This window comes from Marinobacter sp. (genome assembly GCF_040882185.1).
GTDB lineage: Bacteria > Pseudomonadota > Gammaproteobacteria > Pseudomonadales > Oleiphilaceae > Marinobacter.
On sequence record NZ_JBBEBW010000023.1, the window covers coordinates 1 to 55,859 of the forward strand.

Here is a 55,859-nt window from a genome sequence, read left to right on the forward strand (position 1 = left end):
GATGACTTGATCAAGGCGTTCGAAATAGAACGGAGCAACCTCATTGAAATCGTTTCGAGCCAAGATTTCCTCATGGAACGCGTAACCAACATTGACACTGGTACGAGTAGCCGAGATAGGTGTCTTCTGAATCCACCACATTACTTCCGGCGCGGTCACAACGAAGAAGCCCGGCAGAATAACGCAGAAGTGAGTTCCATCTGCGGCTTCGCCGATAACGTCAGGAGGTGGTGAAAAAGCAAGGTTGCGCTTCTCGGGAAATAGCGCCGGAGAATGAGAATTCTTATGATAGACACCAAACCAGTTGCGATCATGTTGTACTGGTTTAACTGGTTGGCTGCCAATCGAGCGACTGTGAATGAAGTTGGTATGGAGAGTCTCCATATCAACCTCAATGTAAAGCTTCCAATTTGTCGCTAACGTGTAAGCCTTTTCGTGGACACAGTGCATTCTCTGGATCTGGTGTGGAACGGCTACGCTATTGATGTAATTACTCAGGTATTTCTCAAGGGGTGTTTCGTTATCATCGCTCAGGTTTATGAACACCAAACCGGCAGCAACTTCGCACTTAACTGGCACGAGATTTAGGTTTAACCCGGGAAGATCATGTTTCGTCACGTACCCACCTAAGCCAGGAGCATGCGTCAGTTTTCCCGATGTATCGTAGGTCCATTCGTGAAAAGGACATTTGAAATGGTGGCTCTGCCCGCACGTCTGGCTAGTTAAAGGCGCCGCTCTATGCCTACAGCTGTTTAAAAATGCCCGAATAGCGCCATCCTCACTACGCACCACAATGACACTGCGCCCCAAGAACCGACGAGTAACGAAACTGCCAGTATCAGGAATTGATGAAGACAGGCAGGCAAAATGCCAAGCTGGAAAATGAATGGCTTGTAGTTCGCGCTCGAACCATTTTTCATGGGTATAGCACTCAGGGCGAAGCATTTTTGAGAGGCCCACTTGAGCAACTCCGCCTATGGTTCCGGTGTCAAAGGAATTCGTCATTACAGTCATAGTCGCGTCCATGTGTGTGTTTCCAGAACAAGAGCGTACAGAGCGACATGAGCCAGTTGGAAACGAAAAAATTTGCCATGGGGTATCAACTAATTCGATACTCGTTTAGAGCCACTGTTCATTCATCTGATTGCCACTTCGATCACCCAACATGGCCACATCAAGCGAATAAGACGAACCAACTGCAGAAGGCGTCAAAATGAAATGGAGCTTGGATCAATTGCGCACATTTACATGTGTTGCGGATGTGGGCAGTTTCTCGCGGGCGGGGGAACGGCTGTTTCTGGCTCAGTCTACCGTCAGTTGGCAAGTGCAGCAGCTTGAGCGTCAAATTGGTGCCCCATTGCTTCACCGCAATCACACCGGCGTGTCCCTCACTGAGAAAGGCGCGGCCTTCTATCTGAAAGCACAAAAGATTGTTAGTGCAAACGATGAAGCTGAGCTGTGGTTGACTCAGAACACAACTGATCGCGAGATCATTCGATTTGCCACTACAGACTGCTTCGCAAGTTGTCTGTTGCCAGGCCTACTTGAGCGTTGGAAATGCCAGTTTCCTGATGTTCAGGTGTCGGTGGATTGCAGCTTCAGCACCGATATCTGGAAGCGATTTAGAAAAATGGATTTCGATATTGTTCTGGCTCAGCATTGCCCTTCAGACATCAACGCCGTGCCCATCAGAGTCGAACCGTTGGAATGGGTTTGCTCCAGAGCTTCGTTAGCATGGAAACAAAGGACGGTGCCCGTCGCATTATTCGAGCAAGGCTGTCCGGATCGAGAAATTATGCTCAATGCGCTAAAAGGAGCGGGACGTGAGTATCAGATTGAGTTCGAAACATACAGCTATGGAGGGCTAGTCGCAGCGGTAGAAAGCGGCGCTGTAGTTTCTGCATTACCCAAGACGACAATACCCTCCACGCTCAAGCGTCTTGATAGGCAGCACGGGCTCCCTCGGCTACCATCTTTAAACGTCAATTTGGCAAGCTCAAACAAAAACGAAAACTCTATATGCAATCAGTTGTATAACGCCGTTATGCTTCACTTAATCGAGAATAATCAAAGCTCTCCGAACATAGGCGAAGAAACTGTTTCGAGCGTCTCGTCCGTGTAATTCTTACTAGGGCTATCGTCAAACGCTGCAAGTTTGCCCTTCGCAGTGCGTAACTCGATGCGCTACAGGTCGAACAGCTCTGAGTTACCAACCCTATTCCAATACTACACAAGCCCGAAAACAGCCTAAAACACTTGACCACTACACCAGGAGCATCTGCCTGTTTCTAGAGCCCTAGAGCCCTAGAGCCCTAGAGCCCTAGAGCAGTTGCTTCTGGTCTCCCTTCGAAAACTGGGCTAGCTTCGGCAGTGGTAAGCTCAGGAAAGCCGTCTAAGGTTTTGTCGGTATACTTAATCCGCGGACTGCCGAGTTGAATTGTACTCCGACATTGCCAATCTTTTTTCTTGCCATTAATGCAAATAATAATTATTATCATTTGTGACATGATGCAAGGAGAACGATATGGACTTTCTGTGCCCTAATCATCGTAAGCAATTTGCGGACCTTCCATTGCGGGAGCGAAAGGATCTCTGGCTGTTCTGGATGGAAAATGCCTGTGCCTGCGGCGAGCGAGGGCGAGAAGCAATCTCCCTGGCTGGCAGTGCATTTGATCTGGCGTGCCTGGACGGAACCCGTGACGATTCCTGTATGCACATCGAACTGACACTTTCGGCCATCCTGGTTTCCCAAGAGCTGCGGGGCTGCGGAGATCGCGCCGGATCGGAGCACGTGGTCTTTCACGCATTGGAGTGTTTGGCAGATGAGCGCTATACGGCAGCCAATGACTTCTGTGAGCTGAACGAGTGCGTTTCAGTACTGTTGGATCGCTCGCGCCAGGCGGATTTTTTCACAGACTACCTGAACTGGCCATCGCTATCGTTTGGCCTGGCTGACAGGCGTTTTTCTAAATTGCTTCACTGAATCAGGGGGGTATCATGGGCATGCCATTCAGACACCCGGTTCAGGGATATAGGCAAGGTACTGTTGAAAAAGGCATTGACTGGCTTGGCAGTTCCAACTCAGAAACAGTGTCCATTACACTCAATGCCCATCGTTTACGCGACCTTCTTCGCAACCATCAGTTGTATGTTCAGGAATTTTCCTGTGTTGATGAATCCTCCAAGGTCTGCGTACACCGACTGTTGCTGGCGATGTTAAGCCGCACAGGTTGAGTTCATTAGCGCATGCTGCAAAAGCTTATTATGATGAGCACTGTCAGTCCGTGCATATTGTACCGAATGGCCAAAGCCTCTGAGCATGAGAATTTGCAGCTGGCGTTGCCAACATCACGAGGGTTATCCGTTCAGGTTACAAGGTAGTGAACTTTCGCTGTAATCGGTCTGGTTGGGGGCGGTTGGACGTCGAATCGATCAACCAGGTGGCAGAGTGACAAAGTCCGTCAACCATTAAATTCCTGTACATTGAAAGAGTTACTAACTTTATTATGCTTCTTGTATATTGAGGCTGCTTGGTTTGATAACGTCAAAACAGGTTACCGGGGAGGCCGTTCGCCGCAGGGACGTAATAACCGGCTATAACGGAGACCTTCATTAATCTGAACTCTGGGAATGCATGTGAGTATAGTTGATTGTTGCTATGCTGAAATTGGTTTCAGAAAGGGAGTTTCAGCGACGGCCAGGGGCTTAGTTTCAGACTCCACCAGTTACTCAAAATAAAAAGGAAGAACATAATGAATAAACTTGCCCACAGTGCTGTCGTACTTGGCCTCACGCTTGGCTTGGCCTCTTCAGTCTTTGCCAATGAATTTTCGGATATGGACCCTGTTACTTTACGCCTGGCTCATGTTGTTAACGAGCAAGATGGCTTTCACATTGCTGCTGTTAAATTTCAGGAACTGGTCAGTGAGCGCACAGAAGGTGCGGTGACAATCGAAATTTACCCTAATGCTTCTCTCGGCGACGAGCGCACCCTGCTTGAGGGGATGCAAATTGGCACAGTGGATATGGGCGTCATAACCAATGGTCCGGTCGCCAATTTCGTAGAAGAAATGGCAGTATTTGAGCTGCCCTTCCTGTTTTCTTCCCCAGAAGACGCCTATGCAGTACTTGACGGCCCCATTGGCCAGGATTTGCTGGACAAATTGAGCGAGGTCAACCTCAAAGGCCTCGCATACGCCGAGCGTGGCTTCCGTAACCTCACTAACAGCGAGCGGCCCGTAAGGCACCCGGATGACATTGACGGTTTGCGCGTGCGGGTCATGGAGAATCCTGTTTACGTCGATACATTCCGTGAATTGGGGGCAAATGCCGTTCCCATGGCCTGGACCGAGGCGTTGACAGCAATGCAACAAGGCACTATTGATGGTCAGGAGAATCCTGTCAACGTCGTACATTCCTTTAAGCTCAATGAGACTCAGGGCTATATGACGATGTCTCGGCACACTTATGCGCCAGCGATATTTGTTATGGGAATGCCAGTATGGAACCGCCTGCCAGAGGCCGCTCAAGGCGTAATCAAACAGGCCGCCCAGGAAGCCGCAGAACATGAGCGCAGTGTAAATGCTGAAATGGAGTCCGAGCAGTTGGCAGAGCTTCGAGCATCGGGAATGGAAATCGTAGAAAATCCAGACATTGAGGCCTTCCAGAATGCTATTGCACCAGTCTATAAAAAGTACGGTGCTCAGTTTGGTGACTACCTGGAACGGATTCGTGAATCTCAGCAGCAATAGTTAAAGGACCCGGCGAAGTTATGTTGGGAATGCTGAAGAGAACTGAGCGTGCAATTGATGCCATCATGCAACCCATCGTTTTTGCGGCGATGGTGGCATTGATTGTCGTGATCACACTGCAAATTATCTCCAGGGTTTTCTTTACGGCTGTGGGCTGGACCGAGGAAGTGGCGAGATTCCTACTGGTCTGGATCACTTTTATGGCCGCCACCCTCGCATTCCAGCGGGGCCGACACATCGCTGTTAGCTTTGTCGTAAATGCACTGCCAGTCAGGATACGACAAGTGGCACGTATTCTGGCTGTGGCCATTGCTTTGGGTTTCATGATTGCACTGGTGCTTATTGGCTATCGCTACACTCAGGTGCAAAGTTTCCAGACATCAGCTTCTCTGGGCTGGTCAATGACATATGTCTACTCGATTATCCCAGTCTGTGGAGCGCTGATGAGTTGGTACGCATTTGTTGATTTGGTTGAACTGGTCGCCGAAGGACCTGACTTCGCAGAAACTGGCTCTGATATAAGTGACCCACCACCGTGACAGCCCTGCTCTTCGTTCTTTTTTTTCTGTTCATGCTCTTAGGCGTACCCATTGCTGTATCAATCGGTGCCAGCACCATGGCGGCGCTGTATTTTCAGGGTGTGCCACTGATGGTGGTTACCCAACAGATGTTTCAGGGAATTAATTCCTTCGCCCTGGTTGCGGTGCCTATGTTCATACTTGCTGGTGACCTTATGGCCCAGGGGAAGGTGAGCGAGAAGCTGGTCAATTTTGCGGACTCGCTGTTTGGCTTCCTGAAAGGTGGGCTTTCTATCGTTGCCGTACTGGCGGGCATGTTCTTCGCTGCCATATCCGGCTCGGGGGCCGCTACCACTGCAGCCGTTGGTTCCAGTCTGGTGCCGGAGCTTCGTAAAAAAGGGTATGACCCGGCAGCAGCAGCCAGTTTAATTGCCGCCGCTGGCACTATCGGAGTGGTTATCCCGCCGTCAGTGCCGATGATTATCTATGCGGTTATTGCTCAGCAATCGGTTTCCAAGCTATTTTTGAATGGTTTTATTCCCGGCCTCATCATGGGCTTGGGGCTCATGACTATTGCCATTACTCAAGCTTACCGTCGCAATTACCCGCGCGGCACAGCATTATCCCTCGCTACCATTTGGCGCACGCTCAAGAGTGCAAGCTGGGGACTAATGACCCCCGTCATCATTTTAGGCGGTATATTTTCTGGCATATTCACACCCAGTGAAGCTGCAGTGGTGGCGGTCAATTACGCACTTCTAGTCTCATTGTTTATCTACCGCGACCTTAAGCTTCCGGATATCTACCGGATATTAATCCGCTCAGCCATTACAACCGCCGTCATCATGTTCGTCATTGCCACATCTGCCGTTCTGAGCTGGACACTATCAAGTTGGCAGATACCCGGCGCGATTGCTGAATCCGTCCTGTCGCTATCAACGGACCCTTACATCATTATGTTACTCGTTGTCGGTATCATCCTGCTAACAGGCGTGTTCATCGAAACCGCCAGTGCGCTGATAATTTTGACTCCAGTCCTGTTACCGTTAGTTCTCCAGCTTGGCATCGATCCCATCCACTTCGGCCTGATAATTGTGGTGGGCCTGGCCATTGGTATGATTACGCCTCCGGTGGCAATCAACCTTTATGTTGCGTCCTCTGTCACCGGTTTGCCGCTGGAACGCATCACTCGCGCCATAGTTCCTTACCTGCTTGGTTTAATTACCGTGTTACTCTTGGTGGTTTACATCCCGATCTTTTTAGGTATTTCAGGTTGAGCAGACAGTGCTGCGTCTAAGTAACCTTGGCAGAGTTGACGGAGCACATTAAAGCCCGATCAAAACAGTTCTCCTGTTATTGGTGACCGCGCGGGCCTTCTGAACACCGCGGTGGCAAGCAGGCAACAGCCAAGCACCGAGACCACCACAGCTGGCCCGGCAGGTATGTCATGGGTGGCTGACAGCCAGAGTCCGAGGCCATGCCCGGCAAAGCAGAAGCCTGATGCCATCCACAAGCCGTAGCCCCTGAGACAGCACAGCATCAGCGGTGCTGCGATCAGCGTTGCAAACACCACATAGACACCCGCCATATCCACTGTCATGGTAACTGCCACTGCGAACAGCGGCAGAAACAGCCTCGAACGAATCCGCTCGGAGCCTTTGTTCCGCCACATCAGTACCGCCAGGGTCACGGCGGCAAGCGGCACAAGCGAGATACTGGTTATCCACAGCAGGTCGCCGTTGAGGATTTTTGCCAGCTGTTGTGCGCCATGAGGGTCGTGGCTTACCACCAAGGTCGCCAGGCTTGCACCCAGTACATACAGGGTTCCGATCATCGCTTCGCGATAGTCGGGTACCCACTTCAGGATCAGGTGCACCATGGCCACCGCCAGAAATGCAAATATCAGGCCGCTTACCGAAGTACCCGCAATGGTATGGTGTGGCATCAGGAACAATCCGGCCAGGGAGCCAAGCGCCGCCCACTGGGCAATCGCAAGATCCGCAAACACCACGCCCCGCGCCAGAACCCGATAGCCCAGCGGTACCAGGCACGCGGCCATCAACAGGCTGGCTGCCAACGGGGTTAGCAGCCACCAGCCGTTAGCCATGACTGCCGACCTCCGGGGGTGACTCTTCCTGGTATTGCTGAAGCCGCTCAATGATATGGCTGATCAGGTTAGCAAGGCTGTCAGTGCCGGCTTCGTCGGTCACGGTGCCTGGTAAAACCTCGACAGGTAGCCCGGTCTGCTCCGATAGCCAGCGGGCCGGACGCTCGTCCTGGTAGGTGGCAATCAATACCAGCTTTGCCGTCTGCAGGGATGGGTCGGAGAGTACCTTGCGCAGGTGCGCGGCACTGGGTGGCAGGCCAGGCTTTGGCTCCAGGTCGATGGCGGCATCGACGCCCAGCCAGCGCAGAAGATAGCCGAACGTGGCATGCTGAACCGCTATTGGCATACCCTTCAGATTGGCTGCCGCCTCTTGCCATTGCGCAGTGCTGAGCTTCCAGCGAACTTGCCATTGTAGCTGGCGCAGTCGGATCATGTTGCTGTGGTCGGGGGCCAGTTCGATCAGGCGATCCGCCAGGGCATCGACTATCTCTGGTACCCGCTGCGGGTCGAGGTGGACGTGAGGATCACCTTCCGGGTGCACATCGCCCATGCTGCGATCCACATGGTCGTGAGGCTGATGCAGCGTGACTTGCTCCGTAGCGAAGAACAGCCCCGGCTTGCCGGGCTGAATATCGCGATTGGAGGCACGGCTGATCAGAGCTGGCAGCCAGCCTGCTTCCAGCGAGGCGCCGGTGCACACGGCAAGGTCCGCGCGTCGCATGGCCGCAATCAGGCTGGGTCTGGCCTCAATGTAGTGGGGATCCTGCCTGGCCGCGGTTGCCGTGTGAATGTCCGCATTCGGAACGAGCGCACGGACGAGATCCGCCCATTCAGGTTCGCAAGCAAAGACATTCAGGGCCGCCTGAGCCGGCATCATGGCCAACCCAAGTATCACGCCGGTAATGTGTTGTTTAAAATCCATGAGCACCGTGTGCTCCAAAACTCATAACGTATTGCAACATGACGGTGTTGTCAGCCTCATCAAACCCGTGCGCTTCCTGGTGGGTATACTGCAGGCGCACGGTGGAAAAGTGCGAGTGGGACCAGGCCAGCATGACGTCCGTTTCTTTCAGCTCCTGACCGTGGAAGTGGTCACCGTGAGCTTCTTTAAGCTCGACTTCACCGTAACGTGCCCCGGCGGACCACTGGGGTGCAAATTGATAAACCGCTGAGGCATACCAGCCTTCGTGTACGTCATCAGATGTCGCATGCTCGTTCAGGTCATCGACGTAAAGATATTCGCCACTGAGTGTCAGCTGCTGCTGCCGGTTGTTACCCCCCGGTGCCCACTTCCACACCACGTCCGCAATGTAGAGATTTTCGCCGGTGTATTCGGCACCGTGGCCATGCTCCTCATGCTCTTCCTCATGTTCGCCGCCGTGTTCTTCACCATGCTCGCCATGGATCTGACGATTATTCAGATACGACAGCCCCGCTTGCCAACTCTGAGAACGGGAAATGTCACCCCCGAAACGGGTATTGACGGTATACGCGCCAATGTCCTCGTCGCCTTCGGACAGCTTGTTGCCGTCAAAGGCCTCTGCGCCAATCTGCCAGTAAAACGGCGTGGGCAATAGCAGATTAAGGCGTAAGCCATCGTCAAAATAGTGGGTGCCAAGGAGCGCCCGGTAGGCGGCGGGCCGCTCGACGAAGTCGTCTTCGTGCAGGTGACGGCTGTTCAGATAGCCCACCTGGGAAAGAAACCGACCACCCCGAACGCTGAGGTTGTATGGCATACTGGTGGTCTGTAGGAAGGCTTCCTCCAGTTCCAACTCGGTTTCGCCTTCGTGGTCTTCCAGCACCGCCGTCAACTGGCCTTTAAACAGATCGTCTATCGGCGACGATAGAGACAACTCAGTATGGCCGAGCCCGAAACCCTCCTCTCGCGGCGACAAGGCGGTGTGGTTCTGCTTGTAATAGCCATCCAGAACCACACTGACATCCGGGTTCAGTTCGTTGGCCTGAATTACGGTTAGCGGAAGGATAGCCAGCGCAAGCGTGCCGGTGCGGGTGTGCAATGATTTCATGTGTTAATTTCCTGTTTTAGAATGTTATAACGTTACTTTATTGAAATATAATCAAAGCCAGTCCAGTGCCATCACCAACCGTGGCTGATCGCCCGGCGCCGGTGACCTGTGTACCAGGCCGCGCCCTTCATTGCCTTCCCAGGCTTCCCCTTTGAGCAACCCAACGGCACCGGTTGCCAGGGGTTCTACAGCGAAGGCATCAACCGATTGATCCGGCAACGGGCCCTGGCCCTGAGGGCGGTTTACTTGCTCCTCTTTCAACCATTCCGTACCAATACTCTGGTAAGTGCAAAGCAGCCTCACAGGCACACGGTCGACGTGAAAACGCGGGCACATGGCTCCCTGCAGGACATGCAGCCGAAGACCGACGGCTTCTGGCTCGAACAGACATCGGTACATGTCAATAACTTCATTGGCGTCGGCCACCCAGGCATCTGCTCCTGTCAGTTCCAGTGTCCACTTTGGCAACACCATTGCGGCACTGTCGCCCTCCGAGAGACTGATAAACCGTTCCAGTTGCCCTGCGCTCGCACTGAGCGCCTCAGCAAACCGGATAACCGCTGGCTGCAATGATCGGTTCCAGACCGCAAGATTGACTTCATCCCGGAAGATTTCAGTCAGGCATTCGGCCTTGTCGCCTGAAACGGCGATGGGCTTTTGAAGTGAAGCAGTTCTGGAGGCCATGTTTTGCCCTTACTCATCGATTCTTATGTTAATGTTATGTTATAACATAATAAATGTGAAGTCCTACGCATCGCATTTGGCCAACGACGATAAGAGAGGGAATGGAAAAATGATTGAAAACAGTAAGCTACCCGTTACAGTTCTTTCTGGTTTTCTTGGTGCAATCCCTTCAGGAAACCGGGGAAAGCCTGGGGGGAAGAGGACGAAAGAAGCGTTTCAGACCTGCTGGTTGACCAGGTAGAGCTCAGCGATGTGATACTAATCAGCAAGACAGACCTTGCCAGCCCGGAGGAACTGGATCGGTTGCAGGGTGTGCTGCGCAGCCTGAACACAGAGGCACAGATCATTCCGATCCGTAACGGCAAGGTGCCCCTGGAAAGCGGTGCCTAGAAATAACTGGCTAGACAATCCCGAATATCGCCAGGCCATTAGGGCCAGTTGGGAAGAACCCTTCGGCGATATGCGTCAGGAGTTGGTGTTTATTGGCCAGAACCTTGACGAACAAGCGATTACCCGGCAGTTGGACGATTGCCTGTTGGACGAAGAGCAATTGCTGGCGGGCAAAGCGTTCTGGCAAACCCTGAATGAGACCCGTTTCCGACTTGGAGTTAACGTGAGGTTTTGACATGTATAAATCGAAACAATCATAATGAACGAATCGAACGATATTTAGGGTAATCAGTATGGATAACCTTTCCGCCAATGAAGCCAAAACGCAATTCGGTAATCTGTTGCTGAGGGTGCAGCGGGGTCCTGTTGGAATCAGCAAAAACGGCAAGCCTACTGCTGTGATGGTCTCCTCTGAGGAATACCATAGTATCGAGCTGCTCAGGCAACAGTTTTTGCAGGCCAGAGCCAGGCAAGCCAGGGACGCTATTGCGTCGGGCAACCTAGTTGACGGCGAGGCGTTTTTCGATGACCTGGAAGCTGGCCACCTCGATTGATGGCCAGTTACAGGTTAACGCCCGACGCTCAGACGGACCTGGTCGGCATCAGACGATTCACGTTAGCGCGATGGGGTGCAGACCAATCACGAAAATATTTGTCAGGCCTGCGACAGACCCTGCAACTCCTGACGGAAAACCCTTCCTTGGGCAAAGCCAGACCGGAGATTGGCCCGGGTGTGCTGAGTTTCCCCCATGGTAGTCACATCATTTACTACTTGGTTCATACACAACAACCTGTTGTATTTGGCGTGCTGCATAAGCGAATGGTGCCTGCCGACCACCTGAGCGAACGGGAAATCGGTTAGCGGATTGTTAGCCCCGGACACGCCGCCAGGCCCAAGCGACGATCAAGTTTTCGTGAGGTCGGCTCACGTACTGTGGCGGTACTTCCGCACAAACCCCCGCGACACCGCCATGGAAACCAGAAACAGAGTAGCGATGAAACAGACGATGGTCGGGCCGCTGGGGGTGTCGAGATGATAGGACAAACGCAGCCCCGCCAGGCTACCGCCACAACCGATGAACGCGGCGATGGCGGCCATGGCTTCTGGTGTGCGGCTGAACGGGCGTGCGGTTGCGGCCGGGATTATCAGCATGGCGGCAATCAGCAGTACCCCCACTACCTTGATTGCTACTGCCACCACGATGGCCAGGGAGATGGTGAGCACCAGCTGTTCCCGGCCGGGGGAAATGCCGCTGGCGTGGGCCAGGTCCGGGTTGAGTGTGGCGAGCAACAGCGACTGCCAGCGGCAGGCGACCAGGGCTATTACCAGGGCGCAACCGCCCCAGATAACGCCCAGATCGGAGGGGGTCACGGCCAGGATGTCGCCAAACAGGTAGGCCATCAGGTCCAGCCGAATGCCGGACTGGAACGACACCGCCACCAGGCCAAAGGCCAGGGCCGAGTGGGCCATCACACCGAGTAGGGTATCCATGGCGTAGCCCCGGCCACTGAGAGTGGATACCAGGATGGCCATCAGCAGCGATACCACCAGTACGCCCCAGAAGATGGGCGTGGACAGTGTCAGCGACAGGGCCACGCCGAGCATGGCGGCGTGAGCGGTGGCATCCCCGAAGTAGGCCATACGCCGCCAGACAATGAAGCACCCCAAAGGAGCCGCTGCCAGGGCGACGCCGACACCGGCGAGGGCCGCCCGCGTAAGAAAGTCGTCCAGCATCAGTTCACACCCTTCATTAGTTGATTCTCTCCAGTGTTGGTCTGGTATTGGGTTGGTGTGGGTAGGTAGGTAGCGAAGGTGTCGGTGTCGTCCAGGCCGAACAGGGATTGGTATTCCGGCGTGCTGGCCACGGTTTCCGGTGTGCCATGGCAGCACACATGACCGTTCAGGCAGATGACCCGGTCGGTGGCGCGCATCACCACACGCAGCTCATGACTGACCAGCAGAATTCCGCAACCCAGGGTCTGGCGTACTTGTTCGATCTGCTGGTAGAAAGCGGCCGAGCCGCGCTGATCCAGGCCCTGGGTGGCCTCGTCCAGCAGCAGCAGGCCAGGGCTGCCCAGCAGGGCGCGGGCCAGCAGCACCCGCTGAAACTGTCCGCCGGAGAGGTCCATCATCTGGCGCTTGTCGAGGCCGCCGACACCGGCCTGTTCCAGGGTCGCCGCCACTTTGTTCCGGAGTTGCCGGTCAGGCAGGGATAGGAATCGGGCGACCGTCATGGGCAAGGTGTCATCGATGAACAACCGTTGCGGCACATAGCCGATGGTAAGGCCCTCTGCCCGTTGAACGGAGCCGGATGCGGGCTTCACCGCACCGATCAGTGCGCGCAGCAGCGTCGACTTGCCGGACCCGTTCGGGCCGATAATGGTAACGATTTCGCTGGGAGCGACGGACATATCGATATTATGCAGTACCCTGTGGCCACCCAACTGAACCGATAACCCCTGCGTTGATACCAGCATTGAAGCGGCTCCTGTGTTCGTGGGACTGGTGGTTAATTAACGCGTAGCAGTTCGCGCTTTGTGGTTTAAACATGAATGTTATAACATAACATTTTTGGTGTCACCCCGTTGGGTGCCATGAGCGCTATATGAAACCGGAGAAACCTATGCTGCGTGCTGTTTTATCACTATGTCTGCTGCCTGCCCTTGCATTGGCAGCCCCCCCGAAAGTGGCCACGGACATCACACCCGTGCATTCTCTGGTCGCCAGTGTGATGCAGGGGGTGGGGTCGCCTGCCTTGCTGATTCAGTCCGGGGCATCGCCTCATGGCTACACACTACGCCCCTCCGAAGCCCAGGCACTGCAGGATGCAGACGTGGTGTTCTGGATGAGCGAAGACCTGACGCCTTGGCTGGAGGGTTCCATCGCCAGCCTTGCGAAGGATGCGATCAACGTTGAACTGCTTGAAACCGAGGGCACCCTGCTTCACGACATTCGCGAAGGCGCCACTTTTGAGGCGCATGACCATCACGACGACGACCACGGTCATGACGAGCACCACGACCCCCATGCCTGGCTGGACCCGGAGAACGCCAAGGTGTGGCTGAACCATATTGCCGAAGAGCTCGCGAGGCTTGATTCGGCGAATGCCGAAACCTATCGCCGTAACGCGGCCACTACCAGGCAACAACTGACCGACCTGCAGGCGGAACTTGAACAACGGGTTGAAGGCCTGGCGGGGGTCAGGTTCATTGTTTTCCACGACGCCTATCAGTACTTTGAGCGTCGGTTCGGCCTGGTTGCCCAGGGCGCCATCTCGATCGGGGACGCCTCAGACCCCAGCCCCGCGCGCATTAAAAAATTACGGGACGTCACCGAGTCTCTGGACATTCGCTGCGTATTTACCGAGCCCCAGTACAACCCCGGCCTGGTGAAAAGCGTGTTCGCTCCCACACAGATACGGGCAACGCCGGTGATGGACCCGCTGGGTGCCCGTCTGCAGCCGGGAACCAGTCTTTATTCTGAGGTCTTGCGGGGCTTGGTTCGAAGTGTCGAAGAGTGTGCCGATGCAACGTAAGGCCCGGTAACTGGCACTCGCCACCTCACTGGAAATTTTCCGAAATATAGGCGGCGAGATTGGCAATGTCATCGTCGGACAAATCGGCGGCGTTGGGAATCATCAGGGCGGAATTCGATCCTACTTTTTCTCCGGCGCGGTAGGTCTCAAGGCGGGATGTAATGTAGTCCGCATCCCGGCCAGCCAGGGATGGAAAGCTGGCCATCCCCTTGCCGGTTGGCCCGTGGCATTGAGCACATGAGTCTGCATACTTTGTTTTACCGGCAGAGGTGTCCGCAGCCTGGACAATGGCTGAACCCATTGTCAAAGCCGTCGCAATGACAATAAACAGTGGCGTTTTCATCGTGGTTTATCCTGGTGATTTTTCGATTTAAAGAAAGTTTGAGGTGGGCCTGCAGCCGCCCTGTCATACGACAGCGCGGCTGCAATCAGATTATTCCGGCGTGATTCGGTAAATATCACCCTCATCTACCAGCGTGTAGAGATCACCGTCCGGACCCTGGACGATTGACCGGAAGCGAGCAGAACCCATAGGTAAGGGCAGTTCGGAAACGTCATTGACGGAAAGACCATCTTGCGCGATGTCTATCAAATTAATGCGTTGTCCCACTGGGGTACCTCCGAAACCGATGCCCAGAAAGCCGATAACCAGACGCCCATCCCAGCCGCCCCACTGCTCGCCAGTCAGAAATTCTGCTGTGGCGATGCCCTGAGAGAGACTGTTGTTTTGCCAGGCCGGTTTCATGGCGTCCGGGTAGGTCTCGGTGTCCGTCACTGGCATGTAAGCTTCCCGCTCATCCGGGTCCATGCCCTCACCCTGGTTGGGTTGATAGCCGCAGTAATTGTCCGGGCAATCATCACGACCGGCCATGTTCGGGCGCGGGTCCCAGCCACTGTTGCCGCCGTTGACAAGCGCATTGATCTCATCGTGGTGCCAGGGGCCGTGTTCAGTCACGATCGGCTGACCTGTTTCCGGGTGAAAGGTGATGCCCTGTACGTTGCGGTGGCCATAGGTAAATATCCGGGGATCAAAGCCTTCCGGCGGGTTGTTACCTTCCGCTGCTTTGCCGTCCCGGTCGATGCGCAGCACCTTGCCACCGAGCATGGTGGGAGACTGGGGTACTTCGCCGTTATGGGTGTCGCCGGTGGTGACATAGAGGAAACCGTCTTCCGGACTGAAACGGATACGTCCGCCATTGTGCGCGCCAGCATCGCCGAATGGATGGTCGGTGGGGGCGGGTTTGTAAGAAATGTCGTCGACAATGTCGGTGCGGTCCGAAACATTGCTGATGTCGTCATTGACCTTCAGCCGCAGAACGCGGTTTGTGCGTTCGTCAGACATGCTGGATGCCGAATAAACATAGACCGTTCGATTCTCCTCGAAATCGGGATCGACCGTTACACCGTTCATGCCGGCCTGACCCTGGCAGACCAGATCGTCTGCCGTGGTGGCATAATCTTCGGTGTCCTCCATCCCTAGCAGTTTGTTGACGTCACCGTTGGGGAGCCGCACCGATAGCCCGCGACATTTCTCGGTAAAAAACATCGTGCCGTCCGGCAGAAAGGCCATATCCCATGGATTTTCCAGGCCGGACACTACGGTGGTATGGCTTAGTTCAGGGGTATCTTTGTTTGCAGTTGCGGTAGTCGCCAAGCCAGCAATCATGGCTGTTGCCATGACCCCGGAAAGCGACCGCATGGTCGGTTTCTGAGACATTGAAGTTTCTTCCCTTGTTGGTTGTAGTTTTTTCGATTCTTGTTTTTATTTACTTCTGGTGTGCATGCTGAATAAGTGTAGATCGGCATAGTGCGCAGTCAACGTTTTACCCACTAAACGACGGATATGATAATAACTCTCATTATTATTGAGGCAGTTCCTGGCACCTGATATTCTGCACTCCGCTAATCAGGTCTGATAACGGAGACTAATAGCTTGCTTGAAACCCACCAGACTGCTGACCATCGGCCTTTCTCCGTAGACGATTTCCTGACGTTTGGACGGCATTACGGGATTGACTATCAGTTTCCGGGCCTGGCTGGGGACGATCAGCGCCAACCTGTTCACCAGGCAGTGGCCCGGGGCAGCATCCAGGAATGGGACTTGCCTTCCGGCTTCAGGTATACCTCCTCGGAACTGGACGTGCTGCAGCAATATGAATCCGTATCTCTCGGCCAATCACCACTGCTGATTGTCGTCGTGCTACAGGGCAGCATCAGCCTCAATGTCGGCGCTTATCGCTGCGAGCTGCAACCGGGCAGGGCCATTAGCTTGCAACTGAAGTCCGATCACGCCCTACATGCAGTTCAGGCGTCCGGTCAGCATCTCAAAACTGTGACCCTGGCTTTCGACCCGACACACCCTGATCAGGAAGGAGCCCATAGTGGCCTGCTGAACCACATCCTGCAGGTTTCCCCACAGCCGGTGTATGCGTGGCAAGTGCCACCCAGCCTTTTAAGTTTGCTGAAAAACAACCTCGACATAACATCACCGGATCTGGCAAGGCAACTCATTCTCGAAGGCATTGCCTTGCAGCTTATGGGTTACGGTCTGCCTGGGGAGTGTGCGGCCGAAGCCGCCAGAAGCGGGTTAAATCCGGCCGAGTACCAGCGCCTTGAGTCCGTACGCCAACTCATTGAAATTGCGCCCGCCGACACCTATTCGTTAAAACAGCTTGCCGGGCGGGCCGCGATGAGTACTAGCAGCTTGCGAATGAAGTTTTGTCAGACTTACGGAGTGTCAGTTTTTGAATATTTGCGGTGCTGCCGACTTGAGTTGGCAAAAACGTCTCTGGTCCAGGGATCTACGGTACAGCAGGCCGCGCACCAAGCCGGGTATCGGCATGCTACTAATTTTGCCACTGCGTTTCGCAAGCAATTCGGGGTGTCGCCCAGCGATATTGCCTGACATTGATCCAGATATGTCATTTCTCATACAAACCTTGTCAGATGCCATACCTCAATTGGGATCTAAAAAGTAATAATTCTCATTACCGTGTCGTGAATTGTCCAATCGAGGTTTCCCCCCATGCTCCAACCGACCAAGTTGTCTCTGGCTCTAACCATCATCATAGCGGGTCTGACCGGACATTCGGGTGCGTCTGCTGCTGAAAACCAGGCGGATGCCACCCGGCTTGAAGCGCTCTCAGTCACCGCTACTCGAGGCGCAACCAAAACCGAAACGCCTTTTGTTGAAACTCCCCAGGCGATCTCCGTGATTGAAAGTGAACAATGGGAGGAAAAGGGTGCCAGAACGGTCCAGCGGGCCGCCAACTACACGCCGGGCGTCGCAACCAACCAGGTGGGGGCGTCTAACCGTTACGATTATCTGATTCTCCGGGGCTTTTCGGACGGCAGCATTAATAACACCTACCTTGAGGGTCTCCGGGTGATGAATGACGGCGGCTCCTACAGCTCCTTTGCCATTGATCCCTGGTTTCTCGAGCGCATTGAGATCGTGAAAGGACCCACCTCGGTACTCTACGGACAGGGTTCGCCCGGTGGCATCGTTGCGCTTACCAGTAAGAAGCCGGAATTCGAAAATAGCGGTGAGTTTCGGGTCACCCTCGGCAATAACGCCCAGCGCAGTGTGGCGTTTGACGTCACCGGCCCGTTGGATGCTGATCGTCGGGTCGCCTATCGGCTGAGCGGTATCGCCTCTGCAGCCGATGGCCAACAGAATTTTGTAGAAGAGGAACGCCGGGCCATCGCCCCGTCCCTGACCTGGGACATGACCGATGATACCAGTCTGAGGTTGCTGGCCTACCTCCAGCGAGACCCCGAGGGTGGCTACCACAGCGGTCTTCCCTACGACGGCACGGTGGAGTCCAGAAATGGCAGGAAGATTGATAACACCTTCTTTGAAGGAGAGCCCGATTACGATCTGTTCCGGCGTGATATGACCATGGTGGGGTATGACCTGGATCACCGGTTCAATAACACCTGGTCTGCCCGCCAGAAGGTTCGATACCTTGAATCCGATGTGAAACTGCAGCAGGTCTATGCCTTTGGCTGGGCGACAGATACGGAACTGAACCGTTATTACTCCGGTGGTGACGAGGATCTTGAAGCCATCACCGTCGACAATCAGCTGCAGGCTGATCTTATCACTGGTGCGGTTGACCATACCGTGCTGGTGGGCCTGGATTATCAACAGCGGGAAAACGATGTGGTGTGGCCTTCCGGCGCGTTCCCTACGATTGATGCTTTCGACCCTCAATACGGGGCAGAGCCCAGCGCATTGTTCCCGGCGGTTCGCAATCTGCGTGAGCAGAAACAGACGGGTATATACCTGCAGGACCAGCTCGCGATGGGCGGCTGGCGTTTAACTCTGGGTGGTCGCCATGACTGGGTTGAGATACGCAATACCGACCGGGACACCAACGTTGAAACTGAGCTGGACGATACCCAGTTCAGTGGCCGGGCAGGGCTGCTTTACCTCTTTGAGAACGGTATAGCCCCGTATATGTCCTACTCAACGTCGTTCTCGCCCAATGCCTTCACAGACGCGAATGGAGATTTGCTGGCGCCTAACGAAGGCAAGCAGATCGAAACCGGCCTCAAATATCAGCCTGTGGGCACTTCCGACCAGTACACCGTGTCGCTGTTCCGCATTAACCAGGAGAATCTGGCCGCCAAACTGCCGCAGGAGAGTTTCTATCGCCGTATTGGTGAAATACAGTCTCAGGGCGTCGAACTTGAGGCCAAAGCCCAGATCACTAGCAACCTGAATGTTCAGGCTGGCTACGCCTATACCGACGTAACCTTCGAAAGATCCGAGCCCTACCGCCAGGGTAATTCGGCCAGCCAGGTGCCTGAACATCAGCTGACCCTGTGGACGGGATATCGTTTCACCAACGGGCTGCTTGATGGCGCCAACGCAGGGTTCGGGGTTCGGCACGTGGCCGATATCTACGCCGACGACGCCAACACAGAGGAAGTCCCGGACTATACGCTGATAGATCTGGCCCTTGGGTATGACCTGGGCAAAGTTGGCCTGAGCGGGGTGAGTGCCAGGCTTAACGTCAACAATGTGCTGGATAAGGAGTACGTGGCGTCCTGTTATAACAGTCTGGATTTTTGCTATTTTGGCGCTGAGCGCAACATCACTGCGTCGGTTTCCTATAAGTATTGAAGGATGATTTAACCGCGCGCCCGCAAGCCCGACCGGGTGCCATTATTGGTTGAAAGTCGGGCTAGGAAGATTTCCCTGCCTAGTGTCCCGTCTGGCTAATTCGCAGTAGGTCAACGAATTAGCCAGACGGGACACTGATTAAGATAATTAATACGCTTACTATTAATATGGGTTTCTGGTATGCTTCGCGCCCTTAAAATCACGGTCGCACAGAAGATACTTTAAACCATGCCCTTTTCGGACAGCCTTTTTCAGATCACTCCGCCCTAGCGTTCGGCTATTCAGGCATCGGTGAGCGGCCATTTCAGATTGCTTGCCAGCGAGATGCCACCCTCGATAGCCACAGCTCAGTGCTGAAGCAGTCGCTTCGCCACATTTCGAGCCACACCTGATCACGCAGAATATTTCGTAATGCCTGGAACGGTAATGTTCGGCCTTACCCTGTCACCAATAACTGGACTCCTGAATGTTTAATTCATTGAAGAAAAACTGGCTATCCAACATCCGTGGGGATCTCCTTGCCGGTATTGTTGTGGCCCTGGCTCTGATTCCCGAGGCGATCGCGTTTTCGATCATCGCCGGGGTAGACCCGAAGGTCGGCTTGTACGCCTCATTCTGTATTTCTGTGGTCATCGCCATTGTTGGCGGTCGCCCGGGTATGATTTCTGCCGCCACCGGTGCCATGGCGCTGCTGATGGTCACGCTTGTCAGGGAGCACGGGCTCGAATATCTGCTAGCAGCAACACTGCTAACCGGTCTGCTGCAGATCATTGCGGGGTATCTCAAGCTCGGCAGCCTGATGCGGTTTGTTTCCCGGTCGGTGGTCACCGGCTTCGTGAATGCCCTGGCCATCCTGATCTTCATGGCACAGTTGCCGGAACTGACCGGCGTGACCTGGCATGTGTACGCCATGACCGCTGCTGGCCTTGGCATTATCTACCTGTTCCCCCTGCTACCGGTGATCGGACGGCTGCTGCCTTCGCCGCTGATTTGTATCGTAGCGCTGACGGTGGTCGCCATGTTTACTGATATGGGCATTCGCACGGTGGGTGATATGGGACAGTTACCGGATACTCTGCCTATTTTCCTGTGGCCGGACGTGCCGTTGAATCTCGAAACCCTGATGATCATTCTGCCCTATGCAGTGGCATTAACGGTTGTCGGCCTGCTCGAATCCATGATGACTGCCACCATCGTTGATGACCTCACCGACACCACCAGTGACCGCAACAAGGAATGCCGTGGCCAGGGTATTGCGAATATTGGGTCTGGTCTGCTTGGCGGTATGGCGGGTTGTGCGATGATTGGCCAGTCCATTATCAACATCAAATCCGGCGGCCGTACCCGATTGTCGACCATGGCTGGCGGCGTTTATTTGTTGTTAATGGTATTAGTGCTTGACCAGTGGCTGGTACAGATTCCCATGGCCGCACTGGTGGCGGTGATGATCATGGTATCCATCGGTACCTTCAGCTGGAGCTCGATCACCAACCTCAAAAAGCACCCCATGTCCACCAACATCGTCATGGTGGTCACTGTGGTGGTTGTGGTGGCGACTCACAACCTTGCATTCGGCGTGTTTGCAGGGGTATTACTTGCGGCACTGTTCTTTGCCAACAAAATCGGGCACTTTATGCTGGTGCGGTCTGAGCTGGACGAAGCTGGCGATACCCGAACCTATACCGTGATCGGGCAAGTGTTCTTCAGTTCCTGTGAAAAATTCACAGCGTCTTTTGATTTTAAAGAAGCCGTGGACAAGGTGGTTATTGATCTCAGCCGGGCACACTTCTGGGACATTTCCGCCGTTGGCGCTCTGGATAAGGTTGTGATCAAGTTCCGGCGTGAAGGTTCGGATGTTGAGGTCATCGGTCTCAACGAAGCCAGCGCCACCATAGTTGACCGCTTTGCCGTGCACGATAAGCCCGGTGCTGTAGATGATCTGATGGGAGGCCACTGACCATGACAGTGAATAAGCCCGAAGACAGTCATCCACATCAATCAGGCAGCGTAGACAATAAACATAACAACACAGCGCAAGAGGTGAGAATGTCACACGTTGTAGCATGTATTGATGGGTCGCTTTCGGCGCCTGCCGTATGCGATTACGCCACCTGGGCAAGTCAGCGGATGGAAGCGCCGCTGATGCTCTTCCACGTTCTGGACGACAGCCGGTACCCAACTGAGCAGGATCTGACCGGCAATATCGGGCTCGGCAGTCGCGAGCACCTGATGGAAGAGTTGGCAGAGCTGGACGAGAGGCGCAGCAAATTGGCTTTAGAGCACGGCCACCATATGCTCCAGAACGCCGAGCAGCGGGTGCGTGAACGGGGTGCAAACGATGTGCGCCAGCGCCAGCGCCATGGGGATCTGGCAGAGTCACTGATGGCCATTGAATCGGAAATCCAGCTATTGGTGATGGGGCTCCACGGGGAAAGTAGTTCTGATCGGGACGTCCATATCGGCAGTCAACTGGAAACGGTGATTCGCAGCATACGCCGTGCGACCATGCTGGTGCCGTCCAACTATACTGAGCCCCGCAGCGCAATGCTGGCTTTTGACGGCAGCCCAACAGCCTTCAAAGGTGTGCAACTGCTCGCCAACAGCCCGGTATTCCGGAACTTTCCACTACACCTGGTGATGATCGGTCCGGACACGGGAGATAAGTGGGACCAATTAAAGCAGGCGGAGAAGACCCTGGCGGCAATCGGTTGCGAAGTTCATCTGGCGATCCGTGCCGGCGACGTTGAACAGACGCTGCACGCCTATCAAGAAGAGCACGACATCGATTTGTTGGTCATGGGCGCTTACGGGCACTCCCGCATTCGTCAATTCCTGGTGGGCAGCACCACCACCAACATGCTGAAAACCGCGCTCAAGCCGCTGGTTATTCTACGCTAGCAGGTTTCAGCGGTTTGCCCGGCAGGCCGCTCAGCTTCTGCGCCCCGGCAGCAATATAGGCCACGCTGCGGTAACTCAGGCGTGATATGCCATGATGAATCACTCGTACCGGCTCACTGATCGGGCGGGTGACCGGTATTCTGGCCAGAATGTTGAAACTCTCGTCGGCAATGGCATGATGCACTCGCTCCAGCCGCAAGGCGCCTTCAGCCACCCCAGTTGCCGATACGTCAAGCACTCCCAGCCACCATTGTATTGATTGCTGCCGAGTCCGGTTCATGCCAGCCACTCCTTCAGTTGCTGATATACCTTGTCATGGTGGGTCAGGCGAATGTGGTCAAGGCCAGGAAAACACGCCGTAGCCGTAAGCTGCCAGCCTGGCTGGTGCGTGCCCCGGGCGCTGGTATCCAGTACCAGGGCATCTCCGAATAGTTTATTCACCGGGTGGTTTGGATGGTTGGCTAACAGGCCGGAAATGGCGAAATGTCGGGCGCCCGGGAGCAGTGGCGGCATGTCTTGCTGGTCTGACAGCACCTCACCCCGGCTCAGGTTGCGGATACCTTCGCTACGAAGGTCCAGCACATCCCCGACCGCTTTAAGATAATCCCGGGACTGCCGATTCATCAGACCTGCCGCTGAGTGAGCAGCTTTGGCTAACCACGACCCTTCATGGGGCGAACCCAGATAAACGCAGCTATCGACCAACGCTGTCCAGCCACGTTCGGCCCGGGTCCCTGCATGACAGGCACTGCGAATCAGCAGCCCGCCCATGCTGTGGCCCACCAGGATCAGCTTTTCGACAGGCACCGGCCAGTGAGTGACCAGCGTATCCAGAGCCTCGGATAATGCCTCGCCATTGCGATAGATGGCGCGGCCCGAGTTGTAGCGCAAACACAGCGGTGTGGCGTCCAGCATGTCGGCGAGCTGGGTACCGTAATTTATTCCGGGCTTACCGGGATAATCCCAGATCGACTCCAGCTCCGTCAGCCCATGGACCATAACGATTAACGTTCGTTCTGGTCCGTCGACTTGCGGGTGAGCGAGGCATAAGGGCAGGCTCTGATGGCGAATTTGCAGGTCGACCGCCAGCGGATTGGCCCGGTGCTCAAGCCAGTCTCCCAGAAACCCGCTCAGAATAGCGGAGGTGTGGTCTTGCCAGGTAGCGGACGAAATATGAGGAGTAATCATGGTTTGCGTCCCGGTTTTGGGGCATATAACGTGAAAATCAACAACAATAGCCCCCCAACAGTGCATTCCCGGCGGCGCCTGTTATTCTGGATGAATAATAGGTGCTGCTGAGCGTGGGGAGCTCTTGTCACCGTAAGTCGCCTGGATGAACTGAGTATGGGGCACGCTGGTTTGTATCTGCAATGGCAACGATGGATCCTAGTGCTGATTCTTTGGCTTGGGCTGCCTGGCGCTTCACTGCCTGCGGGCGACGGCCTGCCCCTGAACGTAGGTTACACCGAGTTTCCGCCGCTGGAGTACCGCGACAATGAAGGCCGTCCGGCCGGAGAGTTTATTGAACTCACTCGCCAGGTGGCCGCGGAGGCAGGCTATGACCTTAACTTTATTCATATCCCTGTGACTCGGGTTTATTTGTATCTGCAGCAAGGGAAAATTGATCTCTGGCCCGGACTCGCAAGTATTCCGGCGCTGGCGGACGATGTGGTCGAGAGTATAAACCGGCCGATTGAAGTTGAGCTTAGTCTCTGGCGCCGGGAGGAAACCCCACCGGTGGAAAGGTTTGAGGATTTGTATGGCCACAAAATCATCGTCATCGCCGGTTACACCTATGGCGGGCTAGCCGACTATCTGGAAAACAGCGACAAGGCCAGTATTACTGCGGCACCCGGCCATCAGGCCGCTGTTGATATGTTGCTCCGCAACCGAGCCAGTTACCTTTTGGACTACCGTTTGCCCATCGAGGAAATACTGGAAGGCTATCCTGCGCACAATCTGGAACAGTCTGTGGTGCGACACCGTTATGCCGCCTGGCTGTTTTCGAAACAGAATCCTCGCACACCACAGCTGCGGAACGCTTTTGATGAGGCGTATAACCGCCTTGTACAAAGGGGCGAGGTTATTCCCTTGATAAATGCTGTCGACCAACCGGTTTTCCCCGGCTTTCCCGAGCTCAGTCCCCGAGATAGATCTTGAGCGTGTCGGGCTACTGCCTCGACAGTGTCACGTCCCCATACCAGGCGGTGGCAGTTTCACCGGTGTTGTCAGAATCCGACATAATGGCGATACCAACAATGGTCGGCGGTGCTTCACCGAACGCTTTTTTATAATCCTCCACAATATTTCTCGAGATCGTTACCCATTCCCCTGCCTGGCTCACGCCCGAATTCACCGCGATCATTTGGGTGGCCTCGGTGTACGGATTGGGGACCACGGACCCCACCGGCAGTTTATTGGCCCAAATATAATTCAGCGCATTGCCGGGTAATTCCTCACCTGCCAAGGTCTCCATGGCCTTACGTTTGGCGCGCTCGAAAAAGCCAGCTTTGTCTGGCTCAAATTCGAAAGCCACGTAAATCCGCGCCGGATAGTCGTCCCCGGATTTGTTGCGGGCATCACCCTGTTCATACACGCCACTTACTTTCCAGCGCCATTCAAGAACGGGTCGCTGTTCGGGGTCAAGGCGAACTCTGGCGATCAAGCCGGAAGCGCTGTTGGACGTTTGGGCTTTAATCACCTGAACGCCGTTATCCTGAACCAGCTCATAGCGGCTGTGACGATCAATGTTAGGGAATTCCAGCGGCTCCCAGCCATCCTCGATGGATTCGATAGCTGAGAATGTGGCTATCGCCTGGTTCGGGCCCGCCAAAGCGAAGCCGGGTACCAACAGCGCGACCGCCAGGATCGCCGAACGTGAACGTGGTTGCATGAAAATCTCCAGAAGAGTGCCACTCCGATTCGAGCTATGAGTGGCTCTAAAGTTCCTTTTGAGTAGTGAGTAAACGTCGATTTACTTTACATTTTGTTAATAATGTATCGCCATCACGTTACCTAAGCACCCGTCAACAGATCAAACTTTGATCAAAGGCCTGAAATTTGCGTGAGTAAACTGTGGTGAATTGCTCGCTTCCGCAGTGCGGGCTGTCCGGGACCAGGCCCGACGCGGAGGCTCGAGTGCAAGGCATGGGCAAGCGCATATTATTCCGGAAAATATTGCGGCGTCACTGGCTGGTGCTGGTACTCGGCTATTTTCTGGTGTTCGTTGATCCATTCGGCATCAGCACCAGCACCAGCAAAGCCATCTCCCATGCTTTTGATCGCATGGTTTCCCCCTTCTACTCTGCAAATCTCGCCGCCGAAGGGTCAGACTCGGCCGATCTGGTCGACGTTATTCTCATAGACGATTTTTCCATTCGCATGCTCTCCGATGAAGAGAATGGCTATCTCGCGGCAAACGACTGGCCACTGGCCTACAGCGATCACGGCGTAATAATCGATGCGCTGCGGCGGCGGGGTTATGGCACGGTCATTCTCGACACCACGTTTTACCGGGCCCGGAGCACGGATCACAGTTTCGACAGCCTGGTCACCCGGCTTACACATTTTCGCGATAGCGTTGGCATGAACGTAATTCTTAGTGCAGGCGAAGACCCGGATGAGCTTGAGCCGTCGATTCACCCACTGGTCGAGGCTGCTTCCAATGTGGGGTTAACCGGATGGTCAGGCCATGGTGATCATTACCCGTTGGAAAAGGTGCTTCCTGACGGTGACAGAGTTCTGACCCTGGCGGTGGCTGGCTACCGGGCATACTGTCAGAGAACTGGTTGGTCCGGTTGTGAAGATCTGTCGAAGGCGGAAGAAGCCCTTTTGGTCCCTAAGCCTGAAGGCATGCACCTGAACTGGGGAATGCCAGCCACGCGCATGGGACCATCTGTCAACTGCCAGCCGCCTAAACCAGATTCAACTTTTCGCAAGCTGATGTACATCTTGCAGAAAAACGTTTCTGGGCCAGAAACTGTCGATCACGAAAGCCTGCAAACCTGTCCTCCCGTTCCAACAGCTACTTTGAGCGATGTGTTCTGCTCACTGCGCGAATGTGATTCTTTTTTCGAAAACAGCGAGCCCCTCGGAGAACGGATTGCCATGGTAGGTGTTTCCTTACCCTCCGCCAGGGACCTGTTTGATCCGCCCACACCCGGTCGTCTGCCGGGTGTTTACCTGCATGCTGAAGCTCTTCGCAACTTGCTGCTCCATGGGGCGGACTACTTCAAACCGATAGGACTATCACTGAATCTCGGGTTCATCGGGCTGCCCGGATGGTCCGTGGCGCTCGGTCTGCTGGTGGCCTGGCCGATTCTGTTAATCGGTGTCGTTGGTGGGGTCCGACTCATCCTGAATTGGCGGTGGGAAAGAAATAGCCCTTCGCAAGCGTCGCAATGGTCGGAGTTGGCAGTTGAACTCGTTGAGATCGTGATAGTGCTGTTTTTGCTGGGGCTGATTTATTCGGTGACGCTTGCCTGTCACCGAACCCCCGGACCTTTGGCCGATCTGATTGGCCTTACACCGCTGTTGTTGATTGCCATCCGTAAAGAACGAAAGGAGATGGAAAATGAGAGGATATCATCGCTGGGTTGGTTTGCTCGCGCTTATGAGCAGCCCACTCTTGGCCGAAACTCAGTATATCGAAAGCTTCCACGATCATGATCACGCTTTTGTCATGACCCCCGAGGGGGCATTTGTACCTGTGCGTGAGCTTGAACCTGGACTGAAACTGCCTGTTGAAATTACCGGCAAAAAGAACGGGCAGTACCTGTTCACAGGACCGGAAGGCATACAGTACCGGGTGTATGTACCGGAAGTTGTGACCGGTGAACCAATGAAGCCGATCGCTTATTGCGATCAGTCGCCAGTCGTTCTGGCAGACGACTACCGCATAGCCAGCGCACGCGGCGTTGGGGAGGAGTGTAAGTGATGAGACCCTATTTGTTTACAGGGTTTACCCTATCTATATGGCTGTTGCTGGCTGGCTGCAGCACCTCTCCTTACGAATCCGATAAGTGGTCTGAAGACAGAGAATTGCGCCAGAAACACCTGGACGAACTCGTATCCAGAGCGGCGCAGCACAACGCAAGTAGCCGTGACCCGATGGCTGATGCAATATCGTTACGAAGTGACAGCGTCGCGCCCCTCACGGCTGCCTCAGTGACCTTTGAGCTTCAGGCCATTGCCGAAGAACTGTCACAAAGCTGGACGGGAGAACCCTGCCGCTGTCAGGTCCGCCTCGGGCCGAGCTACAGCTTTGGTGGCTTCACTTATCCCCATGGCACCATCGTCATTCAGGCCGGTACTCTGGAGCATCTCGACACCCGCGACGAGGTAGCGGCACTGCTGGCCCATGAACTTTCGCACCTATGGTTGGACCACCACAAAAAAAATGAAATGCAATCCACCACCAAGGGCCTGACCGACCTGGCCCAAGCCATTTCGCTATTCAGTAACGATGACAATGCCAAGGAAACCACCATGCGCGTGGGGGGCTCCACGGATGCCCTGATAGCGGCGGCCGGCTTCACGCAATGGAATCGGCAGCAGGAAACGGAAGCTGATCTGCTGGCGGCAAAAGTACTGGAAAACTCCCAGTACAGCCCCATGGCCATGATTGCCCTGCTGACAAAACTCCAGAAAGGGAAAGAGGATATCCCGATTGCAGGGTCAGCGTATGAAGAAATGGCCGCGGCCGTGGTTAGTAAAATAAAAAAGGAAGATACCGAGATTAGCGATAATCAGATTCAGAAATGGCTGAAATCGGTATCCGGTGATATGGGAGGCCGAGAATATCTGTCCTCTGAGGAACGTCGTCAGATTGCACGCGTCGTTATCTATGGTCTTGAGCCCGCTACGTTGGCCCGTTCTTTCACTTCGATGAAGCTCGACCTGGAAGCGTTGGAGCCGGTGATCTCACTGAAAAACATCCGGGATTTGAAACCAACGAGCTCCTCCTACTTTGAACTTGTTGATCGGGCGTTGGCGCAGGAGCCCGACAACCTCCATCTGCAACTGCTTAAGTTCCGTCGGCTGGAGGCCCTGGGCGACCAGCAGCAGGCAGCAAAGATGGCGGTGGCGTTTATCGCAAGACCGGACGCTACCTTCAGTGCCTTGAGTGAAGCTACCCGTTATCTCGACCAGCACGCGGTACTGAACGAAGAACAACGTAAGTTGATAATGCGAAAGGCCTTGACAAAACTGGTAGAACTGGACTTGCCCGATGCCTACGTGGCAGATCGGTATTATCTTTCCGAGCGGTACGAGGTGCCATTGCACGACACTCTGAATGAAAAGTTATGTATTGCCCGTGCTGGCAAGGTGAGCGTTCGTGAGCGTTGTGAATTAGCAAAGCGGGCGCTGGACCGCAATGCCAGTTTTTATCGGTCACTTGCCCAAGCAGGATTGTAGAAAGGAATGATTTGTGAAAACAGGTTCCTAATCGCAGTGTACTTTTGCTGTACTCAAGATGAGGGAAGGCCCCTTGGTCTCGGTGACCGGACACCGGGATCAAACCGCCCTGTGCGGCTCGCATTAAGAGTGCGGGTTGTGAGCGACAGGGAAAAGGCCGCCAAGAGCGGTCAGGTAAGTGCCCAAGGAGATGAACGAAATTGAACCGTCGATGGGGTGTCGAAACGGTGAATGTTGCTGTCAGAATCGGAGTCCCCGCGAAATTCCGGGAAGAGCTACGACGCAGACTGGTGTCACTGCTCCAGTGAGCGGGAAGCTCAGGCGCTCAAAGTGGTCCTTGAGGAACGGTTCAAAGCCTGCGGTCTGACGCTGCACCCAGAGAAGACGAATATCGTCTATTGTAAGGGTGGGCAACACCGGCAGGGTCGCCGGGGAGTGTACTCCATGGGAGCCATTAGCCAACGGGCAGCAAAAGAGATCCGTACGAAGATCACTGAGTGGCCCTGGAAACGTTGGCGTCAGCGGGAGTTTGGGCAATTTGTCCGGTTCTGCCAGTCCCGAATCCGTGGTTGGATGCAGTACTATGGCCTATTTGGTCGCCGCTACATTCGCAATGTGCTGTTTCACTTCGACTTGCGACTAAGCCGGTGGGCAAAAGAGAAGTACAAGAAGCTCAGGGGACTGATTCAGGCTGCCCGTAGGGTAAATGCCTTGAGGTGGCGACACCCTCGGCTATTTGCGCACTGGGCGGGATAACAGGTGGCGGTTGGGTAATAAGAGCCGTATGAATCGAGAGGTTCACGTACGGTTCTGTGAGAGGCTTTGGGGGCGGTTCCCATTGCCTACTCGACCTCCAAACCGGCGCGTGAGCCGAGCGTTATGTGAGAGGAGTATGGATGAGTTCTACAGTATTCAGAGAGAAGGGATACCGCTTCTTTTTCTTTTCGCGGGAAGAGTCGCTTATGCATGTTCATGTAGTATCAAGAGACGGTGAAGCTAAATTCTGGCTGGAACCAGATCTTGAGCTTGCCAAGAATTACGGATACAACCGGCAGCAATTGAAAGAAATCGAATCACTGGTGGAGGATCACCGCGATGAGCTCGTCAGCGCTTGGAAACAGCACTTCGGCAGTTGAGGTGACAAATATCTCTGCACATGGCGTGTGGCTTCTGGCGCACGACCGTGAGTTTTTCATGCCGTACACCATTTTTGCTTGGTTCAAGGAACAGCCAGTTAGTGCAATTGTGAATGTCGAGGAGCAGTCTCCAGGGCACTTCTATTGGCCTGAGCTTGACGTTGACCTTACGGAAGAAATTATTGAGCATCCCGAGAGGTTTCCAAACGTCGCTCACCACACATAACAGCAAAAACTGATCAGGAAGACGGATTCACCCGACGATAGACAGCTTCCAGCAAGCTATAGAGTCCGAATGAAAACAGGCCAATTGCGACAAAAGCCAGCAGCCATCTGCCGAATGCCTGGCTGCGAAGGGTACTGAACACTTCCGCAAGGCCGCCCGCCTCGTCGGGTTTAAACTGATAGGCGGCAATAATAAAGAAGCTTCCGACAAGCACAAACGCCAGGCCGCGAGTTGCCAGGCCAAAGCGGCAGATGGGGTAGGCCCATTGTTGAGTGCTGAGAGGCATGTCGAAGTGGCGATCAAACTGCGCCTTCCAGCCCTTGATGCCATGAGCGATGCCAGCACCGATGATGGCGAGACCGACGGCGCCAACTAGCCATTGACCAAAGGGCAGTTTCATAAGCTCAGTTGCTGCGCCTTGCGAGCCGCCACCGGAATCTCCGGACGAGGCGGCAAAATGGAAGATAAGATTGGCCGCAAAATATGCCAGTAAAATGTGTGTGATCGCACTCACCATCAGACCAGACCGGATAACAATGCCCTTGGTGTCAGTGCCGTGGTGATCGGTATCTCTCACTGCCTGAATCAGGCGCCAGGTGGCGTACCCTAGCAAGCCAATAGCGACGGCACCTAACAATACACTTCCCCCTGGGGCCATCAACAGTCTTTCCAAAGCGCCTCGGCTACCCTTGGTCTGGCCGCCTTGACCAAACGCTGCTAAAGCTGCCAGACCCCCGATTAGCAGGTATACAATACCTCGCGACGCGTAGCCTGAACGCGCAAATAAAGATAGCGCCTTGTCTTGATCTGTCTTTGCTGCACCTTTAGCCATGGTTTCCTCCTGGAAAATCGTCGTATCCGGGCTTTACAGCATCATAACGCTCTCGAAGCCGTTAGTACCATGTCCTCTGAATTCTGGACAGTTTGTGCGTTGCGTCAAGGAGCGCTGCAGAACCATCGGGAGCTTGAAGGCGCGCGCCAGTATGATAGTTACGAAACTTGACAAAACCGGGGTAAAAGAAGAGTGTCATACGCACTTGTCTGCCCTTTTCCCCGTTGCTCTTCTGGAGGACTGCTCTATGCGTGTATTCTCCAATCCTGTCGGTTCAGGTTCGCTTTGGTTCGATAACCTCGCCACTGCTGACGGTACCCCTGTTGCCTATGATCCCCAGGCCCGGGCTTTTTTGCCCATGCCGCCTTTTTGTGCGAACCGGGAGGTGATCGGTTGCAACTGGATTGCCCCTGAACAAGGTGCTTTCTGCCGATCCTGCGCCATGACAGCACTCGCTCCGGACCCCTCCATAACCGGGGCTTTTCCAAATTGGGCGACGACCGAGGCCGCCAAACGCTGGGCGATCGATAATCTGGGCCGTTGGCACTGGTTCCGGCCCGAAGATCCCGGTGCTCGGCCGGTTTTCCATATGCTCGCTGAGGGCCCTACACCTGTATTCATGGGCCACGCCGAGGGCGTTGTGACCATCAGCGTAGCGGAAGCAGACCCTGTACTGAGTATAACCCGTCGCCAGGCGCTGGATGAGCCGTATCGCACCATGATCGGTCACATGCGCCATGAAATCTCCCATATGCTCTGGTGGCGCCTGAGTCTGCGCCAGGATTTCCTGGATGCGTTTCGGACCATGTTCGGAGATGAACGTGCGGATTACACCGCCGCACTCCAGCGCCACTATAACCAAGGTCCCGCGCCTGATTGGCGGCAGTATTACCTGACCACCTATGCCTCGGCGCACCCCCATGAAGACTGGGCTGAAACCGCTGCCCACTTGATGCACCTGACGGATATCACGGACAGTTTCGTGGCGGCAGGGCTGTCGTCGCCAGAGATCCCGAGCGCGGGCTGGGACCCATACTCTGAGCCGGATGCCTACCGGCTTATCCATATTGCAGCTGGCCTCGCAGTCGGAGTGAACCACATCAACCGCTCCATGGGGTTGTCGGATCTGTATCCGTTTATGCTGTCAGATACGGCGCGCCGTAAGCTTGCCTTTGTTCACGACTGGTTGCGCCGGGGGGCTCAGGGGCTTTAAGGAGTCGTTGGGCTCTGGCCTGATCTGATCCGCCAGTTTTCTAATAATGAGTAAACAGCATGCGCCTATCAGAATGGATCTTGATCAATATGGAGGCAATTCTCCAAGCTTGGGAGGATAACGCCAAAGACCTCTTGCATGACAAATCCGCTTCAAAAGTCGAACGCCGCGATCATGCTAAGGCCATGCTGTTTTCTATTGTTAAAGAAATAGAACAGCCTCAAGCTCAACGACCACGTGAGGGCGAGACCGCAAGGACGCCGACGCCAGTTGAAGTCAGTAAATCTGCCCGTGAGCATGGGCAGGAACGCCGCAAGCTGGGGCTGGATATTGGAGAGCTTGCGGGCGAATTTTTTGCTTTGCGCCGCAGCGTCGTTGAACTTTGGACCCAGGACGCCCACACGATAACCTCGACCGGTCTGGGCGAATTGGTGTTGTTTGACCAGGCCATTGACCAGGCGCTCCTTGGGTCGATCGAAAGCTTTACCAAAGAAAAGGAAAAACAGGAGCGGAGCTTCGTTTCCATGTTGTCGGGTTCTCCGGATCCTACTTTCCTCGTCGACATCAGCGGCCGTATTGTGTTCGCCAATATTGCTACAGCCACTCTGCTGAGCAAGCCGGTAGATCAGCTCGCAGGTGTTGCTGTGGTTGACTTGTGGCCTGAGCAGGATAATGACTTGTCTAGCCAGTTCGAGACCGTCATAGAAATGAAGAAAACCCTTCGCGGCGAAGTTACGGTAGGGGCAGGATCAGATAGACGCTGGTATGAATATATCTATTCACCAGTATTGAATGGCAGTGGTTCGGTCGAAGCCATTGCCGGGGCTGCCCGTGATATTACCGAGCGGCGCAATGCCGAAGCTGAGATCTGGCGTCATGCTAACTATGATCTTCTCACGGACCTGCCCAACAGACGCCTGTTCCGGGACCGTCTGAACCAGCAAACCCGGCATTCCGAGCGCACTGGAGCGCCTTTCGCATTGCTGTTCATCGACCTCGACAACTTCAAAGCAGTCAATGACTCGTTGGGGCATGAAGCGGGCGATCAGCTATTGCAGCAGGTGGCAAAACGTATTCTTGGCTGTGTCCGTGATGAAGATACGGTTGCCCGGCTCAGTGGAGACGAATTCACGGTCATCCTGTTGGACATTGATGACCTGGGGCAGATAGAGCAGCTTGCCCAGAGCATTATCAATGAACTGACGAAACCATTTGATGTCGGAAATCAAAAATCGGATGTCTCCGGCAGTGTCGGTATTGCGCGTTATCCCATGGACAGCGACTCGCCGGACCTGCTCCTGAAACACGCCGATCAGGCCATGTACCGGGCGAAGAAAAACGGTCGCAATCAGGTTTATTATTTTGACTCAGACGCTGAGTGACAATCCAAAGCCCGAGCGATCCGAACCTGATTCCGAATACTATCTGACCTGCTGGCTCGACTCGACTGGGCGGGTTACTTAACTGCATTGGCTTGCAGCGTACCTGCCGTTTGAAGGAGCGCACCATGGGAACCCTGCTGACGATTCTCGCAGTTCTTTTTATTGCTTTGATCATCATTATTCCGCTGATCGAGAAATATGCCCCTAAGGGTGAGGCGCGGGACTACGGCAATATCACACGGTGGGTCATACCGTTGATGGCGCTGGTGGTGGTACTGCAGTTGCTGCGGCATTACTTCATGTAAGGCACCTTCTGGCCCACTAACCAGCGGGACCCCAGAAGCATTAATCTCCCCCCATGTAAATTGACATCAGGTGATCGTCGCCCTTGATGTCGTCCCTGGAGCCGGCGAATTTGCGGTTGCCGCCTGCAAAGACGTAAACACTGTCCGCTACCGGCAGGGCCTCGCGAATGTTCTGCTCCACCATGATTACCCCCACACCCCGTTCGCGCAGGGCCTGCACTCGATCCATGGTCTCGTTAACCAGGGCGGGAGAGAGGCCGGCGGATGGCTCGTCAAGCATCACGAAAGTCGGATCCGGCACCAGGGCCCGGGCGATAGCTACCATCATCTGCTCACCACCGGACAGCGAACCGGCCGGCACGTTGCGTCGTTTTTGCAGGTTCGGGTAGTCGGCAATCAACGCTTCGACCCGCTCTTCCACTTTGTTGGCATCATTCAGCGAATAGCCACCCATGCGAAGATTCTCCATCACCGTGAAGCGCGGGAATACCCCGCCGCCCTGAGGCATCATTACAATGCCCTTGCGTACCATGTCATGCACCGGCAGGCCGGTCAGCTCAGTCTCACCAAGGGTAATTGTGCCAGCCCAGGCAGGTAACAGTCCGGCGATGGCCTTGATCACCGTGGACTTACCGCTGCCATTGGGGCCAAACACACAGGTGATATGGCCCGGTTTCGCGGATATGGAAATACCGTGGACAATTTCCTGTTTACCGTAGCCGGTAACCAGACCTTCGACCTTGAGTTCGTCACTCATTTTCGCCGTCCCAGGTAGGCCCTTTGGACCTCCACGTCATTTGCAATGTCCTCGAAGCTGCCTTCTGCCACAACTCTGCCCTGATCCATCACAATCAAACGGTCACAGATTTCCCGCACCATTTCCATGTCATGCTCGATAATCAGAAAAGTTATGCCGGTATCCCGCAAACGCCGTATGGCATCCAGGATAATGCGACGAATATTGGGGTGAACGCCAGCAGTTACCTCATCCAGCAAGATGACTTTGGGATCTCGCATGCACACCCGGCCAAATTCCAGCAGTTTCTGCTGGCCGCCGGAAAGCTCGGACGCCAGGTTGTCGACCACGTGACTGATCTCCAGCATTTCCATGATATCCGAGGCTCGCTGTGGGGCGCCTTTCCAGTCTCCTTCTACGGCCGCTGCCAGCAGATTTTCACGAACACTCATGTTGTCGAACAGTGAGGGTATCTGGAAGGTTCGGCTGATACCGGCGCGGGCTATTTTCCAGGTCGCCAGGCCGGTAACATCCTTGCCGTTCAGCCATACCTTGCCGTTGTCGGGTTTCTGCCCGCCCGCCGCCAGGCTGAACAGGGTGGATTTGCCGCTGCCGTTGGGGCCGATGACACCGACCACCTCACCGGTGGTTACCTCCAGGCTGACATCGGCAACCGCGGTAATACCGCCGAAGTGCTTGGCCACTGACTCCAGCACCAGTGGTGAGGGTTGTGATGAATGACTCTGGTTTGTCCCCGACGACATCATGCGGCTCCCTAGAGCTTCCGGATTATACGTGAAATCAGCTCATGCCCGCGCTCGCTGCCGCCCTTGAGCAGACTGATCAATCCGTTGGGCAGGAACAACACCACCAGAGCAATGATCAGCCCCAGGATCGGCAGGTAGATAACGGTATCGCCGAAGGTAGCCCAGATATACCGATTGACCACCCATAGAAGAACACCGCCCAGCGCCGGCCCCCAGATTGTACCCAGGCCCCCCAGCAGTGCCATCACCACCATCTGGTCAGTAATCTCGGGGCCCATTACCGAATGGGGATCGATGAACGTGGTCCAGTAGGCATACACACTGCCGAACAGCGCGGTGATGGCCGCAGACAGGGCAAATGACTGCACTTTGACCAGGTTGGTGCGTATGCCCATGGCCTCGGCTGCGGGTTCATGATCGCGCAATGCCTTGAGCCGAAAACCGAACCGGGTATGCTCGATCAGATACCAGACGCCCAGAAAGCTTGCCGCGGTAGCAGCCAACATCGTGTAATAAAAGAAAAACTCATTGAGATAGGCAGGCAGGGAAAGTCCGGCGGTTCCGCCGGTGAAGTCCACGACGGTTACCAATTGCATCAGCATTTCGGCGAATGCCCAGGTAGCAATGGCAAAATAGGCTCCGCGCAGCCGCATGGTGGGTCCGCCAATAATGACGGCGACGACAACCGCCACCGCAATAGCCGGTATCAGCGTGACAAAGAACGGTGCTCCAATTCCTGACTGCATCAGAATGGCTGTGGTGTAGGCGCCAATGCCGAAAAATGCAGAATGTCCAAAGCTGATGTAGCCAGCATAGCCGCCCACAATGTTCCAGGCGCAAGCCAGACCGGCCCACATGAGTGCGCCGGTGGCAATACGCAGTGTATACGCATCAACGAAGCCCGGCAGTAAGGACAATAAGACAAGGCCACCAACAATGGCAGCGAGCCGAGTGACGAGCGTGCGGATCTGACCCGATTCAAATGCCACGGCCAAGAACTCCCTTAGGCGCTACCAGCAACGTCAGAAACAGCACCCCGAACACGATTAACAGTGAATAGCGGGCACCAATGTAAGTCGAGACAAAGGCTTCCAGAAGTCCCAGCGCGAGACCTGCAACCAGGACTCCGCCCACCGATCCCAGGCCGGCCAGTACTGCGACAAAGAAGGCAAACAGGGTATAGCGCACCCCAACTGACGGGTTGACCGAATAAATGGTCGCAATCAATACACCCGCGGAGGCGGTAATACCGGTGTAAATGCCATAAACCCAGGACGACACCCGCTTGACATCAACGCCCATCAAACCGGCATGCTCACGGTTCTGGGCCAGGGCCCGCACAGCCATGCCAAAACGGCTCCGGTAAAGCAGGATGAACAGCCCGAGGCTGATCAGCGCTGCCATGATAAAGGCTGAAAGTCGTAACAACGGGATGGTGACTGCGCCGATAGAGAGGAACTCGCCAGAAAATACCGATTCCACACTGCGGGTGTTGTACGACCAGAGCCAGAGCGCGCCGCCTCGCATCAGCAGGAACAGCCCAAAGGTAAAGGCCAGCGCCATCAGGTCTGGCCTGGCGTAGCGGCTGGTTCGGACATGGTAGATCAGCGGTCCGAGGCCGCGGCCGATCAGGGCAAAGAGCATGAACACCGGGAAAATACTGATGAACGGGTCCATACCGGCCAGAGTTACCAGCCAATAGGCGGTATAGCCGCCCAGCATCGCCCAGCCTCCGACGGCAAAATCGATCACATGCAGTACGCCGAAGGTCAGCTGAAAACCGATAGTCAGGCAAATCAGAATGCCGCCGATCAGCACGCCATTGATAATGGTTTGCAGAAAAAGGTCCAAGGTGTTGCTCCCGGTCGAAACCTACCTCTCCAAGACTAGTCGTTGGATTTCCGTGCTGGCGCTATTATGTTGCGCCCGGCATGGGGTAGATCAGATCACCCTCTGAGGCATCACTGGGAGCAACCGGTACCACCTTACCTTCGTGAATCTGAATGACAGCGGGTATTGGCTTGATATTGTTGTGGTAATGGCTGCCCTCTTTGGCAAAGGCCACCGGGCCATAGAAGGTTTCGATATCGGTGTCTTCGATCGCTTTTGCCAGTTCGGCCCGGGTATTCTGATCCCAGGGTGGCGCCTTGCCGAGACGTCTGGCGGCGTCTTGCAACACCAGACCGCTGGCCGAGCAGGCCGCCTCAGTATAGTCGGGGCGGGTTCCCCAGCGTGAAAAGGACAGGTCGGCGTAGTCTTTTGCACTGCCGAACAGGTCATCCTTGTATGGCAGGCCTTCGGTCCAGAGGGAAACCCCAAGGACACCGTGGGAGTCTTTGCCGGTTTCATTGATGAAAGCGGCTGAGGTAACGCCGTAGTGCATGATAAGGGCTCTTGGCTTGTAGTTGAGCGCCTTGGCGGTATTGACGAAATTGATGAAAACATTCTCATGGCCACCGACCGCAACAATGTCCGGATCCTCCGACTTCAGGTTGGAGATAATAGAGGACAGGTCTGCATTGGCGGGAAATAGCTCAAACCGCTTGAGTTCCAGGTTGGCATCCTTGACCCCGTTACGGAAACCCTCAGCGGTCTCTTTCGAGAAGGGCTCATCCACACCAATGACGGCGGCCGATTTGGCTTTATTGCCCAGGGCTTCCGCCAGCACGGCGATGGACTTGTCAGTGGTCAGGTCCACCGCGGGGATCATGCCGAAATTGAACGGTGGCTTTGCCAGCCAGACGTTCGGAGACTCGGCAGAACCGGAGATCATGGGTACGCGGTATTTTTGGCTGATCGGTTGCACCGCCAGAGTGACGCCGGAGGTATAGGGACCAAAAAGCACGTTGACTTCATCCTGGATAATCAGCCGTTCAGCCGCGTCTGCTCCGGAGGCAGGTCTTGATTGGGCATCACCGTAGAACATTTCCACAGGATAACGCTGGCCCGCTATTTCAATACCGCCGAGCTTGTTTATTTCCTCAGCCCAGAGATCATAGCCCCGGCGCGTTAGGTTGCCACCAAAGCGGTTGTCTCCTGAGAGTGAGGTGACCACCCCGCAACGAATAGTTTTCTCTTGCGCCCCTACGTGAAAAGCCGGGGCTCCCAGAGCTAGTGCCCCACTGCCGATCAGCGAGGTTCTGAGAAACGATCTGCGTGAATATTTGCCAGCCATTTTATTCTCCTCATCCTTATGGGACGTTAGTTTCCGGTTCAGAGGCTCTCCATGTGACTTATAGTTTACTTTTGTCAGTTTTGCGTAACTGGCAAAGCGCTAAACTGTCAGATCCGACTTGCGCCAAATTCGCCCTTTTCGCATCGATGGTGTGCTGCATGTGCAGCCTTCAGAGCGCGCCCTTCGGGGCTTTCAGAGCGATTCACACTCCGCGTTGCGACTTCTTGCAAGGTCCAGACATGACTGCAAAGTCGCGCCTTGATTGTGAATCGCTCTGAAAGCCAGAGACGATCCAGGAGTTAATCAGAAGCTCCTTAGGTATTGGCTGGCGCCTTGAATCGAGCACGCGCGGCACCCATGTAGAGGGATCAGCTAAGCAAAATCGTCAATCGGGAGACCCACCATGCATGTGTTCATTGCAGGAGCTAACGGGCAAATCGGGCAACATCTATTGCGGGAAATGGCAGACAGTGAGCATGAGGCACGCGCCATGATCCGGCACTTGGACCAGGGGCCGGAACTGCAGCAACTGGGCGCTACTGAAACTGTGCTGGGCGATCTGGAGAAAGATTGCAGTGAGGCGATGAAAGGCTGTGATGCTGTTATATTCACAGCTGGCTCAGGCCCCCATACCGGGCCCGATAAAACCGTCGATGTGGATCAGAACGGTGCGATCCAGCTGATAGATACGGCCAAGGCCATGGGAATAAAGCGTTTTATTACGGTAAGCAGCATGCGTGTGGAGGAGCCGGAGAAGGGCCCGGAAAAACTCCGGCATTACCTTCAAGCCAAGCACAACGCCGATGAGCACCTGAAAAACAGCGGGCTGGCTTATACCATCGTTCGGCCGGGTCAACTGACCAATGACGAGGGCACAGGCAAAGTTGCAGTCAGTACGAGGCTGGAAGATTTTGGCAAGATTCCACGACAGGATGTTGCCCGGGTCCTGCTGGCGGTATTGAATGCCGACAATACCGCTAACCGTGTCTTTGATGTGGTCTCCGGTGATGCGCCGGTGGACGAGGCGCTGGCGAAACTGTAACGCAAAGGTCCGTTGGCTGCATCGGTCTGGCGGGGCTGTGAATTACGCAGCCTTTCCCCTACGCTTGTAGGATCCCACTGGCCCGGCGAGACGGTTTGCAGAAGCTATGTCAGATAAAGAGCTACGCACTAAATCCGATAAACAGTCGATCGACCAGTTTATCCACCAGGTTCGCAAGCTGCCCACTCAGGGTGGCGGGGGTGGACAGGGCCGACTCATTTTTGCCCTGGATGCCACCGCCAGCCGTGAGGCCACCTGGGACGAGGCTTGTCATCTGCAAAGCGAATTGTTCGTCGCGACCAGGGATTTGGGCGGCCTCGCTATTCAGTTGTGTTACTACCGTGGCTTCGGGGAGTTCAAAGCCACGGGATTCGTTACCGAAACCGGCCAGTTGCTTGAGTTGATGAACGGTGTTTCCTGCCTGGGGGGGCGCACCCAGATTAGCCGGGTCTTGGCCCATGCGGTAAAAGAAACCCGGGCAAAGGCAATCAAAGCCGTGGTATTTATCGGGGATTGCTGCGAAGAGCCGGTAGACGAGCTCTGTCATACCGCAGGCGAGCTTGGCATGCTGCGAACGCCGGTGTTTATGTTCCACGAGGGCGCCGATGCCCATGGCCGGGCAGTCTTCCAGCAAGTGAGCAAGCTGTCTGGTGGCGCCTATGCTCCCTTTGATCGCAACAGTCCACAGGTACTCAGGGATCTTATGGCCGCGGTCGCGGTCTATGCTTCCGGGGGAGCCAAGGCCCTGCAGGACTATTCCAGCCGCAGCTCCCCTGAGGTCAAGCGCCTGACCGGACAGCTCCGATAGCGCTTGTTGCCATTAATCGTTGGGCTGATCAGTCCGGAGTCTCCGAGTGCCACTAACGCTTCTGGTTGTCGTATTATCGGTTGTCGCATGGGTCTGGCTGCGTAACCAGCCCGCCGGCCAACGTAAACCTGCAATCATCAAGTTGGTGTTGGCTGCCGGTATCCTGATGGTGGTTCTGATGGCGTTAACCGGGCGTCTGCACTTCCTGTTTGCAGCGCTTGCGTTCCTTTTTCCGCTGCTACGCCGGGTGCTGCCATCGATACTGATGGGCCGCATGGCAGGCGCTGGACGGGGTGAAGCAAAGGCCAAACCCGGCAATCAGTCCCATGTTTCAAGCGCTATCCTCAATATGACCCTGGACCATGACTCCGGCAACATGAGTGGTGAAATAGTGAAGGGCCCCATGGTCGGGCGGGCGCTGGCGGACCTGGGCGAGAGCGAATTTATTGAGCTGTTGCACTACTGCCGGGACCACGATGAAGACTCAGCCCGGTTGCTGGAAAGCTATCTGGACCGCCGCTTTGGAGACTCCTGGCGCACGGACGACCCGGCGGGCGATGACGGCGCGGGACAAGATGAGCGTGGTAAAGGTGACAGTGGTGGACCATTAACAGAGAACGAAGCCTGTGACATTCTGGGGCTTGAACCCGGTGCCACTCGGGAAGAGATCATCCAGGCCCACCGCCGGATGATGCAGAAGATGCATCCTGACCGCGGTGGGAGCAATTACTTGGCTGCCCGTATTAATGAAGCCAAAGAGCGCCTGCTAGGCTGACGTTATGGTGCCGGATTTGATTCAACCCTCGCCAGAAACTCTCCGATGTGTTCGAACGCTTCTTCTGCCTCCGGTAACAGTGGCGCAAACAGGTGCCACACGTGAACCATGTCCGGCCAGGTTTTTACTTCCACCGGTGAGCCTGCAGCCTGTGCTTTTTCGACATACCGTTGCGCGTTTTCCAGCAGTAATTCTGATTCACTGACATGAATGAGGGTTGGCGGGAGGCCGTGTAGCTTTCCCCGCAGGGGCGACGCCATCGGGCTGGTGGGTAATACCCGCATGCCCAGTACGGTTCCCCACCACAATAATGGTAGAGGCACTCGCGAGAGCTTTTTCACCGTCGGCCCCAGCATGGCATCGGTTTTCAGATTGGCCCGGCTGCTCAGGGAGGTCAGCATCAGCTCGGTAGAGGGTGAGAGCGCGATGGCCGCATTGGGTTGTTGCAGGCCCTGATCGCGTATCCATGCGATCAGCCCCAGGGTGTGGCTGCCGCCAGCGGAGTCTCCGGCGATGACAACAAAATCAGCCGGTGCAATGCCGTCAGGCCCGTTCTCAAGCAGCCAGCGATAACCGGCCTGGCAGTCGATGATGCCGTCCAGGTAGCGGTTTTCCGGCATCAGCCGATAATCAATGGCAAACACGCAGGCGTTAGCCAATCTCGACAATCGGTCAGTGATGACGCGATGGCTTTTGGCACTGCCAGCGATCCAGGAGCCGCCGTGAATGTATAGAATCCGGCGGCCGGGTTTTGCGCCGGGTGCAATCACCCACTCCCCCTTCGGTGCGTGGTTGGCAGGAGGGCGGATTTCAGAGGCCAGTTCCAGGCCATCGCTCATGCTGTCCATGTACTGCCGTAGCGCCTTAATCCGAGCCCGGCCACGGAGGCCTTCGGCTGCGGCATGCATACCTTTTACCTTTTCAAGCACTTGCTGGCGGGCCTCGTTTTGTTGCTGTGGCGTAGTCGTTTCGGTTTCATCGGAGGCATCATCTTTTCGGCGCAGGATAAATACGACGGCAGCCACGAGCACGACCATCATCAGGCCAAACCACATCATTGCGAACCAGGCGATTCCGAAAATCATGTATAGATAGCCCTTGGATGGTTTTACGGAAGCTTATCACTGTAGCATGGCAGGAATCGGAAGTAGCTTTCTTGCTGTGTCCTTCAATCCCGTGAATACTGGGTATGAGTTTCATCCGGCAAAATAACAGGGGCATGATGTGAACACATTCCAGCAACTTCTGGGCACGAAGCTGCCGATCATTCAGGCCCCGATGGCGGGCGTTCAGGACAGCGCCCTGGCGGCGGCAGTTTCAAATGCCGGGGGCCTCGGATCATTGCCTTGCGCCATGTTGAGTAGCGACGATCTGCGGTCAGAATTGACAGCCCTTCGGGCAGAAACCGATAAACCCTTTAATGTAAATTTCTTCAGCCATACGCCTCCGGAGCCGGATGCTGCGCGGGAGCAGGCCTGGCGCTCGGCACTTGGGTCCTATTACCGCGAGTATGACATCGAGGCTGATATGATTTCCCAGGGGCCGGGCCGTGCGCCTTTCAGTGCCGAAATGGCGGAGGTGCTGGAAGAATTCAAACCGGCCATTGTCAGTTTTCATTTCGGTCTTCCCTCCTTGGAATTGCTGGAACGGGTGAATTCCTGGGGGGCAAAGGTACTTTCCACCGCCACCACCGTCGAAGAAGCGCTCTGGCTTGAGAGCCACGGCGTCGATGGGGTCATTGCGCAGGGTCTCGAGGCGGGGGCCACCGGGGCTTGTTCCTGACCCAGGATCTGACCACTCAGGCTGGAACCTTTGCCTTGCTGCCGCAGATTATAGCCGCGGTTAAATGCCCGGTTATCGCGGCCGGGGGCATTGCCGATGCCAGGGGGGTTGCGGCTGTGCTCGCAATGGGCGCGATCGCGGCTCAGGTAGGGACGGCGTATTTGCTGTGCCCCGAAGCCACCACGCGGGAGATACACCGGGCTGCGCTCAAGAGCGATGCTGCTCGCCATACCGCTTTGACGAATTTGTTCTCCGGTGGTCCGGCCCGCGGTATCGTCAATCGGGTGATGCGGGATCTTGGGCCGATCAGTAGCCTGGCGCCAGCGTTTCCTCTTGCCACGTCAGCGATCGCGCCCCTGCGAACCAAGGCAGAGGCTCAAGGTTCCGGTGATTTCTCACCACTATGGTGCGGGCAAAACCCGTCCGGCTGCCGTGAGGTGCCCGCGGGTGAGCTGACGCTTAACCTCGCAGCTGATCTCTGATGACTCGGTGTCGGGTGTTCCGGGGTCTGGCTTTCACTGTTACGCTGCACGGGTAAACTTTTTAAATTGCACCAGCCCCTGCCAGTTGCATTAACGGGCGAGGCTGATTGGAGAATCCTATGCTGCTAGCCGAAAAATCTACCGGCCACATAGTTGAAGTGCTTGATCTTCATGCTTTGTTCGACCCACTCAAAACCACGGTCAAAGCCAGCCTGCACTATGGCGAAGAAGCCCAGGACCCGGAATCGTTTGACAAGGCGGGTCTCAAGTTCCCCTCTGGTGAGGCCTTGCCGACCTGTTGGACAGATCCGGATTACCGTCATAAGCAGGTACGGGCGCAGGCTTAATCCGGACACGCCCGTTCAAAGCCGTCGAGCACGTTGACGGCATTGACGCCGATGGCCTCGACATCGTAGCCGCCTTCCATCGTAAACAGGGTTGGCAGACCGAGCTTGGCAAGGCGCTCGCCGAGCGTGAAGTAATCGTCGGACTTAAGCTTGAAGAACGAGATCGGGTCATCCTCAAAGGTGTCCACCCCAAGCGGGATAACCAGCGCATCGGGCTGGTATTGCCCGATGCGATCGCAGGCCGCCTCAAGTCCCTGGCGCCAGACACTGAAAGGTGTATTGGGTGGATACACCAGATTCAGGTTATAGCCTTCCCCGTCAGCGTTGCCGGTTTCATCCTCAAAGCCCAGAAAGTGCGGGAACACCAGGTCAGGGTCCCCATGAAGGCTGATCGTCAAGACATCCGCCCGATCATAGAAAATACTCTGGGTGCCGTTGCCGTGGTGGAAATCCACATCCAGAATGGCCACGCGTTTGGCGCCCCGATCGAGGAACGCCTGGGCAGCAATGGCAGCATTATTGAAGAAGCAGTAACCGCCGAACAGATCGGCGGCGGCGTGGTGTCCCGGGGGACGACACAAGGCAAAGACTGCCCGTTCGCCCTGCGCGATCTTTTTTTGGGCAGTCAGGGCGACATTGGCTGATGCCAGGGCGGCGTCCCAGGTGCCTTCTGTAATGGAGGTTTCTGCGGCAAAACTGAAATAACCCAGGCGACCGTCAATATCCTTGGGAATCCGCTGGCGCATGCCACGGCCTGGCCAGACCGCCGGAATGGCTTCGCCGGGTTTATCGGCGGCAATCCAGTCGTCCCAGCAGTGCTCAAGGAAGTCCACATAATCGGACGTATGAATTCGCAGAATCGGGCCGAGCCCGAACTCCTCGGGGGCAATGATTTCACCGAAATCCTGGTGGATAACCCGGGCGAGAATAGTCTCCGCCCGGGAAGGCTTTTCGTGTGGTTCGATCAGCATGCCGCCGTCCAGCTCGGTTTTGGCAGTCCGGCGGTTATGCAGGGGGGAGAAGACAGTGAGCATGGATGGACCCGTTCAGAAAATTGAGAGATCGCACCTTGGCACAACAGGCCTGCTGGCTCAATAACATCACTCCCAGACTACTTTGCTGCCTTGCGTATACCATCCGTCCATCTTGTCGGAATAGTGGCTTTCGATGATGTTGCGTTTTATTTTCATGGTGGGTGTCAGCATGCCGTTTTCCATGGTCCAGGGCTCTTTCACTACCACCACGAAGGCCAGTTTCTCATGGGCTTCGCTGTTTGCATTGACGTTATCGAGCTCTGCCTCCAGTTCCTGTTCAAGAGCGCTCTGACTGCCGCCGTTCGCCAGTTCTGTCCGGGCTTCGTCGGAGAGTAGTGCCATCACACACGGCTGGCTCTGGTTGGCGCCAGCCACACAGATGACTTCCGTCTTGGGATGGTTAAAGCGATTTTCGATCGGCACAGGGACCACGTATTTACCTTTGGACGTCTTGAACAGGTCTTTCACCCGCCCGGTGATGCGAAGAAATCCTTCGCGATCAATCTCACCCATGTCACCGGTTCTGAGGAAGCCGTCATCGGTGACGTCTTCACGAGTTTTCTCGTCATTCTGGTAATAACCGAGCATTTGCCCCGGGCTTTTAACTTCGAGTTCGCCGGCGGCGCTGATACGATGCTCTACGCCGGGATTACAAACGCCGACCGTGCCGACTTTGGCAGCGTCTGGACGGTTGCAGTGGGAATAACCGAAGTTCTCGGACATGCCGTAGACCTCCAACAATTCCAACCCCAGATTGCGGTACCAGCCGATGATTTCCGGCGCCAGAGGCGCGGCACCGGTCAGGGCGGCTCGGCAGTGGTCCAGTCCGAGCTGTTTCAGCACTTTCTTTTTGACCAGTTTGTTGAGGATGGGGATGTTGAACAGGACCTTCTGTTTTTTGGGTGGCAATTTGTTGTTGATTGCCAGATAGAATTTCATCCACAGCCGCGGCACGGAGAAGAACAGGGTGGGCCGGGCCCGCTGGAGGTCCTCCTGAAAGGTATCCAGGGAGTTGGCAAAATAAAGCTCAAAGCCGTAATAAAGCGACTGGGTTTCAACCGCTGCGCGTTCTGCCACGTGGGCCAGCGGCAGGTAGGAGAGCATGCGCTCGTCCGCCCCAACCGGGAATAACTGTTGCAGGCCATCCGCCACCGAGATCATGGTGCGGAAACTGTGCATGACGCCCTTCGGCCGGCCGGTGCTCCCGGATGTGTAAACAATGGTCGCCAGGGTGTCCGGGTCTGGCATTTCAGGCGTAACCGGCTCGGCTTTGGCGACAATATCCTGCCAGGTGGGGGTGTCGTTCCGGGGAGACATGGGCAGTGAGATAATTGGCAGGTCGTCGGGCAGATAGCCCTTGATGTCGTTCCAGCCATCAGCCTTACCGTCCATCTTGCCCAGAAATAGTAGTCTGACATCGCTGTGTTCCAGAACGTAAGCTGCGGTTTCGCCGTTGAGGGTCGGATATAAAGGCACAGAGACGTGGCCTGCCGCCCAGATTGCCAGGTCGGCCAGTATCCAGTGCGCGCTGTTTTTACCCAGTACGGCAATGTTACTGGGCCTCGGCAGTTGCAATGACTTGAGATAACCCGCCATCCGGGAAACCTCATCAGCCGCCTGTTGCCAGGTCAGGGATTCAACATGGCCATCGACAAACGGTTGGGTAAGATAAGTCTTGTCCGGGGCGTTTTCCGCCCAATAGTATAGGCAGTGCAGAGAGGTTTTCTTCTGCGGGTCGATCGCCATGAATGTGCTCCTGAATGTTGTTTTTATTACTATTCGGGTCGCATATTGCGACCAAAGTGTGGTGTAACCAAAGTATAGTACCGGACCCATAATTTACAAAAGGCCACCGATGAAGCAGCCTATTCCGACCAATTTAATTCTCGGTTTTCTGGGGGTGGGGAAAACCACCGCTATTATCGATCTGCTGAAGTACAAGCCAGCCGATGAAGTCTGGGCCGTACTGGTCAATGAATTTGGCGAAGTCGGTATTGATGGTGCGCTGCTGGAGCAGGACGGTGCGTTTGTGCGTGAGGTGCCTGGCGGCTGCATGTGCTGTGTGGCGGGTCTGCCCATGCAGATCGGCCTTAATCGGCTGATTCATAAGGCTAAGCCGGATCGTCTGTTGATCGAGCCCACCGGGCTCGGGCATCCGTCGCAGATCATTGAAACCCTGACCAGCGAGCATTATCAGGAGGTGCTCTCACTCGGACCGGTGCTTTGTCTGGTAGACCCTCGTCGCCTCGAGGAACCCCGGGTACTGGAGAACGTTCAGTTCAGGGATCAGGTGGCGGCTGCCGACATCCTGGTGGCCAATAAAACCGACCTGTGTAACGACGCCCAGCTTTCGCATTTTGACCAGTGGTCTGAAGCGTTATCACCAAAGAAACGGGCGGTGTTCCATACCCGACACGGCCGTCTGAATACTGCCTGGCTTGAAGGTGACACGGATCTGAATGAAGTAACTGCGCCCCACGCCCATCATCATGCCGGTCATGAACCCAAGCCCGCCCCACCGTCGCTGGATGAGGACCCCTGGCAAATGGTGACCAACCAGGGGCAGGGTCATACCAGTGTAGGCTGGCGGGTACACCCGGATACTCGATTGGATGAATGCCAGTTGCTGTCGTTGGCCCTGGATGGTCGGTTTCTGCGCTTCAAGGCGGTGGTCAATACCAGCGAAGGCTGGCGCGCCGTGAACGTAGCGGAGGGTGCTCTGTCTGTGGTGTCTGCAGAGCCGGGGTCGTTTTCGCGGCTGGAGGCTATCAGTGACGAAGTGTTGCCCGCAGATGAATTGAATGGGCAACTTAAACAGTTGATAGTATCGTTCTAGTGGCGGCTGGAGAGCCGTTAATTCCCGCAAACGCTCTCATAAAAAGGCGAATAATGTGACTTTGAAAAGCGGTGTTTATGGTGCGGCTGTCGCGCTGTTGTTGACAGGCTGTAGTTCAAACGGGGCTCAGGACCTGACTGACGGCCCTGGAGAAATCAATTGCAGTACCATCGTGGATACTGACGACCGGGAATTCTGTTACGAGAAACAGAGAATGGAATATCTTGACGGGCTACCGAAAGAATCTGGAAAGGCTAAGGAAGCGACTGAATAAAGCGGACGATGATGGCGTCCAGCATTCAGCAACTGGATGAATCAGCGCTGGAACCGGTGGGCCTGCCTGGATTCGGCAGGCCCACGCCAGGCTGGTGCTCAGACCAGATTGTAGACAAACACCACAGCAACGGCGACCGGGGCGAAATAACGAAGGGTGCGATACCACAGTGAGAACGCCGCTGGCGACATCGACAACTCCTGTTCGAGAGTTTCCCGCGTCATCACCCAGCCTGCAAACACCGCGACCATCAACCCGCCCAGTGGCAGCAGGATATTGGCAGTGAAGAAGTCCAGCAAATCAAAAATGGTCTTGCCTTCAAACATGCCGAACATGCCCAGGGGAGCGAAGTCGGACCACAGATTCAGGGAGAGAATGGAAGCAATACCTACGGCCCAGCAGGCGATACCAGCGGTTAGCGTACTCATCAGGCGGTTCATGCCCTTGCGCTCTTCCAGCCATTCCACCAACGGTTCCAGCAGGGAGATACCGGAAGTCCAGGCAGCGAAAACCAGCAGCACAAAGAACAGCGTACCGAACAGGCTGCCCAGGGGCATTTGGCCAAAAGCCAGCGGCAGGGTCTGAAAAATCAGCCCGGGCCCGGCGCCCGGTTCAAGGCCATTGGCAAACACGATAGGAAAGATCGCCAGCCCGGCCAGCAGGGCCACCCCGGTATCCATTACCGATACGGTCAGGGAGGTCTTGGCGATGGAGATGTTTTTGGGCAGATAAGAGCCGTAGGCCATCATGACCGCCATACCCAGGCTGAGGGTAAAGAAAGCATGGCCAAGGGCAACCAGTACCCCCGAGGTCGTCAGTTTGGAGAAGTCCGGCTGGAACAGAAAAGCCACGGCCTGACCGAAGAAGCCAGTCGTCATGGCGTAGCCCACCACCAGAAGCAGCAAAACGAACAGCGCTGGCATCAGGATACTGACGGCACGCTCAAGCCCGAATCGAACGCCTTTCGCCACCACCAGCATCACCAGGGCCATGAACACGGTATGCCATAGCAACAGGGTGGCGGGGCTGCCGAGCAGGCCGGTAAAGATGGCACCGATCTCATCGGCGGTCTGGCCTGCCAGTTGGCCGGTGGCAGCGGTGCCCACATAGGACATGGCCCATCCGCCAATCACTGAATAAAACGACAGAATCAGGAACGCCGCCAGAACGCCAACGGCGGCAAGCCAGCGCCATGCCGGGTTGGCCCCATCCCGCTCGGTGATCAACTGGATGCTGCGAACCGGACTGTGGCCGCCCCTACGACCAATCAGCACCTCCGCCATCATGATCGGTACGCCGACGGCAGCGATACATAACAGATAGACCAGAACGAAAGCCCCGCCACCATTCTCGCCGGTGATATACGGAAATTTCCAGATATTGCCCAGCCCGACTGCGGAGCCAGTGGCGGCAAGAATAAAGGCAAGCCGTGACGACCACATGCCCCGTTTGACGCTGGTGGAAGGGGATTCGTTCATTATTTTCTCCTGGTGACTGTTGTTGTTTTCAGGTCAGACAGGCCGCGGAGCGGCCAGCGAGATTCTGGCTACCGGGCCGTGTGTTTAAAACGCTCTTCCGCGAGCTGATTTGCAATCACCCCAGTGGGTAAGCCCTCGTTGGCGGACCGGGCAAATATTTCATCCAATGTAGTACCAATGGCTTCGACGTGACGTCGGACCGCCTTCGGATCGGGCCCCTGGCGCTCGTAATAAACGTCGATAATGCCGCCGGCATTTATAACGAAGTCTGGAGCGTAAAGGATGCCCCGGTTCCACAGGGCGTTATCATGTCTGGGGTTTGCCAGTTGATTGTTAGCAGCGCCTGCAATAATGGGCGCTTGCAGGCGTTTAATAGACGCATCGTTCAGGATCGCCCCCATAGCGCAGGGTGCGACCACATCGACGGGCAGTGTGAGAATCTCGTCGGCACTGACAGCAACTGCCCCCAGCTCATCAACAGCGCGATCCACCTGGTCCTGATGAATGTCATAAACCCACAATTGTGCGCCGGCGTCTTTCAGGTGCCGGGCCAAGCGATACCCGACATTACCAATGCCCTGGATGGCTACTTTTACACCTTCCAGGTCGCTGCGACCGAGTTTGTGCCGAACCGCCGACTGCAGGCCGACGAAAGTGCCGTAGGCAGTGGCAGGTGAGGGATCACCATTGGAGGGTTTGCCGTCGAAACCGGGGCGGTCTGCGATACCGGCCACGTGGACCGTATGGCGCCCCATGATTTTCAGGTCTGCAACACTGGTGCCGGAATCTTCCGCTGCAATGTATAGACCACCGAGTTGATTGAGAAAACGGCCCATGGCTTCGAGCAGGGCTTCACTTTTGTGCTCCCTAGGATCACCGATGATGACCGACTTGCCTCCCCCTAGGTTCAGGCCTGCCAGAGCGGATTTGTAAGTCATGCCGCGAGATAGCCTGAGGGCATCGCGCAGGGCTTCTTCATCACTGTCGTAAGGGAACATGCGGCAGCCGCCCAGGGCGGGTCCGCGGGAGGTATTGTGCACGGCAATAATGGCGCGCAGACCGGAGTCGGGGTCGCAATAAAAAGACAGATGTTCGTGATTATCGAATTCAGGATGCGTAAAGACCGTCATGGCTGGCACTCCCTCTTGGACATTCCAGGGGCAGCAAAGCGGGCAGGGGCGTCGGGTAACATTAAAGCTGGTGGGGGCAACCGGCTGGTATAGCCTGCCCTCGCGAACATATTGAGCAATAACATGCTGAAATCCTCTTCCACTCTGCCGGATCACGGCGTTGGCGGTCGTTTTGTTTTTGGCCTCCCGGCGGATAAGCCGGTTGACTGATTTCCAGTTGTCTATGCCTTTGTGGGGCCTGACAAGGGAAAGAATAGAAGGGGTTTACGTTAACGTCAATGCTTAAAAAGTAAACGGCCCGGCTGTTGCCCGGGGCATAGGGGTTTTCCCGTTCGTTATTTTTCAGGGTGTCTGTTATGATGCGCGCCTTCCTACCTCGAAGGATTTCGTCTTTTAAAGGCGAACCCCATCCGATACGACCTTTCAGAGGACGGCGCCAGCAGCATCGCGCGGCCGTAGTCGTTATACATTCGATGACTAGTTCACGGTCTTCCCCGCATTTCAGTGGGCAAGAGCCGCAAGAGATTTAAATTATGGATTTTTCTTCACTCGGTTTGTCCGAGAAGCTGGTACGTGCAACCGCTGACCAGGGATATGATACCCCTTCACCTATCCAGGCCCAGGCCATTCCGGCTGTTCTTTCCGGTCAGGATGTGATGGCTGCGGCCCAGACCGGTACCGGCAAAACCGCTGGTTTTACGCTGCCTTTACTGCAGCGGCTGGCAGAAACACCGCGTCAAGGTAAGGGTATTCGAGCTCTGATCCTTACGCCGACTCGCGAACTGGCCGCCCAGGTAGCCGCAAGCGTGGAGCTCTACAGCCGCTACATGCCGACGTCGTCTGCCGTGGTATTCGGCGGCGTAAAGATCAACCCGCAGATCGCCAAGCTGCGTCGCGGTGTCGACATACTGGTGGCAACGCCGGGTCGTCTGATGGATCTGTACCAACAGGGTGCCGTGCGTTTTGACGGCGTTGAGACGCTGGTACTGGATGAAGCTGACCGCATGCTGGACATGGGCTTTATCCGTGACATTCGCAAGATACTGGCCCTGCTGCCACCCAAGCGCCAGAACCTGATGTTCTCAGCGACGTTCTCCGGGGATATCCGCAAACTGGCGGAAGGCATGTTGACCAATCCCGTTCAGATTGAAGTGGCGACTCGCAACGCCACGGCTGATAATGTGGATCAGACCGTTTATCCGGTCGACCAGAACCAGAAATCTGCGCTGCTTAGCCAGCTCGTCAGGCATAATGACTGGCAGCAGGTATTGGTCTTTACCCGTACCAAGCATGGCGCAAACCGTCTGACCCAGAAGCTGGAAAAAGACGGCATTACGGCTGCTGCAATCCACGGCAATAAATCCCAGGGTGCCCGGACCCGTGCATTGCACGAGTTCAAGCAGGGCTCTGTCCGGGTTCTGGTTGCAACCGATATCGCTGCCCGTGGCCTCGACATCAAGCAACTGCCGCAAGTGGTTAACTTCGAGCTGCCAAACGTGCCGGAAGATTATGTTCACCGTATCGGCCGCACCGGTCGTGCCGGTGAAAGTGGGCACGCGTTGTCACTGGTCAGCGCGGATGAGCTTAAACTGCTGACGGGTATCGAGCGGTTGATCAAGAAGGATATTCCACGCAAGACCATCGAAGGCTTTGAGCCGAGCGGTCGTGCATCTGCCGCACCCAGGCCGGGCTCACGTCCCGGTGGTGGCCGTGGCGGCAATGGCGCCCAGAATCGTGGGCGCAGCAGTGCCAACAGCAGTAATGGCGGTAACGCTCAATCTCGTCGACCTGTAAGCCGTCGCCCGGCGCAGAGTGCGTAAGCACCTGGCGGGCGTATAAAAAAAGCCGCTTCCATTACTGGGAGCGGCTTTTATTTTGCGCCGATTTTAACGTTCTCCGATCAACCGGATTTCTCGTCCGGGTATGGCAAAACGGCCTCGGAGGCTTCTGGCATAAAAACGTCCCGTACGGTGAGGGCATTACCGTCTGGATCGGTTACCGCCATTGGCGTAATGGGTCTGCCGGTCGCCCGGTCACGCAAATTCAGCGGTGCACCCTCGGGTGAGGGGTTCCATTTGTCGCCCCACTGGCGCAACGCAATGACCACCGGGAACAAGTCCCGCCCTTTTTCGGTCAGGCGGTATTCCTGCCGTGAGCCGTGTTCACCCACCTCTACCTTGCGCAGGACTTCGTTATCCACCAACCGGGCGAGACGATCACACAGGATATTCCGGGCAATCCCGAGTTCCTGTTGAAAGTCGACAAAACGCCGGGTGCCGTACATTGCCTGTAGCACCACCAGCAAAGACCACCAGTCCCCTACTTCATTGAGGGCACGGGCGACGGAGCAATTGGAGTCATCAAAACGTTTTCTGGCCATGAAATCGAGTGTACCTAATAGGGTTGCATTTTAAAACCAGATTTAATATGGTTGCTTTAAGAAACCAAACTAGCAAGGTTGCTACTCATTTAAGGAGCCTCCCCGATGACCATGAACCTCGGTCCGTTATTCCAGCCTTTTGAAGACAAATCCCTGAAACTGCGTAACCGTGTTGCGATGGCTCCAATGACCCGCAATTTTTCACCGGGCAGTGTGCCGGGAGCTAACGTGGTGGATTACTATCGTCGGCGCGCCGAAGGCGGCGTGGGCCTGCTGATCACCGAGGGCACCACAGTCAATCATCCTGGCGCCAATGGATACCCCAACGTACCAGCGTTTCACGGTGATGAGGCCCTTGCGGGCTGGAAGAACGTCGTGAATGCGGTACATGACGCGGGCGGCGCGATTTTCCCGCAGCTCTGGCACGTGGGCGCTGTTCGCAAGGAAGGCATTGAGCCAGATCCGAGCGTGCCTGGCTTCAGTCCTTCCGGCCTGTTCGCCCCGGGTAAGCCGAATGGCAAAGCCATGACACAGGAAGACATCACCGACGTGATCAATGCTTTTGCTGACGCAGCCCAGGATGCGAAGGCTCTGGGCTTTGATGGCGTTGAGATCCACGGTGCTCACGGTTACCTGCTTGACCAGTTCTTCTGGGAAGGTACTAACGAGCGTACCGACGAATACGGCGGCAGCATGGCGAATCGGCAGCGTTTTGTCATTGAGATTATCGAAGCCGTCCGCCAGCGCGTCGGCCCGGATTTCCCTATCATGTTGCGGTTTTCCCAGTGGAAGCAGCAGGATTATGAGGCTAAATTAGTCAACACACCCGAGGAGCTTGAGCAGTTCCTGGAGCCTCTGGTTGACGCTGGCGTAGACATTTTCCATGCCTCCACCCGTCGCTTCTGGGAACCGGAATTTGAGGGTTCCGATCTTAATCTTGCGGGCTGGACCCAGAAACTCTCCGGCAAGCCGACGATGTCTGTAGGCAGTGTCGGTCTGACCGAGGACTTTATCAGCGGCACTTTTGCCAGCAAGAAGGAAGCCGTCGAGCAGTCAGGTATCGACGAACTCGTGGAGCGTATGAATAACCGCGAGTTTGAGCTGATTGCTGTTGGCCGGGCGCTGCTCCAGGATCCGCAATGGCTGGTCAAAGTGAAGGAAGGCCGGATCGCAGACGTGGAAGCATTCGCCAAGAAGTCTCTTAGCAAGTTATATTGACGTCAAATCCGGGTGTAGAGGAATCTGACCAGCACCATGTCGTTTGATACCACTGAACACAACCGCCGGCGCTACTGCTTTGATGGGGTAGAGTCGGTGTGGCTGTTTGGCTACGGCTCCCTGATCTACAAAGTCGATTTCCCCTTTCTGGAGCAACGCCCCGCGAGCATTGAAGGCTGGGCTCGCCGTTTCTGGCAGGGCTCCCACGACCACCGCGGTACCCCGGCCTCACCGGGGCGTGTGGTAACCCTGATAGAGTCGCCCAAAACCTGCTGTAAGGGTATGGCTTACCGGGTGTCGCCCGAAGTTTTCGCCCACCTGGATGTGCGGGAGAAAAATGGTTATCTGCGATTCGTCACTCCTATGATTTTTTCCGATGGGACCCGTGAAGACGGCCTGGTCTATATCGCCACTGAAGATAACGCCGCATTCCTCGGCCCTGCCGAAGACGCTGAAATTGCCAGCCAGATCGCCACCGCCGAGGGCCCCAGCGGCCGCAATATCGATTATCTCCTGAAGCTCGCCACAGCGCTGCGAGCATTGGGTGATGACGACCCTCATGTGTTTGCGCTTGAGCGTTACCTGCGCTGATCTGGGTCTCAGGACATTACGCTTGTTGCGACAGTTGTATGGCATCTGTACTGGTCCGTCGGCTGCTTACTGTGTCTGTGCCTGCATCAAAAACTCTGTAAAGCTGAAGCCCTTAATCGTTGTTCAAAGGAGCCTGTACCGATGGGTACTGACCGTTTTACTCATACTTCAGCGGTGCACTCACAGTGACAGTTGACCTGTTAGTCGCCCTCATGGTCTTCGCGTTTGTTGCGTCCATTACACCGGGGCCGAATAACCTGATGCTTATGGCGTCCGGCGCCAACTTCGGTTTTCGTCGCACCGTGCCTCACATGCTCGGGGTCGCCGGTGGTTTTGTGGTGATGGTGGTGTTGGTCGGGATGGGTCTGGCGCAAGTCTTCCAGATTTATCCGGTCAGCTACACCGTACTGATGGTGGTGAGTGTGCTCTACCTGATGTTTCTGGCCTGGAAGATCGCCACTGCGGCGCCACCACGGGAGGTCGAGCACGTCGGGACACCCTTCACTTTCCTGCAGGCCGCACTTTTCCAATGGGTGAACCCCAAGGCCTGGGCCATGGCGCTGACTGCAATCAGCGTCTACTCGCCCTCTAAGGATCTCGGGGCTATTGTGCTGGTCGCACTGATCTTCGGCCTGATTAACCTGCCGTCGGTGTCGACATGGACTCTACTTGGCGAGCAGTTGCAACGAGTGCTGACTAACCCGCTGCGGCTGAGGCTGTTTAATTTTGCGATGGCAATTTTGCTGTTGGCTTCATTATACCCGGTGATTTTCGCAAACGGTGCGGGCCCGTTGTAGTCGATTCCCTGGCACGTTTCCGTATGATAGGGACTGTCATGCATTCACGAATGAGGGATAATATGGGATCTGTTAAGTCAGTTGTTGCCATCGTGCTGATGGCAACCAGTCTGTTTATAGCCGGGTGTGCGACGGTGGGGAAAGAGTTTGCGACCCACAATGTAGACCAGATTGAGGTTGGTGAGACTACCCGGGCAGACATCCAGACTATGTTCGGCGAACCCTGGCGTACAGGGGTCGAGGACGGCATGCGAACCTGGACTTACGGCAACTACCGCTGGTCTGCGTTTGGAGATGATGAAACCACGGATCTGGTGGTACGTTTCGACGGCGAGGGCAAGGTCGCCTCTTACGTCTACAACACCACCAATAAGTAAGCCTCGTTTTGGCGCTTACCCTTGATACACCGGCTATTCACTCGAATATTCCGAATGGTGGACTTCATATGTCAGAAATCCAGAGAATACCCCAGGGTGACGGTGCGGCCACGACCCTTGAAGTAACGGGTATCGTTCACCTGGGCACTCTGGGAGTAATAGGTGATGTAATCCTCGTTGAACAGGTTGGCCAAGGCCAGATTGATTTTCCCGGCCGGCAGGCGATAGCCCAATGAGGCGTCCACCAGCGTGTAGCCGTCAAACTCCTTCTGCGGGT

The 55,859-nt window shown here is 55.5% G+C and carries 61 protein-coding genes and 1 pseudogene (1 of these 62 running past the window's edge); 37 read left to right on the top strand and 25 right to left on the bottom strand.

Going from position 1 to position 55,859, the window contains the following annotated elements:
* Positions 1-1,026, bottom strand: a 1,026-nt coding sequence (locus WEB64_RS12920; RefSeq protein ID WP_368065647.1) for an aromatic ring-hydroxylating dioxygenase subunit alpha, incomplete at its 3' end; no start/stop codon positions are given.
* Between the two features lie 187 nt (positions 1,027-1,213).
* Here WEB64_RS12920 and WEB64_RS12925 point away from each other — a divergent pair.
* The 6 genes from WEB64_RS12925 to WEB64_RS12950 all read left to right on the top strand — a co-directional run bounded on the left by WEB64_RS12925 (position 1,214) and on the right by WEB64_RS12950 (position 6,546).
* Positions 1,214-2,122, top strand: a complete 909-nt coding sequence (locus WEB64_RS12925; protein WP_368057377.1) for a LysR family transcriptional regulator — start codon at positions 1,214-1,216, stop codon at positions 2,120-2,122.
* 402 nt (positions 2,123-2,524) lie between these two features.
* Entirely contained in the window at positions 2,525-2,983 is a 459-nt protein-coding gene (locus WEB64_RS12930; protein ID WP_368057379.1) for a hypothetical protein, read from the top strand.
* 14 nt (positions 2,984-2,997) lie between these two features.
* Complete coding sequence (locus tag WEB64_RS12935; protein WP_368057381.1) at positions 2,998-3,234, top strand: hypothetical protein; 237 nt, start codon at positions 2,998-3,000, stop codon at positions 3,232-3,234.
* Between the two features lie 518 nt (positions 3,235-3,752).
* On the top strand, positions 3,753-4,751 hold the full coding sequence (locus tag WEB64_RS12940) for a TRAP transporter substrate-binding protein (protein ID WP_368057383.1): 999 nt from the start codon (positions 3,753-3,755) through the stop codon (positions 4,749-4,751).
* 20 nt (positions 4,752-4,771) lie between these two features.
* Positions 4,772-5,290 carry a TRAP transporter small permease gene (locus tag WEB64_RS12945; RefSeq protein ID WP_368057385.1) on the top strand — a complete coding sequence of 173 codons (519 nt, stop codon included), beginning with the start codon at positions 4,772-4,774 and terminating at the stop codon, positions 5,288-5,290.
* Complete coding sequence (locus WEB64_RS12950; protein ID WP_368057387.1) at positions 5,287-6,546, top strand: TRAP transporter large permease; 1,260 nt, start codon at positions 5,287-5,289, stop codon at positions 6,544-6,546. The genes WEB64_RS12945 and WEB64_RS12950 overlap by 4 nt, the downstream gene beginning before the upstream one ends.
* A gap of 59 nt (positions 6,547-6,605) precedes the next feature.
* Here the strand turns inward: WEB64_RS12950 and WEB64_RS12955 are convergent, their stop codons facing one another.
* Genes WEB64_RS12955 through WEB64_RS12970 form a run of 4 tightly spaced genes read right to left on the bottom strand, consistent with a single transcriptional unit; the run spans position 6,606 to position 10,087 of the window.
* Complete coding sequence (locus tag WEB64_RS12955; protein ID WP_368057389.1) at positions 6,606-7,376, bottom strand: metal ABC transporter permease; 771 nt, start codon at positions 7,374-7,376, stop codon at positions 6,606-6,608.
* Positions 7,369-8,298, bottom strand: a complete 930-nt coding sequence (locus WEB64_RS12960) for a metal ABC transporter substrate-binding protein (protein ID WP_368057391.1) — start codon at positions 8,296-8,298, stop codon at positions 7,369-7,371. Before WEB64_RS12960 ends, WEB64_RS12955 begins: the two co-directional genes overlap by 8 nt.
* Positions 8,288-9,403 (bottom strand): hypothetical protein, encoded by a 1,116-nt coding sequence (locus WEB64_RS12965; protein WP_368057393.1) that lies wholly within the window; start codon positions 9,401-9,403, stop codon positions 8,288-8,290. Before WEB64_RS12965 ends, WEB64_RS12960 begins: the two co-directional genes overlap by 11 nt.
* 51 nt (positions 9,404-9,454) lie before the next feature.
* Positions 9,455-10,087, bottom strand: coding sequence for a DUF1826 domain-containing protein (locus WEB64_RS12970; protein ID WP_368057395.1), 633 nt, complete (start codon positions 10,085-10,087; stop codon positions 9,455-9,457).
* A 252-nt stretch (positions 10,088-10,339) separates the two neighbouring features.
* Between WEB64_RS12970 and WEB64_RS12975 the strand changes: the two genes are divergently transcribed.
* From WEB64_RS12975 to WEB64_RS12990, 4 genes are read left to right on the top strand one after another with little or no spacing between them, the layout of a single operon-like run.
* Entirely contained in the window at positions 10,340-10,477 is a 138-nt protein-coding gene (locus WEB64_RS12975) for a hypothetical protein (RefSeq protein ID WP_368057397.1), read from the top strand.
* A complete protein-coding gene (locus tag WEB64_RS12980) occupies positions 10,470-10,712 on the top strand; it encodes a GTP-binding protein (RefSeq protein WP_368057399.1) in 243 nt (80 codons plus the stop codon). The genes WEB64_RS12975 and WEB64_RS12980 overlap by 8 nt, the downstream gene beginning before the upstream one ends.
* 58 nt (positions 10,713-10,770) lie before the next feature.
* A complete protein-coding gene (locus WEB64_RS12985; RefSeq protein ID WP_368057401.1) occupies positions 10,771-11,031 on the top strand; it encodes a type II toxin-antitoxin system Phd/YefM family antitoxin in 261 nt (86 codons plus the stop codon).
* Positions 11,031-11,339, top strand: a complete 309-nt coding sequence (locus WEB64_RS12990; protein WP_368057403.1) for a type II toxin-antitoxin system RelE/ParE family toxin — start codon at positions 11,031-11,033, stop codon at positions 11,337-11,339. Before WEB64_RS12985 ends, WEB64_RS12990 begins: the two co-directional genes overlap by 1 nt.
* A 63-nt stretch (positions 11,340-11,402) precedes the next feature.
* Here WEB64_RS12990 and WEB64_RS12995 read toward each other — a convergent pair whose 3' ends face one another.
* Entirely contained in the window at positions 11,403-12,212 is an 810-nt protein-coding gene (locus WEB64_RS12995) for a metal ABC transporter permease (protein WP_368057405.1), read from the bottom strand.
* A complete protein-coding gene (locus tag WEB64_RS13000; protein WP_368057407.1) occupies positions 12,212-12,955 on the bottom strand; it encodes an ATP-binding cassette domain-containing protein in 744 nt (247 codons plus the stop codon). The genes WEB64_RS12995 and WEB64_RS13000 overlap by 1 nt, the downstream gene beginning before the upstream one ends.
* A gap of 146 nt (positions 12,956-13,101) precedes the next feature.
* Between WEB64_RS13000 and WEB64_RS13005 the strand changes: the two genes are divergently transcribed.
* A complete protein-coding gene (locus WEB64_RS13005; protein ID WP_368057409.1) occupies positions 13,102-14,013 on the top strand; it encodes a zinc ABC transporter substrate-binding protein in 912 nt (303 codons plus the stop codon).
* A 25-nt stretch (positions 14,014-14,038) separates the two neighbouring features.
* On the opposite strand, the gene WEB64_RS13010 is transcribed toward WEB64_RS13005, so the two are convergent.
* Entirely contained in the window at positions 14,039-14,356 is a 318-nt protein-coding gene (locus WEB64_RS13010; RefSeq protein WP_368057411.1) for a cytochrome c, read from the bottom strand.
* A 90-nt stretch (positions 14,357-14,446) separates the two neighbouring features.
* Positions 14,447-15,730, bottom strand: a complete 1,284-nt coding sequence (locus WEB64_RS13015) for a sorbosone dehydrogenase family protein (RefSeq protein ID WP_368057413.1) — start codon at positions 15,728-15,730, stop codon at positions 14,447-14,449.
* Between the two features lie 216 nt (positions 15,731-15,946).
* Between WEB64_RS13015 and WEB64_RS13020 the strand changes: the two genes are divergently transcribed.
* The 4 genes from WEB64_RS13020 to WEB64_RS13035 all read left to right on the top strand — a co-directional run bounded on the left by WEB64_RS13020 (position 15,947) and on the right by WEB64_RS13035 (position 22,042).
* Positions 15,947-16,918, top strand: coding sequence for a helix-turn-helix transcriptional regulator (locus WEB64_RS13020; RefSeq protein WP_368057415.1), 972 nt, complete (start codon positions 15,947-15,949; stop codon positions 16,916-16,918).
* A gap of 120 nt (positions 16,919-17,038) precedes the next feature.
* A complete protein-coding gene (locus tag WEB64_RS13025; protein ID WP_368057417.1) occupies positions 17,039-19,144 on the top strand; it encodes a TonB-dependent siderophore receptor in 2,106 nt (701 codons plus the stop codon).
* A gap of 466 nt (positions 19,145-19,610) precedes the next feature.
* A complete protein-coding gene (locus tag WEB64_RS13030; RefSeq protein WP_368057419.1) occupies positions 19,611-21,101 on the top strand; it encodes a SulP family inorganic anion transporter in 1,491 nt (496 codons plus the stop codon).
* Between the two features lie 89 nt (positions 21,102-21,190).
* Positions 21,191-22,042 (top strand): universal stress protein, encoded by an 852-nt coding sequence (locus WEB64_RS13035; RefSeq protein WP_368057421.1) that lies wholly within the window; start codon positions 21,191-21,193, stop codon positions 22,040-22,042.
* Here WEB64_RS13035 and WEB64_RS13040 read toward each other — a convergent pair.
* Both WEB64_RS13040 and WEB64_RS13045 read right to left on the bottom strand, forming a co-directional pair.
* Positions 22,029-22,322: a hypothetical protein gene (locus WEB64_RS13040; RefSeq protein WP_368057423.1), complete on the bottom strand. Its 294-nt coding sequence runs from the start codon at positions 22,320-22,322 to the stop codon at positions 22,029-22,031. The genes WEB64_RS13035 and WEB64_RS13040 overlap by 14 nt on opposite strands.
* Positions 22,319-23,230, bottom strand: a complete 912-nt coding sequence (locus WEB64_RS13045) for an esterase/lipase family protein (RefSeq protein ID WP_368057425.1) — start codon at positions 23,228-23,230, stop codon at positions 22,319-22,321. Before WEB64_RS13045 ends, WEB64_RS13040 begins: the two co-directional genes overlap by 4 nt.
* A 156-nt stretch (positions 23,231-23,386) precedes the next feature.
* Between WEB64_RS13045 and WEB64_RS13050 the strand changes: the two genes are divergently transcribed.
* Entirely contained in the window at positions 23,387-24,202 is an 816-nt protein-coding gene (locus tag WEB64_RS13050) for a substrate-binding periplasmic protein (protein WP_368057427.1), read from the top strand.
* Between the two features lie 10 nt (positions 24,203-24,212).
* On the opposite strand, the gene WEB64_RS13055 is transcribed toward WEB64_RS13050, so the two are convergent.
* Positions 24,213-24,935 carry a DUF3047 domain-containing protein gene (locus WEB64_RS13055; RefSeq protein WP_368057429.1) on the bottom strand — a complete coding sequence of 241 codons (723 nt, stop codon included), beginning with the start codon at positions 24,933-24,935 and terminating at the stop codon, positions 24,213-24,215.
* A gap of 254 nt (positions 24,936-25,189) precedes the next feature.
* Between WEB64_RS13055 and WEB64_RS13060 the strand changes: the two genes are divergently transcribed.
* The 6 genes from WEB64_RS13060 to WEB64_RS13085 all read left to right on the top strand — a co-directional run bounded on the left by WEB64_RS13060 (position 25,190) and on the right by WEB64_RS13085 (position 29,821).
* Positions 25,190-26,710 carry a CHASE2 domain-containing protein gene (locus WEB64_RS13060; protein WP_368057431.1) on the top strand — a complete coding sequence of 507 codons (1,521 nt, stop codon included), beginning with the start codon at positions 25,190-25,192 and terminating at the stop codon, positions 26,708-26,710.
* Positions 26,670-26,978, top strand: a complete 309-nt coding sequence (locus WEB64_RS13065) for a hypothetical protein (RefSeq protein ID WP_368057433.1) — start codon at positions 26,670-26,672, stop codon at positions 26,976-26,978. The genes WEB64_RS13060 and WEB64_RS13065 overlap by 41 nt, the downstream gene beginning before the upstream one ends.
* The gene (locus tag WEB64_RS13070) at positions 26,978-28,459 is read left to right on the top strand and encodes a M48 family metalloprotease (RefSeq protein ID WP_368057435.1); all 1,482 of its coding nucleotides are present in this window, start codon (positions 26,978-26,980) and stop codon (positions 28,457-28,459) included. The genes WEB64_RS13065 and WEB64_RS13070 overlap by 1 nt, the downstream gene beginning before the upstream one ends.
* Before the next feature lie 231 nt (positions 28,460-28,690).
* On the top strand, positions 28,691-29,215 hold the full coding sequence (locus WEB64_RS13075; protein ID WP_368057437.1) for a group II intron maturase-specific domain-containing protein: 525 nt from the start codon (positions 28,691-28,693) through the stop codon (positions 29,213-29,215).
* A 140-nt stretch (positions 29,216-29,355) separates the two neighbouring features.
* A complete protein-coding gene (locus tag WEB64_RS13080; RefSeq protein WP_368057439.1) occupies positions 29,356-29,595 on the top strand; it encodes a DUF4160 domain-containing protein in 240 nt (79 codons plus the stop codon).
* A complete protein-coding gene (locus tag WEB64_RS13085; RefSeq protein WP_368057441.1) occupies positions 29,555-29,821 on the top strand; it encodes a DUF2442 domain-containing protein in 267 nt (88 codons plus the stop codon). Before WEB64_RS13080 ends, WEB64_RS13085 begins: the two co-directional genes overlap by 41 nt.
* Before the next feature lie 13 nt (positions 29,822-29,834).
* Here WEB64_RS13085 and WEB64_RS13090 read toward each other — a convergent pair whose 3' ends face one another.
* On the bottom strand, positions 29,835-30,653 hold the full coding sequence (locus WEB64_RS13090) for a DUF1206 domain-containing protein (protein WP_368057443.1): 819 nt from the start codon (positions 30,651-30,653) through the stop codon (positions 29,835-29,837).
* 151 nt (positions 30,654-30,804) lie between these two features.
* Between WEB64_RS13090 and WEB64_RS13095 the strand changes: the two genes are divergently transcribed.
* The 3 genes from WEB64_RS13095 to WEB64_RS13105 all read left to right on the top strand — a co-directional run bounded on the left by WEB64_RS13095 (position 30,805) and on the right by WEB64_RS13105 (position 33,553).
* The gene (locus WEB64_RS13095) at positions 30,805-31,866 is read left to right on the top strand and encodes a putative zinc-binding metallopeptidase (protein ID WP_368057445.1); all 1,062 of its coding nucleotides are present in this window, start codon (positions 30,805-30,807) and stop codon (positions 31,864-31,866) included.
* Positions 31,867-31,925: 59 nt separating this feature from the next.
* Entirely contained in the window at positions 31,926-33,248 is a 1,323-nt protein-coding gene (locus WEB64_RS13100) for a diguanylate cyclase (protein WP_368057447.1), read from the top strand.
* A 125-nt stretch (positions 33,249-33,373) separates the two neighbouring features.
* A complete protein-coding gene (locus WEB64_RS13105) occupies positions 33,374-33,553 on the top strand; it encodes a hypothetical protein (protein ID WP_368057449.1) in 180 nt (59 codons plus the stop codon).
* 40 nt (positions 33,554-33,593) lie between these two features.
* On the opposite strand, the gene WEB64_RS13110 is transcribed toward WEB64_RS13105, so the two are convergent.
* From WEB64_RS13110 to WEB64_RS13130, 5 genes are all read right to left on the bottom strand, one after another.
* On the bottom strand, positions 33,594-34,310 hold the full coding sequence (locus WEB64_RS13110; RefSeq protein ID WP_368057451.1) for an ABC transporter ATP-binding protein: 717 nt from the start codon (positions 34,308-34,310) through the stop codon (positions 33,594-33,596).
* On the bottom strand, positions 34,307-35,053 hold the full coding sequence (locus tag WEB64_RS13115; protein WP_368057453.1) for an ABC transporter ATP-binding protein: 747 nt from the start codon (positions 35,051-35,053) through the stop codon (positions 34,307-34,309). Before WEB64_RS13115 ends, WEB64_RS13110 begins: the two co-directional genes overlap by 4 nt.
* Before the next feature lie 11 nt (positions 35,054-35,064).
* On the bottom strand, positions 35,065-36,045 hold the full coding sequence (locus tag WEB64_RS13120) for a branched-chain amino acid ABC transporter permease (RefSeq protein ID WP_368057455.1): 981 nt from the start codon (positions 36,043-36,045) through the stop codon (positions 35,065-35,067).
* Positions 36,035-36,907: a branched-chain amino acid ABC transporter permease gene (locus tag WEB64_RS13125; protein WP_368057457.1), complete on the bottom strand. Its 873-nt coding sequence runs from the start codon at positions 36,905-36,907 to the stop codon at positions 36,035-36,037. Before WEB64_RS13125 ends, WEB64_RS13120 begins: the two co-directional genes overlap by 11 nt.
* Before the next feature lie 64 nt (positions 36,908-36,971).
* Positions 36,972-38,231, bottom strand: a complete 1,260-nt coding sequence (locus WEB64_RS13130; protein ID WP_368057459.1) for an amino acid ABC transporter substrate-binding protein — start codon at positions 38,229-38,231, stop codon at positions 36,972-36,974.
* Between the two features lie 403 nt (positions 38,232-38,634).
* Between WEB64_RS13130 and WEB64_RS13135 the strand changes: the two genes are divergently transcribed.
* The 3 genes from WEB64_RS13135 (at position 38,635) to WEB64_RS13145 (ending at position 40,856) form a co-directional block, all read left to right on the top strand.
* Entirely contained in the window at positions 38,635-39,273 is a 639-nt protein-coding gene (locus WEB64_RS13135) for an SDR family oxidoreductase (RefSeq protein WP_368058489.1), read from the top strand.
* Between the two features lie 106 nt (positions 39,274-39,379).
* Positions 39,380-40,081, top strand: coding sequence for a VWA domain-containing protein (locus tag WEB64_RS13140; RefSeq protein ID WP_368058491.1), 702 nt, complete (start codon positions 39,380-39,382; stop codon positions 40,079-40,081).
* 46 nt (positions 40,082-40,127) lie between these two features.
* Positions 40,128-40,856, top strand: a complete 729-nt coding sequence (locus tag WEB64_RS13145) for a DnaJ domain-containing protein (protein ID WP_368058493.1) — start codon at positions 40,128-40,130, stop codon at positions 40,854-40,856.
* 2 nt (positions 40,857-40,858) lie between these two features.
* On the opposite strand, the gene WEB64_RS13150 is transcribed toward WEB64_RS13145, so the two are convergent.
* Positions 40,859-41,941, bottom strand: a complete 1,083-nt coding sequence (locus tag WEB64_RS13150) for an alpha/beta hydrolase (RefSeq protein ID WP_368058495.1) — start codon at positions 41,939-41,941, stop codon at positions 40,859-40,861.
* Between the two features lie 193 nt (positions 41,942-42,134).
* On the opposite strand from WEB64_RS13150, the pseudogene WEB64_RS13155 reads away from it, so the two are divergent.
* Both WEB64_RS13155 and WEB64_RS13160 read left to right on the top strand, forming a co-directional pair.
* Positions 42,135-43,120: pseudogene (locus WEB64_RS13155) on the top strand (NAD(P)H-dependent flavin oxidoreductase).
* A gap of 119 nt (positions 43,121-43,239) precedes the next feature.
* Entirely contained in the window at positions 43,240-43,467 is a 228-nt protein-coding gene (locus tag WEB64_RS13160; RefSeq protein ID WP_368058497.1) for an acetyltransferase, read from the top strand.
* On the opposite strand, the gene WEB64_RS13165 is transcribed toward WEB64_RS13160, so the two are convergent.
* Both WEB64_RS13165 and WEB64_RS13170 read right to left on the bottom strand, forming a co-directional pair.
* Positions 43,464-44,501 (bottom strand): histone deacetylase family protein, encoded by a 1,038-nt coding sequence (locus WEB64_RS13165; protein WP_368058499.1) that lies wholly within the window; start codon positions 44,499-44,501, stop codon positions 43,464-43,466. The two genes, WEB64_RS13160 and WEB64_RS13165, sit on opposite strands and share 4 nt — an antisense overlap.
* Positions 44,502-44,567: 66 nt before the next feature.
* Positions 44,568-46,247: an AMP-binding protein gene (locus WEB64_RS13170; protein WP_368058501.1), complete on the bottom strand. Its 1,680-nt coding sequence runs from the start codon at positions 46,245-46,247 to the stop codon at positions 44,568-44,570.
* A 109-nt stretch (positions 46,248-46,356) separates the two neighbouring features.
* On the opposite strand from WEB64_RS13170, the gene WEB64_RS13175 reads away from it, so the two are divergent.
* Both WEB64_RS13175 and WEB64_RS13180 read left to right on the top strand, forming a co-directional pair.
* The gene (locus WEB64_RS13175) at positions 46,357-47,337 is read left to right on the top strand and encodes a GTP-binding protein (RefSeq protein WP_368058503.1); all 981 of its coding nucleotides are present in this window, start codon (positions 46,357-46,359) and stop codon (positions 47,335-47,337) included.
* Positions 47,338-47,392: 55 nt separating this feature from the next.
* On the top strand, positions 47,393-47,611 hold the full coding sequence (locus WEB64_RS13180; protein WP_368058505.1) for a hypothetical protein: 219 nt from the start codon (positions 47,393-47,395) through the stop codon (positions 47,609-47,611).
* Between the two features lie 98 nt (positions 47,612-47,709).
* Here WEB64_RS13180 and WEB64_RS13185 read toward each other — a convergent pair whose 3' ends face one another.
* Positions 47,710-49,089: a sodium-dependent transporter gene (locus WEB64_RS13185; RefSeq protein WP_368058507.1), complete on the bottom strand. Its 1,380-nt coding sequence runs from the start codon at positions 49,087-49,089 to the stop codon at positions 47,710-47,712.
* A gap of 68 nt (positions 49,090-49,157) precedes the next feature.
* The gene (locus WEB64_RS13190) at positions 49,158-50,219 is read right to left on the bottom strand and encodes a Leu/Phe/Val dehydrogenase (protein ID WP_368058509.1); all 1,062 of its coding nucleotides are present in this window, start codon (positions 50,217-50,219) and stop codon (positions 49,158-49,160) included.
* Between the two features lie 533 nt (positions 50,220-50,752).
* Here WEB64_RS13190 and WEB64_RS13195 point away from each other — a divergent pair.
* On the top strand, positions 50,753-52,039 hold the full coding sequence (locus tag WEB64_RS13195) for a DEAD/DEAH box helicase (protein ID WP_368058511.1): 1,287 nt from the start codon (positions 50,753-50,755) through the stop codon (positions 52,037-52,039).
* An 80-nt stretch (positions 52,040-52,119) separates the two neighbouring features.
* Here WEB64_RS13195 and WEB64_RS13200 read toward each other — a convergent pair whose 3' ends face one another.
* On the bottom strand, positions 52,120-52,599 hold the full coding sequence (locus WEB64_RS13200) for a winged helix-turn-helix transcriptional regulator (protein ID WP_368058513.1): 480 nt from the start codon (positions 52,597-52,599) through the stop codon (positions 52,120-52,122).
* A gap of 105 nt (positions 52,600-52,704) precedes the next feature.
* On the opposite strand from WEB64_RS13200, the gene WEB64_RS13205 reads away from it, so the two are divergent.
* The 4 genes from WEB64_RS13205 (at position 52,705) to bamE (ending at position 55,582) form a co-directional block, all read left to right on the top strand.
* Positions 52,705-53,817 carry an NADH:flavin oxidoreductase gene (locus tag WEB64_RS13205; RefSeq protein WP_368058515.1) on the top strand — a complete coding sequence of 371 codons (1,113 nt, stop codon included), beginning with the start codon at positions 52,705-52,707 and terminating at the stop codon, positions 53,815-53,817.
* 36 nt (positions 53,818-53,853) lie between these two features.
* Positions 53,854-54,408 (top strand): gamma-glutamylcyclotransferase, encoded by a 555-nt coding sequence (locus WEB64_RS13210; protein ID WP_368058517.1) that lies wholly within the window; start codon positions 53,854-53,856, stop codon positions 54,406-54,408.
* 212 nt (positions 54,409-54,620) lie between these two features.
* The gene (locus WEB64_RS13215; protein WP_368058533.1) at positions 54,621-55,205 is read left to right on the top strand and encodes a LysE family translocator; all 585 of its coding nucleotides are present in this window, start codon (positions 54,621-54,623) and stop codon (positions 55,203-55,205) included.
* A 62-nt stretch (positions 55,206-55,267) separates the two neighbouring features.
* Complete coding sequence (gene bamE / locus WEB64_RS13220; RefSeq protein WP_368058519.1) at positions 55,268-55,582, top strand: outer membrane protein assembly factor BamE; 315 nt, start codon at positions 55,268-55,270, stop codon at positions 55,580-55,582.
* A 71-nt stretch (positions 55,583-55,653) separates the two neighbouring features.
* On the opposite strand, the gene WEB64_RS13225 is transcribed toward bamE, so the two are convergent.
* Positions 55,654-55,859, bottom strand: the final stretch of a protein-coding gene (locus WEB64_RS13225) for a TonB-dependent receptor (protein ID WP_368058521.1). The gene runs 1,900 nt beyond the window's last position; the window shows 206 of its 2,106 coding nt (coding positions 1,901-2,106); the start codon falls outside the window, past its right edge; it ends in the stop codon at positions 55,654-55,656.

Coding starts and splice junctions, on each gene's coding strand:
- WEB64_RS12995 (WP_368057405.1), bottom strand. CDS start 12,212: ATGCTGGACGACTTTCTTACGCGGGCGGCCCTCGCCGGTGTCGGCGTC.
- WEB64_RS13175 (WP_368058503.1), top strand. CDS start 46,357: ATGAAGCAGCCTATTCCGACCAATTTAATTCTCGGTTTTCTGGGGGTG.
- WEB64_RS13025 (WP_368057417.1), top strand. CDS start 17,039: ATGCTCCAACCGACCAAGTTGTCTCTGGCTCTAACCATCATCATAGCG.
- WEB64_RS13135 (WP_368058489.1), top strand. CDS start 38,635: ATGCATGTGTTCATTGCAGGAGCTAACGGGCAAATCGGGCAACATCTA.
- WEB64_RS13215 (WP_368058533.1), top strand. CDS start 54,621: ATGGTCTTCGCGTTTGTTGCGTCCATTACACCGGGGCCGAATAACCTG.
- WEB64_RS13075 (WP_368057437.1), top strand. CDS start 28,691: ATGTTGCTGTCAGAATCGGAGTCCCCGCGAAATTCCGGGAAGAGCTAC.
- WEB64_RS13210 (WP_368058517.1), top strand. CDS start 53,854: ATGTCGTTTGATACCACTGAACACAACCGCCGGCGCTACTGCTTTGAT.
- WEB64_RS13095 (WP_368057445.1), top strand. CDS start 30,805: ATGATAGTTACGAAACTTGACAAAACCGGGGTAAAAGAAGAGTGTCAT.
- WEB64_RS13030 (WP_368057419.1), top strand. CDS start 19,611: ATGTTTAATTCATTGAAGAAAAACTGGCTATCCAACATCCGTGGGGAT.
- WEB64_RS13140 (WP_368058491.1), top strand. CDS start 39,380: ATGTCAGATAAAGAGCTACGCACTAAATCCGATAAACAGTCGATCGAC.
- WEB64_RS13035 (WP_368057421.1), top strand. CDS start 21,191: ATGTCACACGTTGTAGCATGTATTGATGGGTCGCTTTCGGCGCCTGCC.
- WEB64_RS12985 (WP_368057401.1), top strand. CDS start 10,771: ATGGATAACCTTTCCGCCAATGAAGCCAAAACGCAATTCGGTAATCTG.
- WEB64_RS12970 (WP_368057395.1), bottom strand. CDS start 10,087: ATGGCCTCCAGAACTGCTTCACTTCAAAAGCCCATCGCCGTTTCAGGC.
- WEB64_RS13150 (WP_368058495.1), bottom strand. CDS start 41,941: ATGATTTTCGGAATCGCCTGGTTCGCAATGATGTGGTTTGGCCTGATG.
- bamE (WP_368058519.1), top strand. CDS start 55,268: ATGGGATCTGTTAAGTCAGTTGTTGCCATCGTGCTGATGGCAACCAGT.
- WEB64_RS13110 (WP_368057451.1), bottom strand. CDS start 34,310: ATGAGTGACGAACTCAAGGTCGAAGGTCTGGTTACCGGCTACGGTAAA.
- WEB64_RS13085 (WP_368057441.1), top strand. CDS start 29,555: ATGAGCTCGTCAGCGCTTGGAAACAGCACTTCGGCAGTTGAGGTGACA.
- WEB64_RS12940 (WP_368057383.1), top strand. CDS start 3,753: ATGAATAAACTTGCCCACAGTGCTGTCGTACTTGGCCTCACGCTTGGC.
- WEB64_RS12935 (WP_368057381.1), top strand. CDS start 2,998: ATGGGCATGCCATTCAGACACCCGGTTCAGGGATATAGGCAAGGTACT.
- WEB64_RS13165 (WP_368058499.1), bottom strand. CDS start 44,501: ATGCTCACTGTCTTCTCCCCCCTGCATAACCGCCGGACTGCCAAAACC.
- WEB64_RS13010 (WP_368057411.1), bottom strand. CDS start 14,356: ATGAAAACGCCACTGTTTATTGTCATTGCGACGGCTTTGACAATGGGT.
- WEB64_RS13005 (WP_368057409.1), top strand. CDS start 13,102: ATGCTGCGTGCTGTTTTATCACTATGTCTGCTGCCTGCCCTTGCATTG.
- WEB64_RS12945 (WP_368057385.1), top strand. CDS start 4,772: ATGTTGGGAATGCTGAAGAGAACTGAGCGTGCAATTGATGCCATCATG.
- WEB64_RS13205 (WP_368058515.1), top strand. CDS start 52,705: ATGACCATGAACCTCGGTCCGTTATTCCAGCCTTTTGAAGACAAATCC.
- WEB64_RS13045 (WP_368057425.1), bottom strand. CDS start 23,230: ATGATTACTCCTCATATTTCGTCCGCTACCTGGCAAGACCACACCTCC.
- WEB64_RS13070 (WP_368057435.1), top strand. CDS start 26,978: ATGAGACCCTATTTGTTTACAGGGTTTACCCTATCTATATGGCTGTTG.
- WEB64_RS12930 (WP_368057379.1), top strand. CDS start 2,525: ATGGACTTTCTGTGCCCTAATCATCGTAAGCAATTTGCGGACCTTCCA.
- WEB64_RS13060 (WP_368057431.1), top strand. CDS start 25,190: ATGGGCAAGCGCATATTATTCCGGAAAATATTGCGGCGTCACTGGCTG.
- WEB64_RS13160 (WP_368058497.1), top strand. CDS start 43,240: ATGCTGCTAGCCGAAAAATCTACCGGCCACATAGTTGAAGTGCTTGAT.
- WEB64_RS12960 (WP_368057391.1), bottom strand. CDS start 8,298: ATGGATTTTAAACAACACATTACCGGCGTGATACTTGGGTTGGCCATG.
- WEB64_RS13100 (WP_368057447.1), top strand. CDS start 31,926: ATGCGCCTATCAGAATGGATCTTGATCAATATGGAGGCAATTCTCCAA.
- WEB64_RS13000 (WP_368057407.1), bottom strand. CDS start 12,955: ATGCTGGTATCAACGCAGGGGTTATCGGTTCAGTTGGGTGGCCACAGG.
- WEB64_RS13080 (WP_368057439.1), top strand. CDS start 29,356: ATGAGTTCTACAGTATTCAGAGAGAAGGGATACCGCTTCTTTTTCTTT.
- WEB64_RS13055 (WP_368057429.1), bottom strand. CDS start 24,935: ATGCAACCACGTTCACGTTCGGCGATCCTGGCGGTCGCGCTGTTGGTA.
- WEB64_RS13105 (WP_368057449.1), top strand. CDS start 33,374: ATGGGAACCCTGCTGACGATTCTCGCAGTTCTTTTTATTGCTTTGATC.
- WEB64_RS13130 (WP_368057459.1), bottom strand. CDS start 38,231: ATGGCTGGCAAATATTCACGCAGATCGTTTCTCAGAACCTCGCTGATC.
- WEB64_RS13170 (WP_368058501.1), bottom strand. CDS start 46,247: ATGGCGATCGACCCGCAGAAGAAAACCTCTCTGCACTGCCTATACTAT.
- WEB64_RS13015 (WP_368057413.1), bottom strand. CDS start 15,730: ATGTCTCAGAAACCGACCATGCGGTCGCTTTCCGGGGTCATGGCAACA.
- WEB64_RS13040 (WP_368057423.1), bottom strand. CDS start 22,322: ATGAACCGGACTCGGCAGCAATCAATACAATGGTGGCTGGGAGTGCTT.
- WEB64_RS13195 (WP_368058511.1), top strand. CDS start 50,753: ATGGATTTTTCTTCACTCGGTTTGTCCGAGAAGCTGGTACGTGCAACC.
- WEB64_RS13115 (WP_368057453.1), bottom strand. CDS start 35,053: ATGTCGTCGGGGACAAACCAGAGTCATTCATCACAACCCTCACCACTG.
- WEB64_RS13200 (WP_368058513.1), bottom strand. CDS start 52,599: ATGGCCAGAAAACGTTTTGATGACTCCAATTGCTCCGTCGCCCGTGCC.
- WEB64_RS12965 (WP_368057393.1), bottom strand. CDS start 9,403: ATGAAATCATTGCACACCCGCACCGGCACGCTTGCGCTGGCTATCCTT.
- WEB64_RS12955 (WP_368057389.1), bottom strand. CDS start 7,376: ATGGCTAACGGCTGGTGGCTGCTAACCCCGTTGGCAGCCAGCCTGTTG.
- WEB64_RS12990 (WP_368057403.1), top strand. CDS start 11,031: ATGGCCAGTTACAGGTTAACGCCCGACGCTCAGACGGACCTGGTCGGC.
- WEB64_RS12925 (WP_368057377.1), top strand. CDS start 1,214: ATGAAATGGAGCTTGGATCAATTGCGCACATTTACATGTGTTGCGGAT.
- WEB64_RS13185 (WP_368058507.1), bottom strand. CDS start 49,089: ATGAACGAATCCCCTTCCACCAGCGTCAAACGGGGCATGTGGTCGTCA.
- WEB64_RS13190 (WP_368058509.1), bottom strand. CDS start 50,219: ATGACGGTCTTTACGCATCCTGAATTCGATAATCACGAACATCTGTCT.
- WEB64_RS13090 (WP_368057443.1), bottom strand. CDS start 30,653: ATGGCTAAAGGTGCAGCAAAGACAGATCAAGACAAGGCGCTATCTTTA.
- WEB64_RS13050 (WP_368057427.1), top strand. CDS start 23,387: ATGGGGCACGCTGGTTTGTATCTGCAATGGCAACGATGGATCCTAGTG.